40 protein-coding genes and 3 pseudogenes (2 of these 43 running past the window's edge) are annotated in these 57,671 nt (G+C 71.6%); 14 read left to right on the top strand and 29 right to left on the bottom strand.

Annotation, left to right across the window (positions count from 1 at the left end; genetic code table 11):
- Positions 1-40: the start of a metalloregulator ArsR/SmtB family transcription factor gene (locus FM076_RS32535; RefSeq protein WP_173874399.1), read on the bottom strand. The gene continues 296 nt to the left of window position 1, outside the view; the window shows 40 of its 336 coding nt (coding positions 1-40); the start codon lies at positions 38-40; the stop codon falls past the left edge of the window.
- A 533-nt stretch (positions 41-573) separates the two neighbouring features.
- Here FM076_RS32535 and FM076_RS32530 point away from each other — a divergent pair.
- A complete protein-coding gene (locus FM076_RS32530; protein WP_173874398.1) occupies positions 574-1,491 on the top strand; it encodes an endonuclease/exonuclease/phosphatase family protein in 918 nt (305 codons plus the stop codon).
- A gap of 385 nt (positions 1,492-1,876) precedes the next feature.
- On the opposite strand, the gene FM076_RS32525 is transcribed toward FM076_RS32530, so the two are convergent.
- The 5 genes from FM076_RS32525 to FM076_RS32505 form a co-directional block, all read right to left on the bottom strand.
- A complete protein-coding gene (locus tag FM076_RS32525; protein ID WP_345945380.1) occupies positions 1,877-2,593 on the bottom strand; it encodes a hypothetical protein in 717 nt (238 codons plus the stop codon).
- A gap of 139 nt (positions 2,594-2,732) precedes the next feature.
- Positions 2,733-3,116, bottom strand: a complete 384-nt coding sequence (locus FM076_RS32520; protein WP_173874397.1) for a RidA family protein — start codon at positions 3,114-3,116, stop codon at positions 2,733-2,735.
- A gap of 45 nt (positions 3,117-3,161) precedes the next feature.
- Positions 3,162-4,652 carry a carboxylesterase family protein gene (locus FM076_RS32515; protein ID WP_173874396.1) on the bottom strand — a complete coding sequence of 497 codons (1,491 nt, stop codon included), beginning with the start codon at positions 4,650-4,652 and terminating at the stop codon, positions 3,162-3,164.
- A gap of 26 nt (positions 4,653-4,678) precedes the next feature.
- The gene (locus FM076_RS32510; protein WP_173874395.1) at positions 4,679-5,593 is read right to left on the bottom strand and encodes an MBL fold metallo-hydrolase; all 915 of its coding nucleotides are present in this window, start codon (positions 5,591-5,593) and stop codon (positions 4,679-4,681) included.
- Positions 5,594-5,888: 295 nt separating this feature from the next.
- On the bottom strand, positions 5,889-8,075 hold the full coding sequence (locus FM076_RS32505) for an FUSC family protein (RefSeq protein ID WP_173874394.1): 2,187 nt from the start codon (positions 8,073-8,075) through the stop codon (positions 5,889-5,891).
- Between the two features lie 1,103 nt (positions 8,076-9,178).
- Between FM076_RS32505 and FM076_RS32500 the strand changes: the two genes are divergently transcribed.
- Positions 9,179-11,146 (top strand): ATP-binding cassette domain-containing protein, encoded by a 1,968-nt coding sequence (locus FM076_RS32500; RefSeq protein ID WP_173874393.1) that lies wholly within the window; start codon positions 9,179-9,181, stop codon positions 11,144-11,146.
- Positions 11,147-11,206: 60 nt separating this feature from the next.
- Here the strand turns inward: FM076_RS32500 and FM076_RS32495 are convergent, their stop codons facing one another.
- Positions 11,207-11,671, bottom strand: coding sequence for an ester cyclase (locus FM076_RS32495; protein WP_173874392.1), 465 nt, complete (start codon positions 11,669-11,671; stop codon positions 11,207-11,209).
- Positions 11,672-11,812: 141 nt separating this feature from the next.
- Between FM076_RS32495 and FM076_RS32490 the strand changes: the two genes are divergently transcribed.
- Complete coding sequence (locus FM076_RS32490; protein WP_173874391.1) at positions 11,813-12,721, top strand: LysR substrate-binding domain-containing protein; 909 nt, start codon at positions 11,813-11,815, stop codon at positions 12,719-12,721.
- Positions 12,722-13,160: 439 nt separating this feature from the next.
- Complete coding sequence (locus tag FM076_RS32485) at positions 13,161-13,559, top strand: hypothetical protein (protein ID WP_173874390.1); 399 nt, start codon at positions 13,161-13,163, stop codon at positions 13,557-13,559.
- A 276-nt stretch (positions 13,560-13,835) separates the two neighbouring features.
- On the opposite strand, the gene FM076_RS32480 is transcribed toward FM076_RS32485, so the two are convergent.
- The 11 genes from FM076_RS32480 to FM076_RS32430 form a co-directional block, all read right to left on the bottom strand.
- Positions 13,836-14,510, bottom strand: coding sequence for an SAM-dependent methyltransferase (locus FM076_RS32480; RefSeq protein ID WP_173874389.1), 675 nt, complete (start codon positions 14,508-14,510; stop codon positions 13,836-13,838).
- Between the two features lie 212 nt (positions 14,511-14,722).
- On the bottom strand, positions 14,723-16,129 hold the full coding sequence (locus tag FM076_RS32475) for a salicylate synthase (RefSeq protein ID WP_173874388.1): 1,407 nt from the start codon (positions 16,127-16,129) through the stop codon (positions 14,723-14,725).
- A 64-nt stretch (positions 16,130-16,193) separates the two neighbouring features.
- The gene (locus tag FM076_RS32470) at positions 16,194-17,951 is read right to left on the bottom strand and encodes an ABC transporter ATP-binding protein (RefSeq protein ID WP_173874387.1); all 1,758 of its coding nucleotides are present in this window, start codon (positions 17,949-17,951) and stop codon (positions 16,194-16,196) included.
- Positions 17,948-19,852 (bottom strand): ATP-binding cassette domain-containing protein, encoded by a 1,905-nt coding sequence (locus FM076_RS32465; RefSeq protein ID WP_173874386.1) that lies wholly within the window; start codon positions 19,850-19,852, stop codon positions 17,948-17,950. Before FM076_RS32465 ends, FM076_RS32470 begins: the two co-directional genes overlap by 4 nt.
- Positions 19,849-20,577, bottom strand: a complete 729-nt coding sequence (locus tag FM076_RS32460; protein ID WP_173874385.1) for a methyltransferase domain-containing protein — start codon at positions 20,575-20,577, stop codon at positions 19,849-19,851. Before FM076_RS32460 ends, FM076_RS32465 begins: the two co-directional genes overlap by 4 nt.
- Positions 20,578-20,638: 61 nt before the next feature.
- A complete protein-coding gene (locus FM076_RS32455) occupies positions 20,639-21,496 on the bottom strand; it encodes an alpha/beta fold hydrolase (RefSeq protein ID WP_173874384.1) in 858 nt (285 codons plus the stop codon).
- Positions 21,493-22,758 (bottom strand): cytochrome P450, encoded by a 1,266-nt coding sequence (locus FM076_RS32450; RefSeq protein ID WP_173874383.1) that lies wholly within the window; start codon positions 22,756-22,758, stop codon positions 21,493-21,495. Before FM076_RS32450 ends, FM076_RS32455 begins: the two co-directional genes overlap by 4 nt.
- Entirely contained in the window at positions 22,745-24,832 is a 2,088-nt protein-coding gene (locus FM076_RS32445; RefSeq protein WP_173874382.1) for a Gfo/Idh/MocA family oxidoreductase, read from the bottom strand. Before FM076_RS32445 ends, FM076_RS32450 begins: the two co-directional genes overlap by 14 nt.
- A complete protein-coding gene (locus tag FM076_RS32440) occupies positions 24,829-25,980 on the bottom strand; it encodes a saccharopine dehydrogenase NADP-binding domain-containing protein (RefSeq protein WP_173874381.1) in 1,152 nt (383 codons plus the stop codon). The genes FM076_RS32445 and FM076_RS32440 overlap by 4 nt, the downstream gene beginning before the upstream one ends.
- Complete coding sequence (locus FM076_RS32435) at positions 25,977-31,553, bottom strand: non-ribosomal peptide synthetase (RefSeq protein WP_173874380.1); 5,577 nt, start codon at positions 31,551-31,553, stop codon at positions 25,977-25,979. Before FM076_RS32435 ends, FM076_RS32440 begins: the two co-directional genes overlap by 4 nt.
- Positions 31,550-38,299, bottom strand: coding sequence for a non-ribosomal peptide synthetase (locus FM076_RS32430; RefSeq protein ID WP_173874379.1), 6,750 nt, complete (start codon positions 38,297-38,299; stop codon positions 31,550-31,552). Before FM076_RS32430 ends, FM076_RS32435 begins: the two co-directional genes overlap by 4 nt.
- A 190-nt stretch (positions 38,300-38,489) precedes the next feature.
- Between FM076_RS32430 and FM076_RS32425 the strand changes: the two genes are divergently transcribed.
- Entirely contained in the window at positions 38,490-40,127 is a 1,638-nt protein-coding gene (locus tag FM076_RS32425) for a (2,3-dihydroxybenzoyl)adenylate synthase (RefSeq protein WP_173874378.1), read from the top strand.
- Between the two features lie 251 nt (positions 40,128-40,378).
- On the opposite strand, the gene FM076_RS34495 is transcribed toward FM076_RS32425, so the two are convergent.
- Both FM076_RS34495 and FM076_RS32415 read right to left on the bottom strand, forming a co-directional pair.
- Positions 40,379-40,696, bottom strand: coding sequence for a hypothetical protein (locus FM076_RS34495; RefSeq protein WP_243274705.1), 318 nt, complete (start codon positions 40,694-40,696; stop codon positions 40,379-40,381).
- Positions 40,697-41,104: 408 nt separating this feature from the next.
- Complete coding sequence (locus FM076_RS32415) at positions 41,105-41,326, bottom strand: ferredoxin (RefSeq protein ID WP_173874377.1); 222 nt, start codon at positions 41,324-41,326, stop codon at positions 41,105-41,107.
- A 212-nt stretch (positions 41,327-41,538) separates the two neighbouring features.
- Between FM076_RS32415 and FM076_RS32410 the strand changes: the two are divergent.
- Positions 41,539-41,940, top strand: a pseudogene (locus FM076_RS32410) (Tn3 family transposase); the annotation flags it as partial.
- Positions 41,941-41,977: 37 nt separating this feature from the next.
- Here FM076_RS32410 and FM076_RS32405 read toward each other — a convergent pair.
- On the bottom strand, positions 41,978-42,703 hold the full coding sequence (locus tag FM076_RS32405; RefSeq protein ID WP_173874375.1) for a dienelactone hydrolase family protein: 726 nt from the start codon (positions 42,701-42,703) through the stop codon (positions 41,978-41,980).
- A 294-nt stretch (positions 42,704-42,997) separates the two neighbouring features.
- Here FM076_RS32405 and FM076_RS34490 point away from each other — a divergent pair, with 294 nt between their 5' ends.
- Positions 42,998-43,372 (top strand): hypothetical protein, encoded by a 375-nt coding sequence (locus FM076_RS34490; RefSeq protein ID WP_243274703.1) that lies wholly within the window; start codon positions 42,998-43,000, stop codon positions 43,370-43,372.
- Between the two features lie 297 nt (positions 43,373-43,669).
- Here FM076_RS34490 and FM076_RS32395 read toward each other — a convergent pair whose 3' ends face one another.
- Positions 43,670-45,322, bottom strand: coding sequence for an endonuclease/exonuclease/phosphatase family protein (locus FM076_RS32395; RefSeq protein WP_173874374.1), 1,653 nt, complete (start codon positions 45,320-45,322; stop codon positions 43,670-43,672).
- 1,268 nt (positions 45,323-46,590) lie between these two features.
- Between FM076_RS32395 and FM076_RS35475 the strand changes: the two genes are divergently transcribed.
- Positions 46,591-46,845 (top strand): hypothetical protein, encoded by a 255-nt coding sequence (locus FM076_RS35475; protein ID WP_430625937.1) that lies wholly within the window; start codon positions 46,591-46,593, stop codon positions 46,843-46,845.
- A 91-nt stretch (positions 46,846-46,936) separates the two neighbouring features.
- Here FM076_RS35475 and FM076_RS32385 read toward each other — a convergent pair.
- Positions 46,937-47,530: pseudogene (locus FM076_RS32385) on the bottom strand (TetR/AcrR family transcriptional regulator).
- A 75-nt stretch (positions 47,531-47,605) separates the two neighbouring features.
- Between FM076_RS32385 and FM076_RS32380 the strand changes: the two are divergent.
- Complete coding sequence (locus FM076_RS32380) at positions 47,606-48,097, top strand: nucleotidyltransferase domain-containing protein (protein WP_173875156.1); 492 nt, start codon at positions 47,606-47,608, stop codon at positions 48,095-48,097.
- Between the two features lie 162 nt (positions 48,098-48,259).
- On the opposite strand, the gene FM076_RS32375 is transcribed toward FM076_RS32380, so the two are convergent.
- Together FM076_RS32375 and FM076_RS32370 are read right to left on the bottom strand one after the other, a co-directional pair.
- Positions 48,260-48,766, bottom strand: a complete 507-nt coding sequence (locus FM076_RS32375; protein ID WP_173874373.1) for a hypothetical protein — start codon at positions 48,764-48,766, stop codon at positions 48,260-48,262.
- A gap of 726 nt (positions 48,767-49,492) precedes the next feature.
- Positions 49,493-50,413, bottom strand: a complete 921-nt coding sequence (locus tag FM076_RS32370; protein ID WP_173874372.1) for an NADP-dependent oxidoreductase — start codon at positions 50,411-50,413, stop codon at positions 49,493-49,495.
- Positions 50,414-50,496: 83 nt separating this feature from the next.
- Between FM076_RS32370 and FM076_RS32365 the strand changes: the two genes are divergently transcribed.
- Complete coding sequence (locus tag FM076_RS32365; protein WP_173874371.1) at positions 50,497-51,066, top strand: TetR/AcrR family transcriptional regulator; 570 nt, start codon at positions 50,497-50,499, stop codon at positions 51,064-51,066.
- Positions 51,067-51,323: 257 nt separating this feature from the next.
- Here the strand turns inward: FM076_RS32365 and FM076_RS32360 are convergent, their stop codons facing one another.
- A complete protein-coding gene (locus tag FM076_RS32360) occupies positions 51,324-51,863 on the bottom strand; it encodes a YczE/YyaS/YitT family protein (protein WP_173874370.1) in 540 nt (179 codons plus the stop codon).
- A gap of 71 nt (positions 51,864-51,934) precedes the next feature.
- On the bottom strand, positions 51,935-52,516 hold the full coding sequence (locus tag FM076_RS32355) for a TetR/AcrR family transcriptional regulator (protein WP_173874369.1): 582 nt from the start codon (positions 52,514-52,516) through the stop codon (positions 51,935-51,937).
- 772 nt (positions 52,517-53,288) lie between these two features.
- Here FM076_RS32355 and FM076_RS32350 point away from each other — a divergent pair.
- A pseudogene (locus FM076_RS32350) lies at positions 53,289-53,591 on the top strand (transposase); the annotation flags it as partial.
- 57 nt (positions 53,592-53,648) lie between these two features.
- Entirely contained in the window at positions 53,649-54,209 is a 561-nt protein-coding gene (locus tag FM076_RS32345) for a hypothetical protein (protein WP_173874367.1), read from the top strand.
- 287 nt (positions 54,210-54,496) lie between these two features.
- On the opposite strand, the gene FM076_RS32340 is transcribed toward FM076_RS32345, so the two are convergent.
- Complete coding sequence (locus FM076_RS32340; RefSeq protein WP_173874366.1) at positions 54,497-54,802, bottom strand: hypothetical protein; 306 nt, start codon at positions 54,800-54,802, stop codon at positions 54,497-54,499.
- 553 nt (positions 54,803-55,355) lie between these two features.
- Between FM076_RS32340 and FM076_RS34485 the strand changes: the two genes are divergently transcribed.
- Entirely contained in the window at positions 55,356-55,628 is a 273-nt protein-coding gene (locus FM076_RS34485) for a TetR family transcriptional regulator (RefSeq protein WP_173874365.1), read from the top strand.
- Between the two features lie 49 nt (positions 55,629-55,677).
- Complete coding sequence (locus FM076_RS35210; protein WP_345945377.1) at positions 55,678-56,022, top strand: hypothetical protein; 345 nt, start codon at positions 55,678-55,680, stop codon at positions 56,020-56,022.
- A gap of 47 nt (positions 56,023-56,069) precedes the next feature.
- On the opposite strand, the gene FM076_RS32330 is transcribed toward FM076_RS35210, so the two are convergent.
- Positions 56,070-57,671, bottom strand: the 3' portion of a protein-coding gene (locus tag FM076_RS32330) for a protein kinase domain-containing protein (RefSeq protein ID WP_173874364.1). It continues 660 nt past the right edge of the window; 1,602 of the gene's 2,262 nt are visible here — the last part of the coding sequence; its start codon lies off the right edge, out of view; it ends in the stop codon at positions 56,070-56,072.

Here is a 57,671-nt window from a genome sequence, read left to right as displayed (position 1 = left end):
ACCGCGCCAGTACTTCGATGTCGGCGGCGAGTGTCAGCACGCCTTAGACGATACACGTGATCCTGAATTCAAGGAATCCTGTACTGTCGGAGATGTGGGCCGTTGTGGCAGGGGCCGGTCAGGCGGGCGCCGGCTGTGGTGCCCGTGCTGTGAGCCGCCCCTGGCGTGCCAGGGCGAAACCGGTGCTCGCGCCCGCCGCGCCGGTCAGGGCCAGTACCGCTACGGGCGCGTCCCGCTGCGGCCAGACGGTTGTCCAGGGTTGTCCGGGACGAACCCGGGGCAGCCGTCCGGCCAGCCGGAACAGCGGAGAGCTGTCCAGGACAGCCGGAGTGTCTTGCCTCCGCCCGGATGACTTCAGCATGCTCCTGCCCGGCCCGCCTCGGTGCACAGGTCCACAGGTCAACAGGTCCGCGGGTGCGACGGACAGGGGCGGCCCCGGTCAGGAATCCGCCAGTCGCGTCGGTCCGTCACTTCGCGCGGCCCGAGGCACCGTGAGCCGTCTGCCGGTCGCTCCAGGCTGTGCCCAACTGTCCGAGCAGCCATCGGTCGGAAACCATCATCTGGGAGGAACACATGATCGCTCAGCGCCCCCGTCGGGGCATCGCTCTCGCGACCCTCGTAGCAGGGATGGTGGCCGCGGCCACGGCCTGCGGCGCGCCCCCGGCCGCGAAGGCGTCGCTCGACGACGCCAAGACCGGCGCACCCGCCGCCACCGGCCGTGAGGCGCGGAGCGCCTCGGGGGCCGCGGCTTGGGGAACGTCGTCCAACGCCGCCCGTTCCGTCCGGGTGATGACGTGGAACTGGGAGATGCCCAAGCATCCGGTCTACAAGCCCGGTTGGACCAACGTCGTCAAGAATCAGAAGCCTGATGTTCTGGGGCTGCAGGAGATCTGCGTGAAATGGGTCGATCACCTGCTCGACGATCTCAGGGAACAGGGGCTTCATTACGAGGCTGTCTACGGTACGTGGCGTACCGACTGGCGCTGCGGTAACGGGGCGGGCAGCAAGGGCGCCAACGGCGACGCGCTCCTCGTCCGCAAGGGTGCGGGGAGGATCGCGAGCAAGGGAAACTTCCGCCTGCCGGCCGTACCGTCGTCGGTGGACAAGGAAGAACGCGGTGTGGTGTGGGCACGGGTGGATTTCGGCAACCGCACCGTCCCCGTATGGAACACCCACATCGGCTACAAGGGCGCCCAGAAGGACCAGACAATGGCGCTCGCCAACGCCGTGGGCACCCCACGGGAGGGCATCGTGATGGGCGACCTGAACAGCGAGCCCACAGGGAAGGGGCCTCTGAGGCCGCTGTGGGAGGCCAACTGGAAGGAGGCGGACGCGCGGTGCACGCCGGACCCCCGGGAGTGCCCCGCAACGCATGACGTCGGGAAGAAGTTCGACTACATCTTCCAGCGGGGCCTGCGGGTCACCTCGGCGGACAGCATCCCCACGCCGACGTCCGACCACCACGTGGTAGTCGCCACGTTCGCGCTCTGACGTCCTACGCCGGGCTCCACAACGGGCCTGCCCCGCGGGCCGGTAGCACCCGCGGGGAGGCCGGTGACCAGGCCCGGCACCGCCGCAGCGGGAACCGGGACGATCTCCGGGGTATCTCGCTGCCGGCAACGCGGAGAGAACTGGCGGATCTGGATCTGCTGCCCTCTCGGCCCCTCCACGCGGCGTGGCGGGCGGCGGCCTCCCAACGCCCACTGCTGCCGGGCCAGCCCGGCGCAGATCGAGGTTCTGCTGCCGGACCGACTTCTTCACCACGAGGTGCCGGATCTGCACCGGCTACCGATCTTCGCGGCAGGGGGCGGGGTAGGGCCCAGCGGAGAAGCCCGCAACGCGGGTCGTCGCCGGGACCGGCGGCAGTCGACGTGGCTCACAGGCCGCATCTGCCGGCGGTGAGTGCCGTGATCGCGCACTCGGCGGCGTGCCGTGCTGCGAACGCGGAGGGAAAAGGTGCACAGCTCTGAGAGGCACGGCCGGCTGGTCCGCTGATGATCCGCCACTGCCAGGCGGTGGGGACAGCGGACAGTGACGGGTGGTGCCAGACGGGTACCGCGGACGAATGAGCGTTCCGTGCTGGCTCGACCAGCGCGTCGTACGTCACCCCGCCGCCCACCGCGGTCGCGGTATACCTCCCGCCACCGTCGTTGACGGTCCACTCCATGAGGGTCGGCGTCGACTCCGACACCTCCAGGAGGGCGTCCGCGAGTTCGGCCAGACTCCGGTACAGCGCGGTGCGTACCGCCTCGGTGTGGTCTCGGCCCCAGTGGCACGGGGACCGTTCGGCGGCCTCCTGCGCGAGGGTGTGCGCGGCGAGTTCGGCCAGCGGGTCTCCGGCGCCGGGATCACCTTCCGCCAGGACCGCGGCGGCGCCACACGCGAGATCGTCCCGGGTCAGAGCGGTGCCGCGGGCCAGCTCCCACAGGCCGGCTGGTCCGAGGTCGTCGACCGTGCGCCGGATGCAGAGGACCGCCATGTCCGAGGGGGCTGGGACTTCGGCGTTCAACAGGCCCGCGCACACGTCCGTGGCCGCGCACACATCCCCCGGCTCGAGCACGCCTGGCGGCACCGCCCCCGCTGCCTGGAGCACCCGCTCGTGGATACGGCGTACGGGATGCGGCCCACGGGGAGGTGCCGGTCGTCCGACAAGGGCGCACAGGGCGTCGAGCAGGTGCGCCGGCGGAACCCCCAGATTGGTGCACGCCCTCGTCAGACGACCAGGCATGTGCTCAGTCGTCCACTACAGCCAGGGCGTCGACCTCCACGAGCAGCCCCGGCGGCAGCCGCATATAGACGGTGGTGCGTGCGGGGAAGGGCTTACCGACGGCCGCCGCGTACGCCTCGTTCATCTCGGCCAGGTGGGCGGGGTCAGTGAGGTACACGCGCAGCATCACGACGTCCTCCAGGCCCGCGCCACCTGCTTCGAGGACGGCGGTGACGTTGCGCAGTACCTGAACGGTCTGCTCGGCAACCGTGGTACCGACGACCTCGCCGGTGTCCGGGTCGAAGGGGAGTTGCCCGGAGACCTGCACGACGGGACCCTTGCGGATGCCCTGCGACAGGGGTGCCGGGAGGGAGGGTGCGCTGCCGGTGGTGATGACGGTTCTGGCCATGGTCTTCCTTGACGGGGTTCTCGCAGGCGAAACAGATGTGCGGGGTCAGTTCCAGGCTTGTCGTTCCTGGCTGTGGGGGTCGTTGGTCCGGGTCCAGTGGGTGTCGATGCGCATGGTGGTTCTGCGTTCGGTGTCGTACGGGGTCCAGCCGGGGTCGCCGGTCCTGGCGAACCGGACCCAGGCCGCGTGCATGCGGGTGGCGAGGTCTGCGGGCGGTTTGTCGGGGCCGAGCAGGGCGTTGGGGCCGTGCAGCTGGGGAAGGTGTGCGAGGTCGAAGACGAAGGGCAGCTCGACGCTGTGGGTGGCGCCGAGTTCTCCGTCCAGGGCGTGGGAGCGCCAGGCGAACTCGTAGGCGTACGTCGTGGAGCGGGCGTGTGTGGTGTGTGCTTCGGTCAGGGCGCGGCTGCCGGCGCCGAAGAGGGCGTCGCCCATGAGGGCGGAGCGCAGTTCGGCCAAGGACGCCCCGGGGCGGGAGGCGCGGTAGGTCTCGATGAGTTGTGCGGGGTGCGGGTGTGCGCGTGCGGCCGTCTCCGTGATGTCGGCCGTGGTCGTGGTGGCGTATTTGCCGACCGGGACCAGGTAGAGGTTTCCTTCTTCGGTGTTGGTGCCGACCAGCAGGTCGATGCCGGCGCTGTGGCCGGCGGCGACGGATGCGGCGGGCTGGGTGTCGAGGACCAGGCTGAAGGGGCTGAGCCCGAGCAGCGGGTCATGGTGGGTCGCGGTCTGCAGGTCGATGCCCGCGAGTTGGGAGGCGGCCTCGACCAGACGCTCGTCGCAGACCTTGGCGAAGGTGTCGAGGTGGGGTTCGATGCCCAGGGTCTCGGCCGCTGCCTGGGTGACGCGGGCGGCCTGTTCGGTGGTGAACGCCCCCAGGCCGCTGCCGCTTTGCACGATCGCCCGGTGGAAGAGCCCCGCGGCCTGGGGGGTGGCCAGGATGCCGCTGACGATGGTCGCTCCGGCCGACTGCCCGAAGAGGGTGACGTTGTGCGGGTCGCCGCCGAATGCGGCGATGTTCTCCCGCACCCAGCGCAGGGCGGCGACGACATCGAGCAGTCCACGGTTGGCCGGAGCGCCGGGGATGTCGAGGAATCCCGCGATGCCGAGCCGGTAGTTGAGGGTGACGAGGACGACGCCGTCGCGGGCGAAGGCGGAGCCGTCATACAGCGCGGAGCGCGTCGACCCGGCGACGAACCCCCCGCCGTGGACGAACACCATCACCGGCAGCTCACCCTGGGCGGTGTCGGGTGTGAAGACATTGACGGTGAGGTAGTCCTCGCCGCGGCTCCAGCCGGTGCCGAAGTAGGGGGACATGTCGATGCTGCCGAGCCTGCGCTCGGACTGCGGGGCGTTGGGCCCCGGCACGGTGGCGTCCCGCACACCGTCCCACGGCTCGTGCGGCCGCGGCGGCGCGAACCGGCCGCCGCCACGAGGCGCGGCAGCGTAGGGGATGTTCTGAAAGGTGAGGGTGTCGCCCTGGCGCAGACCGCGCACGGCTCCCTGCATGGTGGTCACGACGGGGTCGCGGTGGTGGTTCACGGTGGTGGTGCCTTTCCTCAGAACAGTCAGGCCTGCTCGGTGTACGGGGCGAAGGGCGCCCAGCCCTTGACTGCGAATCCGTCTCCCTCACGCACCACTTCGGCCGCGCCATGACCACCCAGATGCGCGGGGACCACGAGCGCGTTGGTGTCGGCCGCCCGGCCGAGCACCTTGCGGCGGGTGGCGCGGGCTTCGGCGGGGTCCTCGCAGAAACAGCTGTTGGCGTCGGGCTCGTGGATCTGGATCGGGTTGTGCAGCAAGTCGCCGACGAAGAGGGCCCGGTCCGATCCGGACTCCAGCCGGAGCACCGACGAGCCCGGGGTGTGGCCGGGTGCGAGGTCGAGGCGCAGGTTGCCGTCGATCTGGTGGCTGTCCTCCCACAGGTGGGTCAGGCCGGCCTCGTGCACGGGGGCGACGCTGTCCTCGAAGACGTTCTGGTTGCCTCGGCCGAGCGAGGTCTTGATCTCGTTGGCGGGGTTCCAGTAGTCGAAGTCGGCCCTGGCCATCAGATAGGTGGCGTTGGGGAACGTCGGCACCCAGGTGCGGCCGTCGAGGTAGGTGTTCCAGCCGACGTGATCGATGTGCAGGTGCGTGTTGATCACGATGTCCACGTCCTCGGGGCGGACCCCGGCGCGGGCCAGGTTGCCCAGGAAGTCGGTGTTCAGCCGGTTCCACACCGGCGCGTAGGGGCGGTCCTTGTGGTTGCCCACGCCGGTGTCGACCAGGATGGTCCTGCCCTCACTGCGCAGCACCCAGGTCTGGATCGCGGAATTCACGATGTTCGTCTCGGCGTCCAGGAAGTCCGGAACCAGCCAGGAACGGTGGGTCTCCCACGCCTGCGCCGGGCTCTCCGGGACGAACACGTCGGGCGCCAGGTCGACGGGACCGTAGTACTCCCAAACACGGGTCACGGTGACATCACCCAGGGTGATGGTGTCCACAGTTCTCTCCAGTTCGATCGATTCCGCGTGCTCGGGCCGCAGGCGCGGGCGAGACACGGATGAGCAGCTGCTCATGACGGGTACGGGGGTGACGCGGCCCTGCGGGGGCCGTGCACCGGTGGCGCCGTGACGGTGGTCGCGGCGGCGTCGGCCTCGGGCGGTTCCGCCGCCGAGGTCGGTGCGGGCATCGGACCGTGGGGTCCTTGCCGCTGGAAACAGGCCGTCCCGTACGCGTCCGTTCGTGGACGGCCCTGCTCAGTCATGGTGTGTCTTTGCGGACGTGTTGCGGTATGCGTCATGTGACTGCACCTGGAGACGCCGGCCCTCGCGCTGATGCGGACGGAGCCGCGGTGTCCTCGGCCGCTGTGGGCGGGGCCAAGGCTTGGGTGAGCGCGATCAGGGTGAGGTCGAGGCGGTCGATGTGGAGCAGCAGGCGCTGCCGCGGCGACGGTCGCCCGTGCCGCATACGCCGTTCGCCGGAGAGGAGGGAGAGCGTTCCGGTGACCTTGGGGCGTGCCGAGTGGCGGGCGGTGCCGGGTCGACTGCTCGTGAGGCGGATCAGGTGCGTCACCCTTTCCTGTGCGCGGTCGGCCGCCGCGGTGACCCAGGTGGCGGGCGCGGTGTCGTCGCCCTGCGGGGTGTGCCCGGCCACGGCGGCCAGACTCCGTGCGTGGTAGGCCCCGGCTTCCAGCAGTTCCAGCAGGTGGCGGGCGCGGTCACGACGGCCGCGTTGGGGGTTGAGCGGGTGGGTGAGCGGCAGACAGGCCCTGCGGAAGGCCTCCAGTGCCTGGTCGAGATCGTGGGCCGCGCGTATCAGGCTCGTCGTGGTGTCGGTGCTCGGGCTCCGCGTGGTGGTGTGCAGGAGGCGTCTGAGGATCAGCAGGAAGTGGACCAGTTCCGCGTCGCTGGCCCGGCGGACCGTGAGGGGCAGCACGACGACGGTGGCGAGGACGCCGCAGGAGACTCCCAGCGCGGTCTCCTGCACGCGCAGGACGAGTACGTGCGTCGAGAAGGTGTCCAGCAGGGCGAGCAGCATGCTCAGCATGCCGGTGATGAAGAATGTCACCGCCCAGTAGGCGCCGGACGGGGTGTAGAAGATCCCGAACATGCACACCAGCAGCAGGACCAGGAGCAGCGGGCCGTGCGGTCCGGCCAGGGTGGCGAGGCCGTAGCCGGACACCGCGCCGAGAACTGTGCCCGCCAGCCGGCGGACGCTTTGCAGCAGGACTTCGCCGGTGCTCCGGGTGTTGATGAACACGACCCATGTGGCCACGACGGCCCAATACCAGTGGTCCGGGGACAGCAGGTGACCGCCGAGGATGGACAGCGCGGAGGCGGCGGTCGCCTGGAGGGCCTGCCGGGTGGTTCCGCCTCCGCGGTCTTCGGAGTCCGCCTCGCGGTACCGCCTGACGCTGAACACCCGCGTCTGCGGTGTGGCGGGCTCGTGCGGAGTCGTCGCGGTTGCCGCCGGGGAGATTCCGTGCGGGCCGAGAAGGCGCATGGCTGCGGCTAGTTCATCGACGCCGTGGAGACAGTCCCGCAACGGCGCCGACGCGGTCGGCAGGATGGCCGGGGTGTCTTCCCGTGCGGTAACCGTTCCCGGGATGAGCTGGTGGCGCAGAAGGCGGATCCGTGCCGCCAGCCGTTCCCGTGCGGCCCGCTCCGCGGGATCGTCGGCGGCCGGTGAAGTACCGGCCGCCCGGACCGCCAGTACGGCGAGCCGCTGGGCAGCCACCTCAGCACGTGAGATGTGCCGCAGGAGCCGGCCGTCGGTCGCCTCGTCAACCGCGCGCTCACCGAGAAAGTCCTCGATCAGGAGCACGGCCTCGTGCAGCCTGCCCAGACGGCGCTCCAACGACGGACTCAGTGCGTCGGCGTCCTGTCCGGTGCCGAGCAGGGCGGCGGCGTCCCGCAGGACGTCGCGCAGCCGCCCCTCGAAGGTACGCCGCAGCCGGGAGAGGACACGCGACGCCGTCATGAATCCCGGACAGTGGTAGACGGCCACGACGGCCCCGAACGCGACGAGGACGGCCGCGCCCGTCTGCGGCAGCTGGACCACTCCTGCCCCGGTGAACTGCGACAGGAAGAAGGCCATGAAGCCGAAGATGCCCACGCCCTGTCCCCTGGCGCCGTACCGGCGGGCGTGAACGGCCAGGTAGATCACCAGCAGGAAAACGGTCCCGGCCGCGACCGGGTACGGCGTCAGCACGGCTCCGGCTGCCAGGGCCGCGAGGGACAGCGGAATCCCCAGTCCCAGCGTGATCAGCTGGTTGCGCGGGTGCAGGTCGCTGATGGCCAGCGAGGTCACCATCGCGGTGAACCCGCCGACCAGCAACTGCGTGCCGGACTGCCCCAGGGCCGTCAGGACGATGAGGGACGCGGCGGCGCCGAGGACGGCGCGCGTCGCGGAAGCAAGCCGCATCAGCCCGGGGTCGACCGCGGCGAAGCGGTCTCCCAGCAACGCCGTCTTCTTCGCCACCATGACGGTCTCCGTAGATCCTTCCGTGAGCTGAGCAGCGCTGAGCTGAGCTGAGCGGACGAGGCGAACTCCGGCCGACGGTGTGGAGGCCGTCGTCCCCGGATGTGCACCCGGGGGTTCTTCGTCGCCGCGGCGATCCGAGTGCCGATGAGGAGGGCCCTGGGGCCCTCGATGGACCGCTGCCGCGTCACCAGTCTCGGCGTGCCGGCGATCTGTCCGGTATGCGTCAGGTGACTGCTCTTTGCAGGCGCGGCAGGCCAGGGCTCCTCAGCCCCGTCGGCGACCCGCGAGCCGACGGGGCGATGTCGGGACGGCGCAGTCGGTCGCGCGCGGCGGGCTTGCGTGTCGGGACCGGAGTGGTCGAGCGAGAGGCCCTCGGACTCCGGCCGGGTCCTGTACCGGGCTTCCGCCCCGTACGGGTAGGGAGCTACTCCACTCCGCCGGGCCCGGGACGGTATTGGGGCAGCGAGGCGTGGAGCAGGTCGCCGGTGGACACCGCTCGGTCGCTTCCCGACTCCGCCGGATCACGGACGAGCCGGGAGTGTGTCCAGCGGCGAGGCTCGGCTTCAGGCCGGGGTGTGCTGGAGGAGTTCCGGCTTCGGAACAACGCGCCCGGTGTCCGACCTCTCCGACCGCTGGCCGCCCCCGGTACAGACGACGGCTCGCTCCACGTCGTCCACGCCAGTGGCAACCCTGCGCCGACAGGTCTGGCCAGCCATCGCCGCGCACGGCCACTCAACGCGGAGCGTCGCATCCGTTCGAATGGCATCGGGCGCCAACGAGCCCGCCAGCCCGGCCGGACTCAGGCAGTTGAGAACGTTTGTCCATGATCTACCCGTAACGGCGCCGCCTGTGGTCCTGTTCTTAGAGCACCAGTACCCCTCGCGCGCCCATCTGGAGGACACCATGGCACCCCGGTCCGCAACAGCCCCGTCCTGGCGGCAATCGAACATCGCCACTCCGGCGCGGTTCCTTCCCCGCGCTCCCGGCCCTGGGTTGACGTCCTCACCGCCGCTGCCCGTCCCCCACGCCGGGGCGGGGGCCGGAGGCAATCTGGTGCGCGTCACCGCGGATGTGAGGAGCGTCCGCGCGCGGAGGGCCTCCGCATGAGGGGAGCGCAGGAAGCCGAAGACGGGATCTCGGCGGCGGAGCGCGAACTGTTCGGAGGGCGGCTGCGCTGGGACCAGGCGTACATCGAGCACGAAGGAGCCCTCGCCCGTATGCGGTTCGGGCAGATGGCCGTCGCGCTGCCGCGCATGGTGGGCGTGGTTCTGCGGGCCGGATGGAGCGCGGACCCGCGGGCCCTGGCCGGCCTGGTGATTGCGCAGATCGGGCAGGGCCTGACCGCCGGGTTCGGGCTGGTGGCCGTCAACGGGGTGCTCACCCAGCTGTTCGCCGAGGGGCCGACTGCCGACAAGCTCCGGCAGTCGCTGCCCGCACTGCTGGCGCTGGCTGCCCTCTCCCTGGCGACGGCCCTGTTGTCAGCCTGGTCGACGGCCATGTCCGGGCGCCTGGAGCCACAGGTCGAGCGAGCGGTCTCGACCCGGTATTACCGCGCCGTCACGCAGGTCGAGGTCCAGGCGACCGAAGAGGCGGACGTGCAACGGCATCTGGAGGCCGGAAAGTTCGGCACCGACTCCGCCCGGCGGATGCTCAGCTTGTCCGTGGGCGTCGCGAACGTCGTGATCAGCATGGTGGCCGCCGCCGTCGTACTCGCCTCGCTGCACTGGGCGCTCCTGCCGATGCTGCTGGTCATCGCCCTGCCCAAGGGCTGGGGCGCGGTGCGCTCGGCCCGCCGCGAATACCTCTCGCGGCTGCACTGGATCGACCACCGCCGGGCGGTCTCCACACTGTTGCAGTACCTGACGATGCCGCACGCCGCGGGAGAGATCCGCGTCCACGCGGCCTCCTCGCTGCTGCTGCGCGGGTACGCGGAGATGTCGGGGCTGATGGAGACCGAGCAGCGGCGCCTTGCCCGGGCGCAGGCCCGGACCGACCTGGTGGCCGGCGCGTTCTCCGGACTGGCCTCGCTGGGCTGCTACGGGATGCTGTGGTGGTTGCTGACCAGCGGCGGGCTGCCGCTGGCCGTGGGCGGGACCGCCGTGGTCGCCATCCGCAACTCCACCGCCCGGCTCACCTCCCTCGTACAGCAGGTCAACCGCATGTACGAGGAGATGCTGCAGCTCGGTGACACCGAGCTGGCGGCCCGGCACGCCATCCCGACGACAGGGGCACCGCTGCCCTCTCCCGCGCGGTCCATCCAGGCCGCAAACGTCTCCTTCACCTACCCGGGAGCGACCACCCCCGCGCTCCGCGGGGTGAACGTCACCGTGCGCCGAGGCGAGGTGACCGCCCTGGTGGGCGCCAACGGTTCCGGCAAAACCACGCTGGCCAAGGTGTTGGCCGGGCTGCTGCTGCCCGGCGACGGCCACGTGTGGTGGGCCGGGCCCCGCGGGGAACGGGTGGAGGTACGCGAGGCCGACCGTTCCCAGGTCTTCGCCTCCGTCGGGCTGCTGGCGCAGGACTTCCCGCACTGGCAGATGACGGCCGCCGCGAACATCGCCATCGGCGCCGGCGACCGCCCCCGCGACATGGCCGAGGTCAAGGCCGCCGCACGGGCCGCCGACGTGGCAGACCTGATCGAGGGCCTGGACCAGGGATGGGACTCCATCGTCTTCAAGGGCTACGAACGCGGCGTTCAGCTCTCGGGCGGGCAGTGGCAGAAGCTGGGCACCGCACGAAGCCGTTACCGCGACGCACCGTTCCTCCTGGTCGATGAACCGACCAGCGCGCTGGACCCGCACGCCGAGATCGACGCGTTCGAGCGGCTGCGCTCCCTTGCCGGCGACGGCACCGCGGTCGTGCTGATCACTCACCGGCTCGCCGCGACCGCCTCCGCCGACCACATCTACGTCCTCGACCAGGGGCGTGTCGCCGAGCACGGCACCCACGGCCAGCTCATGACGGCCGGCGGCCTGTACCACGGCATGTACACAGCACAGGCCGCCCAATACGGAATCGCCCTCCCCGCACCTCGGCGCAACGCCTCCAGCGAGCACAAGGAACCCCGGTGACCGCCCCCAGACATCCCTTGAAGGTACCTCGGGCGGCGGGACGGCCGCCGGGGGTATCGGTCAGCGCCCCTCGGTGAGGTCGACGCCGAGCTGGCGCAGGAAGCCGACGTTGTCGTACTGGACCCACTCCTCGGCCAACCGGCCGTTCTCGTGGTAGCGGAAGAGGTTGATCAGTTCGAGGCGCATCGGCTGCCCGTTCGGCGGGATCGTGCCGATCGGGGACGCCTCGAAGGGCGCGGTGAAACGCCCCGACATACAGGTACGCGCACCGATGTACTCACCCTCGCTGACAATGGTGCGCCGCTCGCACGCGAATCCCTCGAACGCGGCACGCATGGCCGCGAAGAAGGAACGGAGCTGCGCGTACGTCATATCGCCGTCGGGACCGTGGAAAACGAAGTCTTCCGCGAAGTAGGCGTCCAGCTTCTCGTCGTCGGCCACGGCGATCGCCTCGCGGCCTATCCGCACCAGGGCGCGCGCCCGCTCGTCGTAACGGGTGTCATCAGGGGAAATGAACTCACTCATGGAAAATCCTCTCAGGGGTAGTGGCATTGCCGCCGCTTTCGACACTAACCCCTGCGAACTCCTTTTTGGCCCTGCGCAGCATGCAAGTACCGACCCTTTCCCATAACAAACCTGCATGGCTCGGAGGACTACCATGGTGCCGTGCCCGAACTCAGCATCAGCGCTCTCCGCGTCGTGCGCGCGGTGGCCGCACACGGCTCCCTGAGCCGCGCGGCGCGCACCCTCGGCTACTCCCAGCCCGCCATCTCCCGCCAGGTCTCAGCCGCCGAGAAGGCCGCGGGGCAGCTCCTCTTCGTACGCGGCGCGCGCGGCGTCACCACGACGCGCGCGGGGGAACTCGTCGCCCGGTTCGCCACCGAAACCCTCGCCGGCCTTGACCGACTGGACGAACGGCTCGACGAGCTGACCCACGGACCCGAGGTGCGGGTCCGGGTGGGAGCCTTCCCCTCCGCGAACGCCGCTCTGCTCCCCTTCGCGCTGGCCAGGGCACTGGAGCAGCAGCCCAGGCTGACATTCGCACTCACCGAGGCGTCCTCGCCGCAGCTCGTGCACCAGGTCATCAGCAAGCGGCTGGACATCGCGGTCGTGGCCTCCGGGCCCGGCCTGCCGCAGCCGGCCCTGGAGGGGTTGCGGATCGCCCCGCTGCCGGGCGGTGAGCTGACGGTGGGCGTGCCACGCGGGCACCCTCTCGCCGCGGTGGAGGGCACCGTCCCGGTGCGTGAACTCGTCCACGAGTCATGGATCGTGGGCAAGGGCGCCCGCGACGAACCACAGTTCGGCGCCTGGCCCACGCTGACCGATCCGCTCATCGCCTTCCGTACGCGGACCTGGCACAGCCGCTTCGGACTCGTCGCCGCCGGTCTCGGAATCTGCGTCGTTCCGGACATCCTCGCCCCGGTCGTCCCCGAGAACATCGCCCTGGTACGCGTGGACGACCCGAACTGGCTCGGCCGGAGCATTCTCGCGGTCACCAGGAATGACGGGGTGGAAACGCACGAAAGCGTTGTCAGGGCCCTGCGGGAACCCCTTGAGGATCAGCAGAAGCGCTGACGGGGATGGAGGGCAAGGAATCCCCATGGCGAATTCCGGGCGACGCCTCTGGTATTCGACCCCGTTACGGCGGTTTCGACGCGGAAACGGCCGACGCCCCAGTCGAAACCATCGGATGCGCCGCGCCGGGGAGTCGGCGGCCGGGTACCTCGCGACGTTCGCCGGCGCGGTGGACACCGGTCGCCGGCGGCCCCGCCTGATCAACAAGCTCAAGACCGGGCACGGCATCCCCCTGGACGACAAGACCCCGGGCAACAACCTCGTCGGTCTCCAGCGCGTGCCTCTGCGAACTCCCCTACTCCGACATACCGCACTCCACGTGTCAGTGAAGAGGTGCCTGTGCAGCGCTGGCACATGGCGCTTGACCGGGGCATGATCCTCTTCTGACGATTCGACGGGCTCGCCGCTCGGGGGCCGTGAAGGAAGAGAGTGGGGGGCCATGTCCCGTATCAAGCGTGTGGTGACCGTGGTGGCCGGTGCCGCCGCCTGTGTCGCCCTGGCCCAGGCTCCGGCGAACGCCGTCGGCTCCTGGCACATCGCGGACGCGTCGAACGGTCGCGGAACCGGGGCGTTCAACAGTGGCGACAACAACAGGTTCCGGATCGCGGACACCAAGGCGGACGGCTACGGCATGGTGCTCCGCATCAAGCTGCCCGGCCGCTCCGAGATCACCTCGTGCGACGACCGGAACGGGGCGGACAACGGCTTCGAGTACTGCAGGATCAGCAACATCCCGCACCGCACCGAGGTCCAGATCAAGGCCTGCGCGAAGGACTTCAGCGGCAGGCTTCCGGGGTGGATCGACTGCTCCTACTGGATCAAGGACTACACCAGCTAGGAGGAGGCGGGCGGGCGACGGAACACGACAGCGCGCCGGGTCCGCGAGCACGCGGCCGAACCCGGCCGGCACCCCGACGCCGACGGCGGCGGTCGCGCGCGCTCCAGTGAGCACTCACCTCGTCCTGTCGCACGGGCTCTCCCGCAACTGCTCGCCGCCGCCCGTCGTGGGCGGCGCGATCTGGAGGACGGCGGCACGCACCCGCCGCCTCCCGGGTGGCGCTCGCGGGCTCCTGTGCGGCGGCGATGTCCCGCACGGGCGCGGTCGGGACCAGGCTCAGCCGGTCGCGCGGCGGACGAGCAGGACGTGGTCGGTGACGGTGGCGGTCTGCCCGCCCGGACCGGCAGCCCGGCGGTCTTGCGCGTCGGCCCGTTCGACGGTCCATCCGGTGGCGGGCAGGCCGATCCCGGCGTGGACCTCGTCCGGGGTCGGCAAGCGTGTGCCCTGGTCCTGGTTCCAGGACCAGGGGGCGAGGGAGCCGTGGTCCACGACGAGAAGCCGTCCGCCCGGCCGCAGCGAGTCCGCCGCGGCGCGCAGGATGGCGCCACGGGGAAGATCGTAGGGGGTGTGGAAGTACTGCGCGGAGACCAGGTCGAACTCTCCCTGGGGGAACGTCCGGGCCAGGTCGTGGCACTCGGCTGAGACCAGGTCGCCGAGTCCCCGGGCACGAGCGACGTCGGCGAGCCGGGCCACAGCGGTCCGCGAGATGTCGACCGCCGTCACCCGCCATCCGCGGGCGGCGAGCCACAGGCTGTCTCCGCCACTCCCGCACGCGAGGTCGAGCGCGGCTCCGGGCGGGAGCCCGCTCGCGACCTCTGCCAGCACCGGGTTCACACGGGCTCCCCAGAAAGCCCCGTCGTCGGCTCGTTCACGGTAGAGGCCCTCCCAGAACTCGCCGGGCGTGGCGGCGGCGAGTTCCTCCGCCGTGGGTCCTTGAGATCGCTGTGTCATGTCGCTCCTGTTGTGTCGGTTTTCCGTCAGTCTTTCCCGTCGCTCTTTTCCCGCCGGTCTCTTCCCGTCGGTCGGTCCGCCTGCCGAAGGGCGAGGCGGGCGTCGCTGCTGTCTTAGGGAGGTCCGCCGCACCTCCACGTTCCTTGCCGTTTTTCGGCGCTGCGGGTCCGGTCGGGGCGCCCAAGAGGGAGCTGGAACCATGCCGGTCGCGGTCAGTCCGGGCCGAACCTCAGGTACGGGGCGACGCTGCGGAGCTTTTCGCGGGTCTCCTCGGTCTCGCGTTCCGGGCTGGAGTGGGCGGTGACTCCCGCTCCCGCGCGCAGCCATGTCTCGTCGCCCTCACCGATGAGGGTGCGCAGGACCAGGGCGGCGTCGAGAGCGCCGCCGGTGCTCCCCCGGAAGACCGCTCCGCCGTACAGGCCGCGGGGTCCCTCCTCATGGCGGGCCAGGGCCTGGAGGGCGGAGCGCTTGGAGACGCCGGTGGCGGTGATGGCGGGGAAGAGGGAGGCGAAGGCGTCCCACGGCCCGGCATCGGGCCGCAGTCGGCCTGTCACCCGCGAGGCGAGGTGCTGCACCGCACCGCGCGGCCGGACCGACATGAACTCCTCGGCCGCGACGGATCCGGGCCGGCACACCCGGGCCATCTCGTCCCAGGCCAGCCGTACGGACACGGCGTGCTCGTGGATCTCCTTGGGGTCGGTGAGCAGTTCCGCGCGCAGGCGCTCGTTCTCCGCCTGGTCGGTCCCGCGTGCGCGGGTGCCGGCGAGTGGCTGCGTACTGACACGGCCGTCCTCCCCGGCCTCCAGGACGGTCTCCGGGCTGAACCCGGCCGCCCGGTAGCCGCCGAGATCCAGCAGGTAGGAGCGGGCCGGGGTGTTGGCCCGGCGGCCAGCGAGATATGTCGTGGGGAAGTTGACGGGTGGTCCGGCGGGCAGCGGAACCTTCCGGGAGACGACGGCCTTCTCCAGGAGTCCGGCGCGGATGTCCTCGACCGTTCGGGACACCGCGCTGCCATAGGCGCCGGTGCCGGTCTCGATGATCCGCTCGGTCATCTTTGGAGTCGCTCCGTCCGGTGGGAGCTGTCGGGGGGCCGGCTCCGCCAGCAGGTCGGCGACCTTGCGGAGCCACGCCTCGTCCACCGCGCGGAGCACGGTCCTCTCGCCGGTGAGCGTCACCTCGACGGAAGGGACCAGAGCGTGCAGAAGAGGTCCGTCGCCGGTGGCCGCGGGGTCGGCGTGGAGGAGGTGGGCGAGTTCGAAGGCCGCCCAGCCGTAGAAGTGGCGTTCGCCGCCGTGCGCGCCGTGCGCCGCGGAGAGGGCGCTGAGTGCGCCGGCGAACTCCGCCAGCGGCCTGCCGTCGGTGGGGGCCGTCCAGGTCCGCCCCGCCGCCCGCGCGGTGACGCCGGTCGCGTGCGCGGTGAGGGACACGGCGGAGCCCGCCGCGAAGTGCCAGACCCCTCCTGCCGCCTCGTAGACCATGTACTGGTCGGCGAGAGCGGCTTGGGCGAGGCGGGTCGCGGTGGCCGCGGGGTCGGGGCAAGGGTCCAGGGCGCTCGAGCGCGCGAGTGGCGGGACGCAACCCGCCCATGGGTCCCAGGTGTTCCTCAGGGCGGTGCTCATCGTGTCGTGCCTTCCTGTCGGCGCTGGTGCTGTGTCCGGTGGATCGCCGGTGCCGGGTGCGGGGTCATGACCGTGCCGCCTCCAGCCGCCAGCCGTGGGCCCGGGCCCGCCGCTGCCAGAAGGACGCGTACGTGCCGCCCGCCGTGACCAGGTCGTCGTGTGTGCCTCGTTCGGTGATCTCGCCGTCCTCCAGGACCAGGATCTGGTCCGCGTGCGCGACGGTGCTCAGCCGGTGCGCGATGACCAGCAGCGTCTTGTGGTCGGCCAGGGTGCGCACGGCCTCGGCGAACAACGCCTCGTTCTCCTGGTCGAGTGCGGCGGTGGCCTCGTCGAGGACGAGGATCGGCGCGTCCTTCAGCAGCGCGCGGGCGATGGACACGCGCTGGCGCTGCCCGCCGGACAGCCGCGCGCCTCCCTCCCCCACCCTGGTGTCCCAGCCGTCGGGCAGTTCCGCGATCACCCTGTCGAGCCCGGACAGGGCCGCGGCCGTGGCCAGTTCGTCCGGGGTGGCGTCCGGGGCCGCGATCCTGACGTTCTCCTCGATGGTTCCGTCGAAGAGGTAGACGTCCTGGAAGACGAGGGAGACGTGGGCGGCCAGGTCGTCGGCGGCCATCTCGCGGACGTCGACGCCGCCGATGCGGACGCTGCCCTCCGTGGTGTCCCGGAAGCGGGCGATCAGCGCGGCGACCGTGGTCTTGCCTGCGCCGGAGGGCCCCACGAGTGCCGTCATGCTGCGCTCGGGCAGGCGGAAGGTCACGCCGTTCAATGCCGGGCGCGCGGCTGCTCCGCCGCCCCTCCCGTCGTCGTAGCGGAAGCCGACCCCCGCGAACTCCACGCTCGCGTCGCGGGGTGTCTTCGGTTCGGCGGGCTGGGGGAACGGCGGTTCGTCGAGGACGGCGCCGAGCCGTTCCAGGGTGTTGCGGGCGATGCGCATGCCCGCACCGGCCTCGGCGGCGGACGAGACGCTGTCGATGAGGCGGACGAGCAGGACCAGGAGCGCCAGGAGGGTGGGCACGGTGAGCGACCCGTCGAGCTGCCAGGACACGCTCAGTGCGAGCAGCAGGGCGAAGGCGAGCCGGGTGGCGAAGGTGAAGGAGACGAGGCCGGGGAGGCCGCGCGCGATGAGCCGCCGGTCGGCGCGCGCCTCGGCCACCAGGGCGTCGTCCAGCGCCCCGTAGCCCTCCGCGGTCCGGCCGAACGCCCGCAGGACCGGCTGGTTGCGGGTGTACTCCAGCACCCGGTCGGCCGATTCGCCGATCGCGGCGTCGCGGCCGAGGTCGAGCCGCCGCATCAGTGAGGCGCCGGCCTGCTGGACGGCGAACAGCACGGGCGCGCAGACCAGGAGCACCAGGGCGGTGCGGACGTCGAAGATGAAGGTGGCGGCCACCAGCGTCGCCGGGGTGAGGAGGGAGCTGATGAAGGGGCGCAGCAGGTGGGCCGGTGTGCTCATCACCTGGATGACGTCCTGTGCGGCCAGCCTGCTGAACTCGGCCGTGCGGCCGGCGGTGAACCAGCCGAGGGGCAGGCGCAGGGCCTGGTCGGCCATCCGGCGGTGCAGTACCCGGGAGAGCTGGGAGCCGACGGTGAACCCGTCGCTCAGGGCGGCGCCCTGGAGCACCGCGTAGGCGAGTACGCAGCCGGTGAACGCCGCAAGCCAGGGCCGGACGTCGTCGGGGTCCGTGCCCAGCAGGGCCTTGAGGACGGGTACGAGGAGGGCGAAGGCGACACCCTGGAGGACGGCCGCGGCGGACTGGAGAACCAGCAGCCGGTTCAGCGGGCGGGAGCCCTCCGGCCCCAGGGCGCGGTAGAGCTGACGGATCATCGTGCACTTCCTTCTCGGATGTCGTCCGCCGCACGGCCGGCCCCGGCGGGTGCGGGCCGGTGGTGAGGGATGCCGTCGCTCCGGTCCGGGGCCGGGGTGCGCTGCGGAGCCGGGGTGTGCTGGGCCTCCCACAGCGCGGCGTAGCGGCCCTGTGCGGCCAGCAGGTCGTCGTGCCGGCCCTGTTCGGTGACGCGTCCGTCCTCCAGGACCACGATCCGGTCGGCGGAGCGGATGGTCGACAGGCGGTGGGCGATGACGAGGAGGGTGCGGCCGGCCGCGAGCGCGGACAGCGCGTCCTGGATCAGTGCCTCGGAGTGCGGGTCGGCGTACGCGGTCGCCTCGTCGAGGACGAGGACGGGGGCGTCGGCGAGCAGCGCCCGGGCGATGGACAGGCGTTGCGCTTCTCCGCCGGAGAGGGTGACGGTCGTGCCGAGTTCGCTCGCGTAGCCGTCGGGCAGTTCCGTGATCCGGTCGTGGATACGGGCGGCGCGGGCGCACCGTTCGACTTCCTCGTCGGTGGCGTCGGGGCGGCCCAGCCGGATGTTGTCGGCGACGCTCGCCCGCAGCAGCCGCACGTCCTGCAGGACGAAGCCGATCCGGCGGTACAGCTCGGTCGCGGGGATGTCGCGGAGGTCGACGCCGCCGAGGGTCACCGTGCCGGCCGTGACGTCGTGGAAGCGGGGCAGCAGTGATGCCAGGGTGGACTTGCCGGAGCCGGAGGGGCCCACCAGCGCGGTGACCGTGCCGGGCGTGAGGTCGAGGTCGACGCAGCTGAGGACGTCGGTCCGCCCGTCGTAGGAGAAGGACACTCCGCGCATCGAGATGTGGTTGCCGTCGGGCAGGGCGGGGTTCGCGGGCTCGGGGAGGGTGGGGGCGTGCAGCAGCTCCGTGATGCGTACGGCTGCGGCCTGTCCTGCCCGGATCTGCTGGATGCGGGGGCCCACGACACCCATGGGGGCGGCGATGGCGGGGCCGAGCAGGAGGAAGGGGACGAGTTCGGCGCCGGTCATCCATTCCTGGGTGACGAACACCGCGCCCAGCAGGGAAAGGAGCAGCAGGACCACGGCCGGTGCGACCACCAGGATCGCGGCGGTGGAGCTGGCCAGGGTGGACCTGACCCAGGCGGCGAAGAAGTCGGCGAAGTCCTCGGCCGCGCGGACGAAACGCTCGTGGGCCTTGCGCCCGCGTCCGAAGCTCTTGAACACGGCTATGCCGGATGCGAACTCCACGGCGGCGGCGGAGATCCGGCCCAGCGCGGCACCGAACTCGGTCATACGCACCGCCGCGCCCGCCATGGCACGGCGGAACAGGAAGGCGCCCAGCAGCAGGGGCACCACGCTGACGGAGGCGAGACGCCAGTCGACCGTGCACAGGTAGGCCAGTGCCGGCACCGGGGCGGTGAGGACCGCGACGACATCGAGCAGTGTGTGGGCGAGCAGCGTGTGCAACGCGCTCACGTCGTCCTGCACGGCCTGCTTGACCTGGCCGGTGCCCCGGGCGGTCAGCCGGCCGAGCGGCAGCCGCCCGATGTGCCGGGCGAGCCGACGGCGGAGGGTGAGCTGGAGGTCGTTGTCGGCGAGGTGGGCGAGGGCGCCGGCCGCCGTGCCGCACGCCAGGGCGACGAAGCCGGAGGAGCAGGCCAGTGCCACCAGCGGCCAGAGCGCTTCGCCGTCGGCCGGGGGCTGGCCGGTGAGTCGCTCGGCGAGGCGGGAGACGGCGATGAAGGGGACCACCGCGGCGAGGGCGGCGAGGGCCTGGAGGCCCGTGGCGAACGCCAGTCGCCACCGGACGGGCTGGGCGAGCGCGCGCAGCGGAGGCGGGGTGCGGGGGCTGTCCGTGCCCTCGGCAGCGCTGTCCGGGGCTGCCGGGGCCGGGCCGGGCTCGGGCGGTTGTGACGTCACTTGACGAGTACTCCGATCTCGGGGATGGGCCTGCCGCCGGCCTCGGTGATGCGGCGGCTGGTCATACCGGCCTCGCGGGCCAGCCGGGCGACGTCGAAGGTGTGCCAGTCGTAGGTGTCGGAGACCTCGCGCACGGTGCGGCCGTCGCGCAGCACCTTCCAGGTGGTGGTGAACCGCATGGCGTCGCCCTCGATGGGTTCGCCGCCGATCCACCACTCGTACGTCTGGCGTCCGATCGTCTCCCTGAGCGACATCACGGGTGGGATGACGCGGGGCGAGGCCACTCCCATCAGTTCGACGACGATGGGCGCGCCGTCCGGAAGGCGGTCCGCGAGCCGTTTCCACAGCGCGACGCGTTCGGGGACGGTGAGATGACCGGCCACACCGAAGATGACGACGGCGGAGAGCCGTTCAGGCAGCACGAGGTCCTGGGCGGCCCCGTCGACGACGGTCACGCGCCTGCGCAGGTCCGGGTCGCGGGCGACCCGGGAGGTGAGCATGGCGCGCATGGTGGCCGACGGCTCGGCCGCGAGGATCTCCGCCTCGGGCAGGGCGGAAGCGATGACCTCCGTCACGCGCCCGGTGCCCGCGCCGATTTCCAGGACGGGGCCGTGGGACACGTCCAGGCCGGTGAGGACGCGGGTCAGCGGAGGGCCGCCGCTGGCGGTGTGCCGGGTGGCGACCAGTTCGTAGAACTCGGCCGAGGCCGAGTAGTAGTCGATCACGACGTTCTCCGGGTCGGGGCGGGCGTGGCGGGTCGTGCGGGTGGGGCTGTACGGCCCCGGTTCACGGCGTGCTGGGCCAGGTGTGTGAGCCGCCGGTGGTCAAAGAGGGGTCCAGACTGCGCAGCACGGTGGCGACGACCTCGCGGCGTCGGGGGGTGAGGTAGAAGTGGTCGCCGGGGAAGACCCGTACCTCGGTGCGGGCGGTGGTGAGGTCCGCCCAGCCGCCTGCCCGGTCGCGGCTGCGTTCCTCGCCGAGTTCGGGGTCGGTGCTGCCGGTCAGGACGTGCAGGGGGCAGGACAGCGGCGGCCGGTCCGCCGGCCGGTAGGTCTCGATGATCCGGTAGTCGTGGCGCACGGCTGCCAGGACCAGGGAGCGCAGCCCTGGATCGTCCAGGATCTCCCGGCTGGTGCCGCCGAGGCGAGCCAGTTCGGCGCTGAGGGTGTCGTCGCTTCGGCGGTGCAGTTGCCCGGTCACCGCGGTGCCGGGGGCGGCCCGGCCCGACGCGAACAGCCGGCGCGGGCCGGGAGCCGAGCGGGCGGTGAGCTGGTGGGCCAGCTCCCAGGCCACGGCGGAGCCCATGCTGTGTCCGAAGAGGGCGTACGGCCGGTCGAGCAGGGGTTCGAGGGCGTCCGCCACCGCGCCGACCAGCTCTTGCATGTCGGCCGCCCCGGGGTCGTCGAAGCGGTCCTCGCGGCCGGGGTACTGGATGGCGAGAAGCTCGACCTCCGGGGGCGTCAGTGCCGCCCAGGGCCGGTAGAAACCCGCGGTGCCGCCCGCGTGCGGCAGGCACACGAGCGTGAACCGGGGGGCGGAGTGGCCGCTCCACCGCCTGATCCAGGGGCTGTCGGCCCGGGCAGCGCGTGCGGAGGGCCGGGCGGAGTGCGGGAAGGACGCGTTCTGTGAGAAGGGCGCGGTCACCAGGTCACCCTCAGTTCTTCGAGGCCGAAGGTGGCCGAGTCGTGCTTGATGGCGATGTCGTCGCGGGTCCCGGCGAGGCGGAGGGTGGGAACCCGGCGGATGAGTGTCGCCAGGGCGATTTCCAGCTCCAGCCGGGCCAGGTGCTGTCCGAGGCACTGGTGGACGCCGTGGCCGAACGCGACATGGTGGTTGTCGGTGCGGTGGAAGTCGACCCGCTCCGGCTCGCCGAACCGTTCGGGATCGTGATTGGCCCCGGCCAGGAGGGCGATGACGCCGTCGCCGGCGGGGATCGTCCGGCCGGACAGGTCGATGTCCTCGGCGGCCACCCGCAGGGGGATGGAGTCGGCGACGGACAGGACGCGCAGGAGTTCGTCGACGGCGGCGGGGGTGAGCGAGGGGTCGCGGCGAAGTTCCTCCATCAGCTCCGGCCGGTCCAGGAGGAGCAGGGTGCTCAGGGCGATCATGCTGGTGGTGGTCTCGCGGCCGGCGTTGATGGTGATGCCGAGGGTGGACAGCAGCTCTTCCATGGTCACGTTGCCGGTGGCGAGGTGGTCGGTGACGAGCTGGGAGATCAGGTCGTCGCGCGGTTCCTCCCGCCGTTCGGTGACGAGTTGGGCGAGCAGGCCGAAGAGGCCGCCGAGGGCTGCGGAGACCTGTTCGGCGGTGCTGTTCCGGGAGCCGGAGACCCGGGTGACGTCCCGGAAGAACTCCAGGTCCTCGCGCGGGATGCCGAGCAGTTCGCAGATCACCGAGGTGGAGACGGCGTTGGCGTACGCGGAGACGAGGTCCACGGGGCCGCCGGCGGCGAGCATGCCGTCCAGGATCTCGTCCACGCGAGCCTGCACGGCCGAGCGCATCGCCCGGACCCGACGCACCGTGAACGCCGGCAGGAGCATCCGCCGGTACTTGGTGTGCTCGGGGGCGTCGGTCCGGATGAAGGGACGGAACCTGGCCCCGGCCTCCTGTTCTCCCTCGCCGAGTGCCGGGAAACCCGGACGGCGGATGTCGGCGCTGACGCGGGGGTCGCAGAGCAGTTCGCGGACATCGTCGTAGCGCGTGACCACCCAGGCTTCCTTCCTGGTCGGCAGGGTGACGCGGGCGACCGGGTCGTGGGCGCGCAGGGCGGCGTACTGTGCGGGCGCGGCGAAGGGGCTGCCGCGCCGGATCGGGAAGTCCGGGGGAAGGGTGGCGGAGTCCGGTGCGGCATTGGCGCGAGGGTGGCCGGAGGCGTGGGACGCCGTCGAGTGCTCAGGGGGTGTCATGGGTGTCCTGGCCGTCGTTGGAGGAGGGGGCGTGCGAAGGGGCGGTGCGCGGGGCGTCCGGGCCGCCGGAGGCGGTCCGCGCGGGCGGCGGCTGCCGCCCGCCGGCTGTGTCGGGGCCGCCGGGTTCTCGGGTGAGTACGGCCAGTGGGGGTGCTCCGGGGCGGGTGGGCAGCGCGCGTGCCGCCATGCCGGACTCGGCCACCACCTCCTCGAGGCCGAAGGGCACCCAGCGGTAGGAGTCGCGCACTTCGCGTTCCGCCTGGGTGGCGCCGTCCCGGTAGACCCGCCAGGTGGAGTGCAGGCGCATCACTCCGTCCCGTGTCCCCTCGGGTGCTGCGCCGAAGGACCATTCGTAGCGATGGCGTCCGGCGTGGGCAGTGGCGAGCCGGGTCTCGGGAAGGACCGAGGGGCTTCTCCACTGCATGAGTTCGACGAGTACGAGCCCGTCGGGTGCCAGTCGCCGTCTCAGCCGCCGCCACAGCCTGGCCCGCCCTTCGGCGTCGAGGTGGCCGAGGACGCCGCAGAGCAGGACGGCACTGATCCGGTCCGGAAGGTCCAGGTCGGGAGCGGAGTCCGCGGTCACGGTGACCCGCGTTCGCAGATCCTCGTCGCTGAAGACCCGGCTGGTGAGCACGGCGCGCATGCCGGCCGACGGTTCGCAGGCGATGATCTCCGCGTCCGGCCGGGCCCGGGCGACGGCCTCGGTCACCAGACCGGTGCCCGCGCCGATGTCGACGACCGGCCCGGTGCTCAGATCGGCGTCGGCGAGGAGGGCCGCGACGGCGGGGGCGCTGGAGGTCGCGGTGTGCTCGGCGGCGAAGAGGTCGAAGAACTCGGCAGAGGGAGAGTACGGGGCGGCGTCGGCGGGCCGGGCCGGGGCCGGCTCCGGTGAGGAGCGGGCCGGCTCCCCGGCGGTGGCCGGACGTGCGTCGGCCCGGCCGCAAGGAGGCGGGCCCGGTTCCGGGTGCGGAGCGGTGTCGTGCGTGAGCCCCTCCGGCGTGGGGAGGACGTCACTGACCGCGAGGGGCCGGGGCGCGGCGGGCCGAACGATCTCGGGTGGTCCCAGCCGGGCCGCGAGGTCGGTCCAGATACGGCACACGGCCAGGTCGTACTGGCCCGCGCGCAAGGCGTCCCCGCCGTGGGCGACAGCCTCGCGGAGGCCGTCGAGTGCCGTGCCGATCGCTTCGGGCCACAGGTCGGAGAAGACCGTGCGGAAGGACCCCGTGGTGCCGACGACGGTCGTGGTCGCGAGCCCCAGTCCGCCGGTGCCCGGACCGTCGAGGACGAACCGCCGGTCCGCGTCCCGCCCGATGTGCAGCCGGGGGCTCCACAGCACGGGGCCGTGGGTGTCGGCCAGGGTGAGCACTCCCCCCTCGGTTCCGACGGAGATCCGGTGCCAGTGCAGGGCGTGGTTGTCCCGGTCGGCGGGGTCGAGCTGGTGGTGCACCCGCAGGGTGAGGGGCGCGCCGGCGAACACGCCGTGCAGGGAACGGAACGGCTGCGGTCCGATCCCTGCGGGCAGCGGCGCCGGGTCCGCGAACCGCCACGGCCGCAGCGTGCCCATCGCCTGGCCGAGGATGTCCACCAGGGGGTGCATCAGGTGGACCGGGGTGGCGGCGTCCACGAAGAGCGGCCGCTGCCGTGCGACCAGCCGGCGGGCCGCCTCGATGAAGGTGCGGACCGGGGCGACGTGCGGATAGTGGGTGTTGAGGCGGTACTGCACCCCCCGCTCACGGGCGTGTTTGAGGTTTTCCGTCAGTTCGGTGAGGTGGACGGGGTGTTCTTGGAGGACGTGGATGCCCCGGTCCATGAGTGCTCTGGCCAGTTCGGTCCCCCGGCCGCCCGAGATGGAGGAACTCACCGCGACGCAGGCGGCGTCGATGTCTGCCGGGAGGTCGTCGAGGTCCGTGTGGTACGGGACGTCCAGGCTCCGGGCATACGCCCGGGACGCTTGCGAACCCCGGCTCAGCATGCCGGCCAGGATGTATCCGGGGCGCCGGCGTACCGCCTCGGCGTAGAAGCGGCCGAAATTGGTGCCGCAGACCAGTACGCGCAGCGGCGACGGTTCGCTCACAGCACACCTTCTTCCGCCTGTCCGGCGCCGGCCGCCGCGCCGGTGAGCCGGAAGTCGGCGGCCCCACGTGACCGCAGGTGCCCGACCACGGCGTCCGGGTCCAGCACGTCGCAGGCGAAGTGCACGCCCGCCGGGACCTCGCCGCGCACCACCGCGTCCGCCGCGAGCGCGCCCACGGCCGCGGTGAGGCGGTAGCTGCTGGCCGCGCGCAGGGTCACGCCCGCCGTGGCCGGCCGTCCTGACGCGGTGCCCGACAGTGCGAAGTCCATGACGTAGTAGGGCCTGCGTCCGGCCAGGTCGAGATCGGCGGCGAGGATCAGCCGCTCCGCGAGCCGGTCCGGGTCGTCTCCGGCTGCGAGACGTCCCGGCAGGAGGTTGAGCAGGGCGCGTACGGCGGGGCCGGGGTGGACGTTGTACCAGTCGAGCCGGTCCAGGCCCAGGGCGGTGGCGAGGCGTTCGCTCTCGCCGCTGAGGTAGGGCTGCACGGCGACCCGGCCGGGGAACGCCTCGTGTTCCGTGTCCTCGGCCGTGCGCAGGACGCGTGACGCGCGCCGCCCGCCGCGCACGGCCGCGAGCGCCTCGCCGTAGGCGGCGCCGTCCGCGCCCCCGGAGGTGAGGGAGAGCAGCAGGTCGTGCGCCACCGTCGGCGAGCATGCCTCCAGGCCACCGCAGTGCGCGGTCAGCGCGGCGGCGCTGTCCAGTCCCTGCCCGGCCAGCCAGCGCGGCAGGAGACTCGACAGTCCGGGCAGTGCTCCCGCCGACAGGACGACGGTGCGGCCGTCGCGGGCCGGATCGCCGCCCTTGCGGAGGTCCTCGGCGGCCGGGTCGTCCCCGGCGACGTCGACGCAGTGGGCACCGGCGGCGAGGGCCGCGGAGGCCACCGTGGCGCGGAGCCGGTAGGTGGGGCCGGCACAGTTGAGGACGACGTCGCAGCCCCCGGCGAAGGCGCGCAGGCCGTCCGGTGCGGTCGCGTCGGCACGGACTGTCTCGTCGTGCCCTGCGGGATCCTCCTTCGCGACCGCGCACAGCGCTGAGGCGGTCCGCCCTCCCAGGCGGAGTCCGGTGTGGCCGAGCGCGCGCAGTTCCCGTACGGCGGCCCGGCCGACCGCCCCGGAGGCACCCAGGACCCCGATCACAGGCTTGGTCATCGGGTGATCGCCCCCTGGGTCAGCTCACCGAGGGTCTTGAGGATGCCGGGCGCGTGCTCGACGGACAGGCAGCTGTAGTGGTCGCCGCCGATGTCCACGATGTCCAGGTCTCCCAGGGTCAGTTCCTCCCAGTACGCGGTGACGGCCTCCTTGCTGCCGGGGAAGGGGTAGGCGCCGTCGTGGCGCAGGAAGGTGATGTCGCCCGCGTATGGCTCGGGGTGGTAACGGGTGATGGCGAAGACGCTCTGCCGGAAGGCGAGGAAGAGCCGCGTCATGTGGTCGGGCTGGTAGGTGCCGGCCGAAGCGGGCACCACCTCGCACATCCGCGCGATACGGGTGGCCCGGTCGACGGCGGCCAGCCGTCGGAAGCAGGCCGCGACATCCTCGAACTCGGCGGGCAGCGCGGCCAGTCCGCCGTCCGGCAGGACGCCCGGGCTGGCCGCCAGGACGGCGTCGGCCGCCGCGGCCACCCGGTACGGGTCGCTGGGGAAGCCGAGGTCGGCCGGGTCGATGCCCATCATGACGGCGAAGGAGTATTCGGCGAGGAGTTCGTCGTCGAGCCGGAAGCGGGGGCTGTGGCTGCTGATGACGGTGAGGCTCTCCACCTGGGCCCCGGACTCGGCCAGGTTGCGGGCCACCTCGGTGGCGATCAGGCCGCCCAGGCAGTAGCCGACCACGTGGAAGCGGCTGCGGCCGTCCACCGTCAGGGCCCGTGCGTAGTCGGCCGCCATCTGCTCGATGAGTCCCTCCGGTGGCGCGTTGAGGAACCGGTTCAGGTCCGGGACCTCCACGCCGACGACCTCGGCGAGGCCCGGTGAGCGGCGCCTGATCTCGGTGAGCAGCGCGCGGTACGGCATGATCGTCGCGGTTCCGGCGTGGACCAGGACGGTCGTCGGCTCGTCGTCGGAGCGGGCGCCGTGCAGGTGGATCACCGGGTCCGTGCGCACGGTGTCCGCCGCGGGCACGTCCTCGTCGCCGGCCAGGCCGCGCAGGAATCCGGCGAGTCCGGCGACGGTGGGACGGCGCAGCATGTGGCGCAGGACGACCTCCCACTCCAGGCCGGCCGCCCGTGGTACGCGCTCGCGCAGCAGGCCGACCATGCGTGCGACCAGGAGCGAGTCTCCGCCGAGGTCGAAGAAGTCGTCGTTGCGGGTGACGCTTTCGACCGCGAGGAGCTGCGCCCACAGCTCGGCGAGGCTGTTCTCCAGCTCGTCCTTCGGCTGCTCGTCCACCACGGCCGGTGCGCTCTCGCGGGGCAGCCAGGTCCGCAGACGCGCGCGGTCGGTCTTGCCGTTGGCCGTGCGGGGAAGGGTGTCGACGACCTGCCACACCGAGGGGAGCATGTACTCCGGGAGCCTGGTGGCCGCCGTGCGGGCCAGCTCGCCCACGGGAACGTGGTGGCGGTCGTCCTTGAGCGTGGCGAAGAAGACCTCCTGGCCGGTGAGCGCCAGGGCGTCCTGGGCGTCGGGCAGTGAGGTGACCTCGGACGCCCCGTGGGCGACGAGGAGTTCGCGCCACTGGGTGCGGGTCAGGAAGGACTGCCCGGTGTGCTCGCGCACATCGGTCCAGGTCCGGCCGGCGACCTCCAGGAACTCCATGGAGACGAGCAGCGGGAGATTCTCGTCGCGGGTGTTCTCCACGAACACCAGCTGCCCGCCCGGCACCAGCAGTTCCCGCAGCCTGCCCACGGCGGCGTCCGCGTCGGCGGCGGCGTGCAGGGTGTTGGCGCAGATCACGACGTCGAAGCTGTTGGGCAGCAGGTGCTGGGCGCGCGGGTCCTCGTCGGCGTCGAAGCGCTGGTAGCGGATCCACGGGTGGTCGGCGAAGCGCTCGCGGGCTTCGTTGAGGAAGAAGGCGGAGGCGTCGGTGAACAGGTAGTCGACGCCGTACTCGGCGAGGACGGGCACCAGTTCGCCGGTGGTGCCGCCGACGCCGCCGCCCACTTCGAGGACCCGCAGCCGCTCCTCGCCGGTGTGACCGGCGGCGGTCTCGCGCAGCGCGGCGGCCACCGCCCGGTTGAGGTGCCGGATGGCGAGGTTGTCGCGGTAGGCGGCGTCCGCTGCCTGGGTGGCCGCTCCGGGGAAGAGCAGCTCCTGGATGCCCGTCTCGCCGGAGATCAGCTCGGGCAGCCGCGCGGCACAGGTGCGCATGACGGTGAGCAGCTCGGTGCTCCAGCCGATCTCGCGCTCCAGCGTCGCGGCCCGCTGCCAGCGGCGTTCCCCCTCGGTGTCGGAGACGGGGACGAGGCCGCTGTAGGTGCCGTCCGCGCCCCGGTGGGTGAGCCGGCCCCGGGCGGCCAGGGCGCGCAGCCAGCGCCGCACGATGTGCCGGTGCCGGGGCGTGGCGCGCAGGGCCGTGCCCACGTCCTCCGCTGTACGCGGCGCACCGCCGGCGAACGTCTTGGAGGCGGTGAGGACACGCGTCATCTCGGCGATCGCCACCTCGTCGAGGGCGGTCAGGAAGTCGGTGAGCCGCGCGGCGTCGACGGCCGCGGAGGCTTCGCGTACGGCGTCGGCGGCCGCCGTACGCGCCTGGGCCCGCCGCGCCGCGGCGGGATCGTTGCCGTCCCTGGGCGGCGCCCCCGAACGGCCGGTGGTCCCGTCGTCCTTGCGGGCCGTCTCCACGAACGCGGCCAGGCGCCGTCCGCCCGCCGCGGAGTCGTCGACCACCACGGCGCCCGCCGCGACGGCCGGGTGGGCCTGTACGGCGGCCTCCACCTCGGCGAGTTCGACCCGGTATCCGCGGATCTTGACCTGCGCGTCCTCACGGCCCAGGAACTCGATGGTCCCGTCGGGGAGGTACCGCCCGAGGTCACCCGTGCGGTACAGCCTCCCCCCGGTGGCGGGGTCGGTGAGGAACCGCTGAGCCGTGCGCTCCTCGTCACCGAAATAGCCCAGGGCGACGCCGGCGCCGCCGATGTACAGCTCGCCCGGCACCCATTCGGGGCGTGGCCGCAGGTGCCGGTCGAGTACGGCGAACGTCTGGTTGGTCAGGGGTTTGCCGTACGGGATGCTCGGGCGGGCCGGGTCCACGTCGCCGACCGGGTGGGCGATGGACCAGATGGAGCCCTCGGTGGCGCCGCCGAGCGAGACGATCTCCAGCCCCGGCAGGAGTGCGCGGGCCCGGTCGGGCAGGGCGACCGGTATCCAGTCGCCGGATATCAGCGTGAGCCGCAGCGAGGTGCCGCCGGCGGAGGGCTCGGAGCTGAGCCAGTCGCACAGCATGTGGAGCTGACCGGGGACCGAGTTCCACACGGTCACCCCGTGGTCGCGGACGAGTTCGGCCCAGTGGGAGGGGTCGCCGCGCCGGTCGGCCGCCGGCAGGACGAGGGTGGCGCCCACCGCCAGCGGTCCGAACAGGTCGTAGACGGACAGGTCGAAGCCCAGCCCCGCGATGCCGAGGAGGCGGTCGCGTCCGGTCACGCCGTAGCGGCGGTTGATGTCCTCGACGGTGTTGAGGGCGGCGCGGTGACTGATCATCACACCCTTGGGCGTGCCGGTGGAGCCCGAGGTGTAGATGATGTAGGCGAGGTCGTCCGGGTCGCGCCGGGCTCCGGCCACCACGTCCGGCGTGGCCGCGGTCTCGTCGGGGAGGAGGTCGACGGCGACGGCTGCGACGTTCTCCGGCAGGTCGTCGATCCCGGCGAGCCAGGACTGGGTGAGGACCGTGCGGACGCCCGCGTCCGCGATGATCGTGTCCCGGCGGGCCGGGGGCTGGGCCGTGTCCACGGGCAGGTAGGCGCCGCCCGCCATGAGGGTGCCGAAGACCGCGACGACCTGCTCCCAGCCCTTGTCCGCCCAGATGGCCACGGGTTCCCCGGGACGCAGCCCGGATGCCGTCAGTGACGCGGCGAGAGCGCTCGCGCGGGCCACGAGCTGCCGGTAGGTGAGCGCGAGTTCGGGGGTCCGGACGGCGATCGCGTCGGGGGTGGCCTGCGCCTGGGCGAGCACGGGTTCGTGGAGCAGGGCGTCCGGCAGGGGCCCCTCGGTGGCGTTGACCGCGCGTCGGCGTGCCGCCTGTGCGCCGGGCAGGGGGATGCGGGCCGGCGCTTCCCAGGCGGCCTCACCGGCTTCGCCGTCGGCCGACAGCGACCGTACGAGTGCCGTGTACGCCTCGAACATGGCGTCGGCGACCCCGTGGGCGAGCGCGCCCTCCCGGACGTCCCACGACAGGCTCAGGGCGTCGCCGCGGTGCATGACCTGGCAGTCGAGCCACACCTGCGGCGTCCGGGTCGCGGCGTACGTCACCTCGGGGGGTACCCCCTCGAAGGCGGCGCCGGTGCCCAGGGCGCTGGTGAAGACAACCGGCATCAGTACCGGCGCGCCGGCCCTGCGGGAGAGCTCGGCGAGCACCTCCGAGCCGGTGAACAGCGGATGCGCGAGGTCCTCCAGCAGCCGCTGCCCGAGGGTCTTCGTCCGCTCGGCGAAGGTGGCCGGGGCGTCGAGGTCGACGGCGAGGAGTTCGAGCGTGGTGAAGTCTCCGACGAGGCGGCCGATGTCCTCGTGCAGGGCGGGCCGGTCGACGGTGGGCACGTTGAGCGTGAAGCGGCTGGTGCGCGACCAGTGGCCGACCGTCTCGGCATACGCGGTGAGCAGGGCCGTCGACACGGTCAGTCCGCGCCGCGCGGCCCGCTCGGTGAGGCGGTCCCGGTCGGCCGCGGGCAGCAGGGACTCCAGCCGGCGGAACGTCACCGGGCCGTCGGGAGCCGGAGTGCTGCCTGTCTGACCGGAACCGCTCACCGAGGCTTCCCAGGCTTCGGCGAGGGGCAGTTCGGGGGCGGGCGGCAGGGCATCGAGGCGTTCGGTCCAGTAGGCGCGGTCGCGGGTGTGCGCGTCGCTGTCGGCGAGGGCACGGCGGGCCAGGACGTAGTCGCGGAAGGAGATCCGCGGCGGGTCGGACAGGGCGGCGCCGCCGTAGCTCCGGTGGAACTCGGCGAGCAGGACGCGCAGGCTGGCGTGGTCGACGACGAGCATGTCGAAGGAGAGGTGGAGTACGGCTCGCTCCGCGGTCCGGCTCACATGCACATCGAACAGCGGCCACTGGTCGGTGGGTGCCTCACGTGCCGACAGACGCGCCCGGGTGCGCTCCAGCTCCGCCTCGGCTCCGGGCGGCGGAAGCGCGGTCAGGTCGTCGGCTCCGACGTCGAGGGCCGGCACGTCGGGCAGGATCTGCTGGTAGCCGTCGGGGTGGATGACGGCGCGGAGCATGTCGTGCCGTCGCACCAGCTCCCGCCACACGGAGGTGACACGGTCCACGTCCAGGTCGGGGTATTCCAGTTCGACGTAGGCGTGGCAGCCGACGCCCCCGTAGGCGTAGGCGTCGGTGCGGCCGATGAGGTACGCGGCCTGGATGTCTGTCAGCGGGAACGGCTCGTGGCGGTTGTCGGGGTCACCGTGCAGGGCCGGTTCCCCGCCCTCCAGGTGGCGCAGGATGGCGTCCTTGTGGGTGCGCAGTTCGGCTCGGTGCGTGTCGGTGAGCCGGCCCTGGGGGGCCCGGAAACGCAGTTGTCCGTCCTGGGCCCACAGCACCACGCCCTCATCGGCGTAACGGGCCAGCAGTTCAGCGATGTTCACAGCTCTCCGGTCTCGTAGGCGGTCTCGTGGGCCGCTAGCGTGCGGGTGATGTCCGCGGCGAGCGCGGCGATGGTCGGTGCGGCGAAGAAGCGGCGGACGGGCACGGTTGCCCCGAACCGGCGCTCGATCGCGGTCAGCAGGCGCAGCGCGGTGAGGCTGTCGCCGCCGGCGGTGAAGAAGTTGGCGTTGCGGTCCGGCACCCAGTGCGGCAGGTACTCGTGCCAGAGTCCGGCGAGGGCCTCTTCGGTCCCGCACCGTGGCGGTTCGCCGCCGGCGGGCACCGTCCGCGGTCCCGCCATGCCGGCCAGGGCTCCCCGGTCGACCTTGCCGTTCGTGGTGAGGGGCAGCGTGGGCAGGAGAAGGACGCGGGACGGGACGGCGTAGGCCGGCACCCTTTCCGCCAGCAGGCCGGTCAGTTCCCTGGTGAGTTCGGGGCTCTCGGCGGGTGTGGGGGATCCGGCGGGGACCGGCTCGGTGGCAAAGGCACCGCTCGCGGTGGGGCCCTGCGGTACGGCGAAGGCGACCAGGCGCTTGGCGGTGCGCTCCCCCACGGCCACGACGGCGGCCCGCGCGATGGCCGGGTGCGCTTCCAGGGCGGCCTCGATCTCTCCCGCCTCGATGCGGTGGCCGGCGATCTTCAGCTGGCTGTCGAGCCTGCCGAGGAACTCCAGCAATCCGTCGCCCCGGAACCTGCCCAGGTCGCCCGTCCGGTACCAGCGCTGCCCGTCCCGCTCGACGAACTTCTCGGCCGTGCGCACCGGGTCGGCGAGGTAGCCGCGGGCCAGCCCGGCGCCGCCGATCCACAGTTCGCCGGGCGTCCAGTCGGGGCAGTCCCGGCCGTCCCGGTCGACCACGCGGTAGTGCTGCCCGGTCAGGGGGCGGCCATAGGGGATGGAGACCCACCGGGGGTCCGGATCGGTGACGGTGAGGGTGTTGGACCAGATGGCGGCTTCCGTGGCTCCGCCCATGGCGACGAAGGAGCAGGGCCGCGCGGTCCGGGCCCTGAGCCGGGCGGGCAGGTCGAGGCCGATCCAGTCGCCGGAGACCAGTGCGGTCCGCAGCTTTCCTATCCGGCCGCCTTCCCCGCCACCCTGTTCGTCGGCGTCGAGCAGCAGGTCGAGCAGGGCGGGCACGCTGTTCCAGACGGTGACGCCGTACCGCTCCAGCAGGTGCGGCCAGCGGGCCGGTTCGCGGCGCTCGTCCTCGGTGGGCAGCAGGAGGGAACCGCCTGCGGCGAGCAGGCCGAAGACGTCGTACACGGACAGGTCGAAGTCCAGCGCCGAGAGGGCGAAGACGCGGTCGTCCCCGGTGATGCCGTGCCGGGCGTTGATGTCGGCGATCGTGTTCCAGGCGGCGGCGTGGGCGATCTCGACTCCCTTGGGTTCGCCCGTGGAGCCCGAAGTGAAGATCACGTAGGCCGGCGTCCGCGGGGACGCCTCACGGGGCGCGGGCAGCGGTTCATGGTCCTGCGTGTCCGCGAAGGACAGGCGGCGGGGGCCGGGCGCCTTCCTGGTGGGCCAGTGTCCGAGGACGACCTCGAATCCGGCGGTGGCGTGCACCCGTTCCAGTCGTGCCGCGGGGTGTTCGAGGCCGAGGGGGACGTAGGCGGCCCCGGCCGCGAGGACGCCCAGGACCGCCGCGATCTGCTCCGGGCCCTTGGGCAGGGTGACCGCGACCAGGTTCCCCGGGCGTACGCCCGCGTCGCCGAGCGTCGCGGCGACGCGCAGGGCCTGCCGGGCCAGGGTCCCGTAGGTCACCTCCTGCCCTGCCGTCGTGACGAGGGCGGTGCGGTCGGGGGTGGTGGCCGCGTGGGTGAAGAACGCCTCGTGCAGCAGGCGAGGGGCCACCGGTTCGAGGGCGGCCTCCCGTGCCGTGGCGGCCCGCCGCTCGTACTGGGACGCGGGCACCAGATCCGGGAGAGGCGCCTCCCAGTCGGCGGCGACGAGGTGCCGCAGCAGCCTTTCGTAGGCGGCGAACATCGCGTCCAGGGTGCCTTCGGCGAACAGCTCCTCGACCGCGTCCCAGGTGACGACCAGGTTCCCGGACTCCTCGGTGACCTGGTTGTCCAGGCAGACCTGCGGGGTCTGGGAGATTCCCCAGACCTTGGCGGGGAAGCCGGTGCCCGGTGCGGCCAGCGTCGCGTCACCGACGCCGATGGCGCTGGTGAACACCACGGGGGCGGCGGCGTCCACCGTTCCCGTGCGGCGGCCGAACTCCCGTAGCAGCCAGTCGACGGGCACGTCGGCATGGTCGAGGTCCTCGGCCTGACGGCGTTGCAGCGCCCTGGCCGCCGCCAGCCACGACGTGCCCTCGCGCCGGTGGCCTGCGAGGGACAGGGAGGTGAAGTCGCCCAGCACCCGGTGGATGTGGGGGTGGACGTCGCGCCGGTTGAAGAGGGTGAGCGTGACGGTCACCGCTTCGCTCCCGCTCCACCTCTCCAGGACCTCCGCGTACAGGGCGAGCAGGACGGTGGAGGGGGTGAGGCCGTACCGGGCCGCGCCCCGCTTGACGGCCCGCCAGTCGTCGGCGGGCACGGTGAGCCGACGCCGGGTGAAGACCGGCGTGCCGAGCGTCGCGGGGTCGCGGTCGAAGGGCAGGGCGGGTGGCGGTGGCAGTTCCAGGAGGCGGGACTCCCAGTGGGCGCGGGCTCGCGCGTCCGACTCCGGGTCCGCCGTCAGGCGGGTCAGGTAGTCACGGAACGTCACGTCGATGGGCGGCAGTTCGTGGCCCGGGTCGGCGTAGAGCGCGTTCAGTTCGGCGTAGAGCGTGGTGAGCGAGAGCGCGTCGAGCATCAGGTAGTCCAGACCGACGCCGATGCGGGTGCGGACCTCACCGCCCTCGTTGCTGGCATCCTCGTCCTCGCGGTAGCGCACCGCCTCGATCGCGAAGAGCGGCCACCGCGCGGGATCACGGACCTGGCGGGACAGCCGGGCGCGCAGGCCGGCCAGGGCCTCGGCCGCGCCGCCGGGGCGGGCGTCCGCCACCGGGATGCGCACCGGCGGTACCTCGGGCATGACCCGCTGGTGCCCGTCCTCGACGACGGCACGGAGCATGCCGTGCCGACGGACGAGGGTGTTCCAGGCGTGCTCCAGCCGGGCCAGGTCGACGTCCGTGCCGTCGAACTCCGTGTAGTGCCAGGTGCCGACGCCGCCGAGCGTGAACCGGGGATCGCGTCCGGTGTGGTAGGCGGCCTGGACGTCCGTGAGCGGGAAGGGCTCGTGGGCGTGCTCCGGGTCGGGAACGAGGAGGGGGCCGGTGGCCGGTGCCCGCTCACCGGCGGCGGTCGCGGGGTGCAGCGTCTCGCAGAAGTGCTGGAGTACGGGACGGGCGAAGAGGTCGGCCACGCGGGCGCCGGGGAATCCGGTGGCGCGCAGCCGGCCGATCATACGGGTCGCGACGAGCGAGTCGCCGCCCAGCAGGAAGAAGCTGCTGTCGCGTCCCACGTCGGCCACGTCGAGCAGATCGGCCCACACGGCCGCCACAGCCGTCTCCACGGGACCGGCCGGCGCCATGGTGCGCGGTCCGTCCTGGCCGGCGGCCTCCATCAGCGCCCGGCGGACGGCGGCGCGGTCGAGTTTGCCGTTGGCGGTCAGCGGCAGGTCGCGCAGGACGAGGACCCGCTCGGGGACCATGTAGGCGGGCAGCCGCTCCGCAGCCCTCAGGCGGACCTTCTCCGCGTCGGGTGCCTCGCCGCGGGCGGACACGGCCGCGGCGAGGTGCCGCGCCGGTGTGTCGAGAACGGTGGCGACCGCGTGCAGGACGGCGGGGTCCTCCTCCAGGGCGGACTCGACGTCGCCGAGTTCGACGCGGTGGCCGCCGAGCTTCACCTGGTGGTCGGCGCGGCCGAGGAACTCCAGCACTCCGTCGGGCCGGTAGCGGGCCAGGTCGCCGCTGCGGTACCAGCGGTCGCCGTCGTGCTCGACGAAGCGTTCCGCGGTGCGCTCGGGGTCCGCACGGTAGCCGATCGCCACGCCGGGGCCGCCGATCCACAGCTCTCCGGGGACGAGATCGGGGCAGTCGCGACCGCGCCCGTCGACGACACGGGCCCGCATGTTGCGCAGGGGAACGCCGTAGGGGACGGACTTCCAGGACGGGTCGGTCTCCTCCACCTCGAACACCGTGGAGTGGACCGCGGCCTCCGTCATGCCTCCGAGTGCCACGAAACGGCAGCCGGGCACGAGGGCCCGCAGTCTGCGGGGCTGGTCGAGCCCGACCCAGTCCCCGCCGAGCAGCACCATGCGCAGGGAGTCGCCGAGGCCGTCGTTCTCGCCGGCGGCCATCAGCATGTCCAGCAGTGCGGGCACGCACTGCACCAGCGTCACCCCGTGTGTGCGCACCAGCCGCGCCCAGTGGTGGGCGTCGCGGCGGTGCTCCTGCCCCACGGCGACCACCTGGCCGCCGAGTGACAGCGGGGTGAAGATGTCCCAGGTGGCGAGGTCGAAGTCCAGCGCGGAGATCGCGAGCGTGCGGTCCCGGGGGCCGAGCCCGAGCTGCTCCTCCATCGCCTCGATGGTGTTGACGACCGCCCGGTGCGAGACCTCGACGCCCTTGGGCGCTCCCGTGGAGCCGGAGGTGAACAGCACGTAGGCGGGCAGCGCTGGATCCGGCTGGACGACCTGTGCGGGTTCCGCCTTTGAGGCGTCCTCCAGGCACAGCACCGGAGCCGAGGAGACTTCCGCGCACAGGTGGGCGTGGTCCCGGTCGGTGAGCACGGCGGACGCGCCGGCCACGGCGTGGATGCGTGCCCGGCGCACGGCGGGCTGTTCCACCCCGACGGGGGCGTAGGCCGCGCCCGCGGCCAGGATGCCGAGGACCGCGATGATCTGGTCGGCGCCCTTGGGCAGGGTCACCGCGACGGTGTCCCCCTCCCCCACGCCGTGGGCGCGCAGCAGCGCGGCGATCCGCCGTGCCGTGCGGCCGAGTTCGCCGTAGCTGAGCGTGTCACCCGTGGTGCGGACGACGGCGGTGCGGCCCGGCTCGGCCTCCGCGAGCCGGAAGAAGCGGGTGTGCAGGGCGCGGTCCGGGACGGGCGCGGGAGGCAGGGCCGCCACCGCGCGCCGGGGCAGGACGCCGGGTGCGAGCAGGCCGTCCACCGGCCGCTCCCAGGCGTCGGGGTCCCTCACGAGACGGGTGATGAGGCGGCGGTAGGCGTCGAACGCGGCGTCGGGTACCGACGGCTCGAACACGCCGTCCCGCACGTCCCAGTTGAGGAGGAGGCCGCCGTCGAGTTCGGTGACCTGCGCGTCCAGGTGGACCTGCGGCCCCTGCGAGATGATCCAGGACGGGCGGCCGAAGGACTTCTGGACGTCCTGCTCGAAGATCTCGCCCAGGCCGATGGCGCTGGTGTACACGACGGGAGCCAGCACCGGGGCCCCCTCGGCGCGGGAGAGGTCGCGCAGCACCTCGACGCCGCCGTAGGCACCGTGGGAGATGGCCTCCTGCAGGCGTTCCTGGAGACCGCGGGCCTGCCGGGAGAACGCGTGCGGCGCGCTCATGTCCGCGTCGAGCAGGACGGAGCTGCTGAAGTCACCGACGAGCTGGGCCACCTCGGGATCGAACATCTCCCGGTCGAACAGCGGGAGGTTGAGCAGGAAGCGTCGGCTGTCGCTCCAGGCGGCGACGACCTCGGCGAAGGCGGTGGCCAGGGCGGCGGCGGGGGTGATGCCGTGCCGGCGGGCCGCGCCGATGAGCGCGGCCTTGTCGGCGGGGCCGAGCCAGTGGTGCAGGCGGCGGGAGTGGGTGAGCGTGCTGTCCTCCGCGCTGACCGGGGTGAGCGGGTCGACGGCCGTCGGCAGCCGCGGGGCGCGGGGCAGGTCCGGGAGGCGCTCGCGCCACCAGGCGGCGTGCTGTGCGCGTTCGGCCCTTCGCCTCACGTCGTGCTCGGCGAGGTACCGCCGGTAGTCGAGGCCCAGCTCGCGCGGCGGGTCGTCGGGGCACTCGTAGAAACGGCGCAGGTCGGACAGGAGGACCCGGAGGCTCAGTGCGTCACCGGCCATCATGTCCAGGTCGATCTGCAACCGGGTCCCCCCGTCGGGGAGCAGGCACAGGGCCGCGCGGAAGACCTCGCCCGCGGTGATGTCCGGGCGTTGGTGGGTGTTGCGCTCGCGCAGCAGCTCCAGCTCCGACGCGGCCTCGTCGGCGGTGCGTGCACGCAGGTCGTGGACGGTGAGCGGCACGCCCGCGGCGCCGAAGCGCTGGCGGCCCTCCTCGTCGAAAACGGCCCTGAGCATGCCGTGCCGCCGCACGAGGGCCCGCAGGGCGGCCTCAAGCCGGGACGGATCGACCTCGTGGCCGTCGAGTTCGACGTAGAAGTGCGCGGCGACCCCGCCGAGGGGCTGTCCGTCCTGTCGTCCGATCCAGTAGGCGTGCTGCATCGTGGCCAGCGGGAAGGAGGAGCCGGGATCCGCCTCGGGGGCCGCCACCTCCGGTGGGGCGGGTTGTGCGGGGGCGGGTGCGTCGTCGCGCCGCGCCCGCTCGAGCAGGGCCGTCCAGGCTCGGAGGGTCGGCTCGCGCGTGAGGTCCTGGAAGGTGACGGTGCTGCCCGCGCGCCGCCAGGTGCCCACGAGGGACATCAACGTCAGGGAGTCGAGGCCGAGTTCGAACAGGTCTCGGTCGTCCTCCAACTCCTCCGGTGCCAGCTCCAGTGCGCGTGCCACCGCCGCACGTACCGCGGTCGGCGCGTGCGGGTCACGACCGAGGGGGTCGCTTTCCGCTGTCCGCGCCTGGACGACTGCTTCATCGCTCACTGAGGGGCCTTCCGGTCGGATGGGGCGGGGGGTCGCGTCGAGGACGGCGGGCGGCGGGAGTTGCGGCGCGCGAGGGCCGGCCCCTGAAGCCTACGTAGAAATGATTATCATTTCTTTCGTTCACATCGTAATCACACAACGGGCCTCGGCGCCACACCCCCCGAGACCCGGCGACGAGAGGCAGAGCCCCATGCCCGAGACTCAACAGACCTGGCCCGAGGCCGAGTCGGCGCGCTACCGAGCCGCAGGACACTGGCAGGGGGTGACCTTCGGAGCCCGGTTGCGCCACTGGGCAGCCGGCCTTGGGGAGAGCGTCGCGCTGGTCGACGGGGACCGGCGCTGGACCTACGCGGAGCTGGACGCCGAGGCGGACCGGATCGCCAACGGACTGCGCGGGCTGGGCATCGGACGAGGTGACCGCGTGGTGGTCCAGCTCCCCAACCGCGCCGAGTTCGTCCTGGTCTGGTTCGGGCTGCGGCGGGCCGGTGCGGTACCGGTGCACGCCATGCCGGGCCACCGGAGCCGGGAGATCGGCCACCTGGTGCGCGTGGCGGGTGCCGTGGCCTGTGTGGTGCCCGACCGGCACGCCAGATTCGACCACCGGGAACTGATGCGCGGGGTACGAGCGGAGCAGGGGCCCAACGGCTCGCTGCGGCACGTCGTGGTGGTCGGCGACCCGGGACCCGACGAGGGCTTCGTCTCCTTCGACATGCTCCGCACGGACCCGCCGGCCACCTCCAGACCCGGCCTCGACGACGGTGGGGCCGCCCCCTCCGACGTCGCCCTCCTGCTCCCGTCCGGCGGCACCACAGGGCTGCCCAAGCTCATCCCGCGCACGGACGACGACTACGCCTACAACGCCCGCGCCTGCGCCGACATCTGTGCGCTCGACGCGCGGACCGTGTACCTGGCGGTACTGCCTCTCGGGTTCAATTTCGCATTCGCCTGCCCCGGTGTGCTAGGCACGCTCATGGCCGGGGGAACCGTCGTCGTCGCACCGGACCCCAGCCCGCAGACGGCGTTCACCCTCGTCGAACGGGAGGGCGTGACCCTGACCTCCCTCACCCCGCCGCTGGTCCCCCACTGGATGGACGAGGCCGCGTCCGGATCCTGGGACCTCGGCAGTCTCGCGGTGGTGCAGGTCGGCGGGGCGCGGCTGCCGGAGGAGCACGCCCGCAAGCTGGGACCGGCACTCGGGGCGAAAGTGCAGCAGGTCTTCGGCATGGCGGAGGGCCTGATCAACCTGACGCGCCTCGACGACCCCGAGGACCTGGTCCGCACCACCCAGGGCCGGCCCGCCTCTCCGGACGACGAGGTTCTCGTGGTGGACACCGACGGAAGACCCGTGCCGGACGGCATCGCGGGCGAACTCCTCACCCGGGGGCCGTACACGCTGCGCGGCTACTACCGCGCCGAGGAGTACAACCGCACGGCGTTCACACCGGACGGCTACTACCGGACCGGCGACGTGGTACGGCGTCTGCCGACCGGGCATCTCGTGGTGGTAGGGCGGATCAAGGACCAGATCAACCGGGGCGGCGAGAAGATCGCCGCCGTGGAGGTGGAGGAGGAGCTGCTGACGCACCCGGCGATCACGGCGGCGGCGCTGGTCGGTGTGCCGGACGAGCGGTGGGGTGAGCGGTCCGTCGCCTTCGTCGTCTGCGAGAGCGCGGCTCCCGGCGCACGGGAGGTCGCCGCCCATCTGAGGGAGCGCGGGCTGGCCGGGCACAAGGCGCCCGACGAGATCGTCCAAGTCCCTGGTCTTCCGCTCACCGCCGTCGGAAAGGTGGACAAGGCGGCGCTGGCAGAGCGGTTGCTCCCGTCGTAAGGCGTGCCGGGAGCAGGAGCGCCCAGTGAGCGGGGCGCTCTTGCTCCCGGCCGTGGCAGGCCCCTCACCCGCCGCTGCTCCGGTACGGCGAGGACGGCACCGCCGGCATGAGCGAACAGTTCCCTGGCGAGGGGGCACACCCAGTTCCCTGGTGAGGGGGCGCTCCGGGGCCGCCAGAACCCGGTCGACGCGGCCGTCCTCGGCCACCCGCCCCGCACCGAGGGGACGTCGCATGGTGGGCAGAACGACCTTCAGGTAGCCGTCGGCTTCGGGCGGGCGAGGTCGAAGTTGGCGGCGACGAGCCGGTACACGGAGAGTCTGCTCTTGGCCGCGAGAGCGGTGAGTGAGTGCAGGATGTCGACGGAGCTCAGCTCGGAGCCGTCGGCGAAGCGGACGCCGGGCCGCATGTGCGGCGTATACGTCGACAGGTCATCGGAGATGTCGATGCCCTTGAGCACGCCGTAGCGCACCCCGTCGGGCCCGCTGGGTTCCAGGGTGTCCAGAGCACCGTGCCGGGCGCGGGCGCGCACGAGATCCAGTGCGGAAGGGCCGTCGAAGAGGGGGAACATCTCGGATGCGCCGCCCCCGACGAAAGCGGCCCGGAGGGTGCCGCCCGAGCGGGGTGAGGAGCCCGGTCCCGACTTCGGGCCCGAGCCGGTCCCGCCGGTGGAGCACCCGCCAGCAGGCCGGGCCCCACCGCCAGAGCCGCGGTACCCGCCACACCGCGGCGGAGGAAGGCACGGCGATCGCTCTGTCCGGACCTGCTTCTCCTTGACGTACTGCCTTGGCGTACTGCCTTGACGTACTGCTGAGCTGGACCGAGCACCGGGAAGACGTCCACAGCACGCGAAACACCACCCTGCGGACGGGTGGGCATGGGCGGACGGACGCGTGCGCGAACGGGCTGTGCGCCCTCGACGTCATCGGTCCGGCCTCGTACGACCGCGCCGACTGTGTGCTACCAGTCCGGCCCTCTGCTACCGGAAGATGAGAGCCCCGGACGGGCAGGCCCGCACGGCGTCGTGCACGGCGTCCGACTGGGACGCGGCCGGGTGCTCTGCGAGGACGACCACCAGTCCGTCCCGCTCGTCCTGGTCGAAGACGGCCGGGGCGGCGAGCACGCATTGCCCGGCCCCGACGCACCGATCCCGTTCCGCGCCGACTCTCCCGGCTTCCGGCACCTGGTCCCCCATCGTCATGAGAGCCCCTCCTGTAGTCACGCCCACGGCCGCCGATGCGACACAGCCAGGCAATAAACGATAATGAGTTCCACATTCTATAACTCATCGGACCGCTCGGCTGGCGACCGAACACCATGGCCGCAGGCGAAGGTCTCCGTGGAGATGCAGAACGACAGACGAGTGGAAGCACCAACCAGGCCCCGCGCCTACGCCCTGCTGCGCGTGGTCGGCCCGAGGACGACACCTGCCGGCGGCAGCTGAACCGGCAGCTCACCGTGCAGGAGTCCCGCCACAAGCTCGCCCGCGACGTGTGCCACGGCAAGCGCGGCACCATCCGCCAGGAGTACCGCGACGGGACGGAGGACCAGCTCAGCGTGCTCGGCCTGGTTTTCAACGCCATCGTGCTCCGGACGACGAAATACGTCGACGCCGCAGTCGCCCAGCTTCACCCCGATGGCCACGGGATCCGAGACGAGGACATCACCCGGCTCTCCCCGCGCAAGCACCGCAACCTGAACCTGCTCCTGCTCCTGCCCGCTACTACAGCTACACCGCCTCCACCCGGCCGCCGGCGCCCTGTTGCCCTCCCGCGTGCCCCGGATGCCCCGGAGCTGGACGAGGACGACGACGACAACGGCGGGCAGGGGTGGGTGACAGGAGGCGTTCGGATCACTCCGTGGCGGGCAGGCACTCGGCGAGCAGGTCGATGATGTCGCGCCAGGCTCGCTGTGCGTGCCGTGGGTGGTAGCCGACGCCGGGACGCACGGTGTGGTCGACCGGTGGGTGGTGGAAGGCGTGAAGGGCTCCTCCGTAGACCACGAGGCGCCAGTCGACGCCCGCGTCCTGCATCTCCGCGGTGAACGCCTCCCGTTGCGCGGGCGCCATGATCGGGTCTTCCGACCCGACCCCGGCCCATACCGGACAGCGGATGCGCGCCGCCTCGCCCGGTCGGCCCTTGATCAGCCCGTTGACTGTGGCGATCGCGCGCAGGTCGACGCCGTCGCGCCCGAGTTCCAGTGCGATGGCACCCCCGGTGCCGTACCCGACGGCGGCGACCCGGTCGGGGTCGGCGCGTGGTTCGGCACGCAGCACGTCGAGCGCGGCGTGACCGATTCCTCGCATGCGGTCGGGATCGGCGAGCAGCGGCATGCAACGGGCCAGCATTTCCTCCGGTTCTTCCAGATAGCGTCCGCCGTGGAGGTCGAAGGCCAGTGCCACGTAGCCCAGCTCGGCCAGAGCCTCGGCCCGCCGGCGCTCGACATCGCTGAGCCCTATCCCCTCGGGTCCGACCAGGACCGCCGGCCGGCGCTGGGCGCCGGGCGGGAGCGCGAGGTATCCGGTCATCGTCAGGTTGTCGGCCGGGTATGCGACCGTACGGGTAGTGATCGTCGTCATAAGACTGGACGGTAACGCCCGTTGCGCCTGCTCGGGGCGGTGTTCACCGAAGGCAGACGGCAGCCTGCCCCGACCACCTCACGACCAGAGCCTGTCCCGGCCACCTCACGACCAGCAGTCGACCGCCCGGCACAATCTCGTCCTCGACGAAGCCGGGATCGAGGAGCCGGCCGTCTTCGAGGAGGACGGTGAGGCCGCCAGTCTTCGCCCCCTCCAGCTCCCGTAGTTCGCGCGTGCTCCTCGATCACGCGCGGCCGGGCGACACCGTGCGCATCTCCGGAGAAGGTCCGCCTGGTGCGCGGCAACCAGCACATCCTCGACGTGCTCGACGTCCCGCACCGCGACCGCCTCGCGCTGCGCATCCACGACAGCGCGTCCTCCGCGATGGACCTCACCGCACGCCACCCGCGCTCTGGAGAGCTGCCGTCCACCGTGAAGTGCACGGTGCAGCCCCTCGCCGCCGCAGGCGAACTCCAACGCGGCCTCCAGCGCGAGCGCGAGCCGACCTACGACGAACTGCACGCCGCCGAGGCCAAGGGCAGCAAGGGCGGAAGCCGCCCCGCTGTGGCAGCCGCGAAGGACGAACGCACTGCGTCCCCGGAAGACCGCTCCCTCACCACCTCGCCCGCGACCACGGCGTCAGCCGCGGCGCCGTCCGCACCGCCGTGACAATCTCAGCGCCCGGCACTGGTCTCGGCAGCCATCGGTGCCTTCATGCCCGGATGCGCGCACGCGTGCGCGTCGATGCCGGTGGCCGGCAGGTTGTCCCGGCAGGTCGTCGCAGACGGTGGCGAATCTGGTCGGACAGCCGCAGGACGATCTCGCGCCTCTGCTGTCGGCTGGCAGAGGGCGACAAGTGACCGCGGTTCCCAGACAGGAAGGGGGGCCACCCGGACGCGGGTGGCCCCCTCCCTGCCGTCCGGTGCTGAGGGCAGCAGCACCGGGGTCAGCGGCAGTCGCTCCGACTCACCTGAGCGGTTCGAACCGCCACTGGTAGAAGCTCGTTTCGGTCTTCAGGGGCGCGCCCAGTTTGTTGGGGCTGGGCTGCAGCGTGCCGCTGAGGTCCGGGGTGACGATCTGCCCCTTGTGGAACTTCCAGTGCGCCGTGGAGGGAGTGGCCATCTGCGGGTCGCAGGGCACCTCTGTGACGGCGTTGGACGGACCGGCGTACCGGGTGAGGCACCAACCGTCCTTGAAGGCGAGTAGATACTGGCCAGGCTCGGTGCTGAAGAGCACCTGGACTTCCTCGGTATCGCTGCCCGAGGGCTTCTTCACGGTCGGCGGTGCGGCGTTCCCCTCCGGGTCCTCGTCCGCGAGTACGGCGTTGTCCAGGTGATGGGGGAAGACACGGTAGGTCTTCCCGGGGACAGGGGTGTAGCACTGTTCCTCGGGATCCGCCGAGTCCGCTCGACGCTCCAGGTCCTTCTTGCCGGATTCCGCCGTGCCCGTGTCGCGGGCGTCGGAGTCGGTTGCGGCGGCTCCGGCATCGGGACTGCTAGGAGCTGTGTCCGCAGTCCGTGCGCCGCTGCCGCTGGGGGCGGCGTCCCCGACGCCCGTGGGAGAGGCGCCACCAGCCGGTGCGTCCCCGATACCCGTGGCAGGGGAGCCACCAGCCGGTGCGCTCGGAGCCGCGCCGGCACCTGCGCCCGGGCTTGGGACTGTCCCGCGGGGATCGGCGCCGGCCCCGCCTGCGCCGGGACTGTCAGGCTTCACCGAATCACGGTGGTCGCCCTTCTTCTCCTCTTCCGCGCGGCGCCCGAGTTGCGAACCGCCGCAGTACGGATTCGGAAGGTAGCGGACATACGCGGTGTGGTCGGAGTTGGTCCCACCGCGTACGGCGTTGACGGTGGAGTTGTTCGCGTTCTCCATGTACGCGAAGTCCAGCTCGCCACCGCCCTGGTGGGTGGGCTGGTTCGAGGCGACGATGTGATTTTGCAGGTTGGCCGGCATCCGGCCGGGGTTGCGGTTGAAGTCGGCCAGCACCACCCAATGCTGGCCGGGGTGGTAGCGCGCCATGAACTGCCGGGCCGTTTCGATGATGTCTTCGGCATCGTTGGGCGCGCTCGGGCCGTTCGACAGCGCGTGCGCGTTGAAATACCACGTCTCGCCGAACTGCACGCCCATCATCGGCCGGGAGTTGAACCTGCCACCCACCGGTAGCTGAACGGCGTCGCGCGCCGTCTCGCGAGATGCGATCGCCAGACCGTTGCGCTGCTGCCCGGGGTCGGCCCAGTAGATGTTCACAATGTCCGGGCGGCTGTTCGTCCCGATGTTGTACAGGTGCTCGGTGACGCCGGGTTGCGGAAAGACCCGGTCGCTCTGGCGGGACGACGGCGGCGGACCGTTGCCGGCCTCCTGGAGGGATGCCACCTCGACGCCGTCGTCGTTCAGCATCCGGCGGATCTGAGTGAGCCAGCGCGACTCCGGGACCGTCCCGTCGAGACCGTCCCGCTCGCCGTTCATGTTCCACTGCCCGGCCACCCGGTCCCGCTCCACCGCGTGAGCGGGCGGGCTGGTCCAGTCGACGGCCACCAATGCGGGGGCCACGAAGCCCGCCGCGGCGAGCACGGCGACCCAGCGGCGCTTCCCGAGGTGGCGTCGCGACGCATGCTCGCGCATTCCTCTTCGAGCCGTTAACGCAGCACGTGTTGAGTCGTTCAAGGTAAATCCCCCCCATGGGCTTCTGTGTTGACGAATCAGGTCATTGCAGGCGGCGCCGGGGTCCCCCACTGGAGATCCGCAACACCGTCGCAGGAACGAACGAGGCAGGTTCCCTGCGGAGCCAACGGGCCGCCGCCGGCCCCGAATCCGGGCAAGCCGCGGAGGCCGGCGGCCGCCAATTACTGACACCCCCAGCTTGCGCATGCTCACCCTCTTCTCGCGTACCGCTCCGGGTCGTGCATCTTCGACGCCCCGAACAGACGCGGCACCGGGCCGGTGCGGGGCCTTGCATGGAGTTGGACGCGAGGAGAAACGAGAAAGTTCGACCTGAACTCAAGATCTTTTGCGCTGGCCGGGGACGGATGTCCGTGTTGGTTCTTGTGCAGGTGGCGATTTCCGCTTCGGGGCCGCCTGCGGCCGGACCTCATCACCCACGGACGGTGGAAGAGACGGCAGTGCGCGCGGTGGCACAGAGCGCTGTCCTGTCGTGCACAGTCACAGTCCTCCGCGGTCCACGGCGGACCAAGGCCAACGGCCGGTGGCCCAGGCGCTGCTCCCAGGACGGCGGAACCCTTGTGACGCCGGTCGGCCGTTCCTCGCGAGGGGCCGCCACGTCGTACGGTTCACTGTACTGCGCTTCGGCCCGGTGTCCCGGCAAGCCGTGTGCGGATCTCGGTAGCCGCCCGCTCCGGACGGTTTCGGGACGCCTTGGCCTTGTTCAGTCAAGCGCGGAGAACCTTCTTCGGGAGTTCTGCGGACTCGGCGGGTGTGTGGTCAAGCCGATGTGACCGCCGGCAAAGTGCAGGAAGTCTGCGCCAAGGCGCTCGGCCAGCAACGCGGCCGTACGGTACGGGAGTTCGCCGTGTGAGTCGTCGCCCCCGGCGAGGTGATCCGGTCCGACAGCACTTCCAGTCGGTGCAGGTCAGGGGTGTAGGACATGAAGCTGGGCACGATGCTTCCGACGAAGTACGGCAGGTTGGCCATCGTCTGCTCGGCCCGTCCCGCTGCTCGCGGCGGAAGCTCGGGGTCGGCCGTCGGCTCGGTGCTCTCACACCGTCCTCCTTCAGCCCCGCGGCGAACACGGTCATCGCCGGCATGAGCCCCTGCGTGCGGAACATCTCTTGCACGCGCGCGATGAGCGTTCGGTGTACGGCGGCTTGTCCGGCGGAACCTCCACCACCGGCGGCCCGTGCGCCACGACCTGTTCCACCCGCTCGGGATGGGTGGTGAGCAATGGGAGGGCGGCGATCGCCCCGGAGCTGGCGCCGAACACCCGGGCGGACCCCTCCCGGCGACAGCCGTTCCAGCAGGCGGAGCGCATCGTCCGCGTGCTCGGACATCCGTTGCTCGGCCTCGGGGTCGTCGAGGGTGCTGCCGGACATGCCGCGCGGGTCATAGGTTGCGACGGTGTATTCAACCGCGAGAGCGTCGGCGACGCCGTCGAAGGCGGCCGCGCCGCCCGTTCCTCCTGGTATCAGTAACAGGGACGGGCCGTGGCCGCGCATTTCGTTGTGCAGGTTTCGTACTGCAGGATCGCGCCGTGCACGCGCAGGCTGCCAAGGGTGGGCTCGGTCATGACGAGTCTCCTTCTCGGGTAGAAGGCCAGTGCCCCAAGAGGGCGTGCAGGGCGTCGAGGGATCGGGCCCTGGACTGCTGCAACGAACGCTCGTGCGCGAAACCACCCGCCGCCTCCAGTGCGACGAACCCGTGAAATGTGCTGCGCAACAGCCTGACCGCGTCGGTCAGGCCGGGCTCGGCCAGTCCGTAACCGCGCAACATGCCATAGGCCAGCTCGACCGCGCGGCGCGGTCCGGGTGCTTGCGCGGCCAGTTCCGGGTCGATCCCGATCGGAGCCTGTGTCGCCGCGTAGCGGCCCGGATGCTGAGGGGTGTACTCCCGCCATGCGTGGGCGAACGCGACCAGTGCGTCCTTGCCCGACCGTCCGACGGTCGCTTCCGCGAGGCGGACGGTCTTCTCGTCCGCCGCCAGGAGCGCGATCCGGCCGCCCAGGTCGTCCAAGTTGCGGACATGTGTCTAGAGGCTCGCGTCCTTGACGCCGAGCCGGCGCGCCACCTGCGACATGGTCACCTGCTCCAGCCCGACCTCGTCCGCCAGTTCAGCACCCACAGCTGTCACTCGCTCCGCCGTCAGCCCGGCCCGTGCCATGTGCCTTCATCAGGCTCTGCGGCGACCGCCATTCGTTCGCTGTCCAAGGTGGTCGCGACTAAGCTGCGTCGCGTGATGGCGGCTGAGGACGTGCTGTACGTCCTGACTCTGTTGCGACGGGCGCAGGCAGATGTCTGGATCGGTGGAGGGTGGGGGATCGACGCCCTGATCGGCGAACAGACCCGGGACCATCGCGACCTGGACCTGATGCACCGCCAAGAGCAGGAAGCTGCCGTGGTGGCAGCTCTCCGTAAGGCGGGATTCGTGGAGAGCCTGAACTGGAGGCCCGCCCGATTCGTCGTCACGACTCCGGACGGCCGAGAGATCGATCTTCATCCGCTCGTCTTCGGAGCCGACGGCGCGGCGGAGCAGGCATCATTCGAATCGGAGCATCCCTTCCGCTACCCCTCCTCATGCTTCGTGACGGGCACTGTCAAAGGGACGACTGTCCCCTGCCTGTCCGCCGAGCAGCAGGTCCGCCTCCATCAGGGATACGAGCCCACAGAGCGCGACCGGCATGACATGGCTCAGCTCCGCCGAGTCTTCGGGATCGCCACCCACTTCTGAGGAACGAAAGCGAACCACCGCACCACCCCGGCTCGCAGGAGGCTCCTGCTGGTACCGCTGGGTGCCGCATGAGGGACAGCGGAATGGCCGGCATACCGAACGCCGGTACCGCCAGGCACAGAGCCTTGCGCGAGGACCGGGGACGTGGCTCACGGGCAGGGCTCAGCCCCGGCGCGGTCGTACGATCTCTGTTTCGAAGAAGGCGCGCCGGCTCTCCGGGCATGCCGAACGCAGCAGCTCGATCGCACGGTCAGCCTGCGGCCGCGAGTGCTGCGAAGGGAATAGGGCACGCTTCAGCACGACGTTGAGCACAAGGGTCACCCCGTAGTCGTCCATGCGCCACACGGCCTCGGCGGCTTCCTCGGCCACCGCCGAGTCGATCAGCAAGTCGGCCACGAAGGCCATGTGCACAACGACGCTTTCGAGGTGGCGGGAGCGCAGGGCCTGGACAACAACGTCCCGTTCCGGGTGGTGCAGTAACGCCGTGATCCACCCACGGCGCAGGAACTCCTCGTTCCCGCCCGCGAAGTCGTTGAACCCCTCGTCGTCCGGCCACAAAGACGCCACGGGACTTTGATCCAGGAAAGCGTCGACATCGAGTGTCGCGGGAACCCGGATGGGGTGGTGTTCTTCCCAGAACTCGCCGGTCCAGTCACCAGTGAGAAGCACGGTGCCGTCCCCACTCGGCTCCGGATCCGGCTGCATCCGCGCTGCGAGGGCATGGGACTCTCGTTTCCGTCGTCGGAACAACACGTCGCACCTCCGGTGACCGCCACATCCATCGCGTCGATGATTCCACCTCCGGCCGCCCGACAGTAGACCCCTTCGAGGGATTCAGCGTGCTGGACGGTATGACCGGACGGAGCGGATCGTCGCGCGGGCGGCAGGCGAGCGTGCCTGGGCCTGGGCTGTCCTCGCGGAGGCGCGAGCGGTGGCGCCTGGGGCAACCGCTGTTGGCCGCAGCGTCCGCGGTGGCCAAGGGCGCGGACCGCGCCGATGCCCGAGGATCTGGCGGCCGATGCCCAAGGACCCGGCATGGGCCGGCGCCGCAGCTTCCCGGAGCGCTGACGATCATGCGGGCGACGGCTGGTTCGGCCCCCGCAGGTGACCTCGCACGGGATATCCCGTGCCTCGCAAGGGATGTCCCCGCACCAGGTGCTCAGCGCCCCGGACAACGCTGGCGCCCCGGACAACGGTGTGGCAACGGCGCGGCTGGGACGCCCCGCGAGGGCCGCTTTTGATGCCGCGTCCGCACTGGCGGGCACGGTCACAGCGGGACGCACAGCGGCCCGCGGACCAGGTCGCGGAGGGCAGCAAACCTACAGGCCGGTCATGACGCGGTACTCGACCCGATGCGCGCCCCGACCCCGGTCGCTGAGTCCGCCTTGCGCGGGTTCACAGGGCGATCACGATTTTTCCGTGCACATGCCTCGCGGCCTGGGTTGTCACGGCTTCGCGGATCTGCTCGACCGGGAAGGTCGCGGCGATCGGCACCGTGATCTCGCCGGTATGGATCGCGTTGGCGATCCGTTCCATGGTACCGGGCGCCGCATCGAGGGCACCCGTCTTGCACACACCCGGCGGTGGGGTGGGGCCGTCGGCTACGACGGAGATCCGCTCGGGCGCCACGCCGAGCTTGAGCGCGGTCTCGGCCGCCTCCCTTCCGAACAGGTCGGTTGCTGCGGTGATCCCCTCAGGGGCGAGGGCCCGCACCCGGTCCGCCAGACCGGGACCGTACGTCACGGGTTCGGCACCGAGTCCGCGAAGGAATCCGAACGTGCTCTCGGAGGCGGTGCCGAGTACCCGGGCGCCCGCGAGCTTCGCCAGCTGCACGGCGAAGATGCCCACGCCACCCGCCGCCCCACCGATCAGGACGGTGTCCCCGGTGCGGAGCCCGATCGCGGCGAGCGCGGCGGAGGCCGTCAGACCGGACACCGGGAGCGTGCCCGCCACCTCGTCGCTGATGCCCTCCGGGGTGGGCCACAGCGTTGCCGCAGGTGTCTTGACCAGCACGAAATCGGCGACGGACCGGCCAATCGCAGCCCCGTACACCCGGTCGCCGGCCGCGAATCCCGTGGCTTCGGCGCCCACCTCGTCCACCACTCCGGCGAAGTCGCTGCCGAACCCGGCCGGCAAGGTGATGCCGAACCGCGCTGCCATGTCGGGCTGTGTGGTGATCTGCCAGTCCATCGGATTCAGTCCGGCGGCCGTGACCCGGACGCGAACCTCGTCCGGTGCGGCATGCGGCTCGGGTATCTCCCGCAGTTCCAGTACTTCCGGACCGCCGAATCGCTGGTAACGCACAGCTTTACTCATCGGTGACCTCTCCTGGCCAGTGATGGGACTTGGTCTCATCGACCCTACACCAGTGATGGGACCAAGTCCCGTACACTGTTCCCATGGCTCGCTGGCAACCCGACGCACCAGGACGACTCGCCGCCGCCGCCCTCGACCTCTTCGAGGAGAACGGCTACGAGAACACGACCGTGATCGAGATCGCGGAGCGCGCGGGGCTCACCAAGAGCACGTTCTTCCGGCACTTCCCGGACAAGCGCGAGGTGCTCTTCGACAAGGGCACGGTGACCGGTCTGCTCGTCGACGGGATCGCCTCGGCGCCGCCGACCGCCGGGCCACTCGACGCGGTGGCCGACGCCCTCGACGCGCTCGGCAGGACGTTCTTCGCCGAGGACCGACGCGAGTTCAGCGGCCGGCGCCAGGCCGTGCTGAACGCCAATACGGAACTGCGTGAACGCGAAGCGCTGAAAAGGATCGACCTCACCGCCTCGATGATCGAGGCCCTCAACCGCCGCGGAGTCCCGGGCCTGACCGCTCGCGTGGCCGCGACACTGGGCACACTCGCCTGGGAGATCGCCTTCGATCAGTGGATCGGCAGCGACAACAGCGAGGGCTTCGGCCCGCTGGCACGGCGAGCGCTCGACGCGGTGCGCGCGGCCGGAGCCGAGTGCTGAGACGCGTATCGCATCGTTGTCACCCTGGTTGCCCTGATTACCCTGGTTGCCCTGTGGGTTCGCCCCGCTCCGAGGGCTGATCCGGTGGACCGATGTGCGTGACACGAGTACAACTGACCGACGACGAACGGGACTTCATCGGGTCGCACCCGACGCCCCTGCCCACCCAGCACTCGGTGCCGGCCTCGGCAAGATGTCGGTGAGGCTGTTCGCGGCCCGTGCGGACGGCGTAGGCGCACCGAGGAGCGAGCGACGCCTCAGCGGGACGTGCTCGGTTCGGGCTGGGCCAGCGTGAGCCTGGGCAGGACGTAGCCGACCAGGGGGCCGATCGTGGCCATGAAGAGAACGGTGCCGGGGCCGATCGTGCCGCCGAGCAGCCAGCCTCCCGCCAGCACCGAGACCTCCACGAGTGTCCGGCCGACAGCGAGCGGGAGGCCGATGCGTGCCAGGCCGGTCATCAGCCCGTCCCGGGGGCCCGGGCCCCAACCGACACCCACGTAGAGGCCCGTTGCCAATGCGATCCCCAGCACGCCCGCGAGCAGATACAGCACACGCACCGGCAACTCGTGCGGAGTGGGAAGCGCCCACAGCGCCAGGTCAAGGAGCGGTCCGACGAGCAGAGCGTTGGCGACGGTGCCGACCCCGGGCCGTTGTCGCAGCGGTATCCACAGGATGAACACGACCACCGAGATCACGAGCAGGACGGCGCCCGGGCTCCACCCCGTCTTCCGGGCGATGCCCTGCGTGAACACGGTCCACGGGTCCGCGCCCAGTCCTGCCTTGAGCAGCAGAGCCATGCAGACTCCGTACAGCGCGAGGCCCACGGAAAGGCGTATGCAACGGGTGATGAGAAGCCGGGGAGAGTGCGTCACAGCGTGGGCTCCGAAGCCTCGATCAGAGCGGCCGCCGCGCGAGTCGCGTCGGCCACCGCCCGCGGGGCCGCGTCCGGGCCGTGCACCACGACGCGTCCCGCGACACCGTCGATGAGCAGGAGCAGTTGAGAAGCGAGGGCCTTCGGGAACCCGCATCCGGCCTCGTCGCACAGGCGGCTCAAGAAGGTGAGCAACCAGGTCTTCTCCTCCTGGACCGGGGTGCGGATTGTCATGTCGGACTGCGGGGCCTCGACTGCGGCGTTGAGGAACGCGCACCCGCGTTGTCCCCGTTCCGCGTACCAGGCCCCGAGCCAGCCGAACACCGCCAGTGGACGCCGACGGGGGTCGTCCTCACGCGCCACCCACGCCTCGAGTTCCGCTCTGCGGGCGGCGTGCCGGTGGCGCAGCCCGGCGGCGACGACGGCCGACTTGGTCGGGAAGTGGGCGTAAAGCGTCGGCTTCGACACGCCCGCCGCCTCCACGACGGCATCCACGCTGGTGGCGGAGATGCCGTGCTCGTAGAAGACGGCGTCGGCCGCTTCGATCAACAGATTCTTGGCGCGTCCTCGGCTGCTCATATACTTAACTTACTAGTTAGGAAAGGAATGCGCCAGTCGTCGGCACCCGTGAGCCTCCTCCCAGGACCGGAGACCGTGCGCGGGTTCGACCCTCTCGTGACAGACCGTCGCTGCGCCATTGCGGAACGCGGCCGGCTGCCTCGCGGAACTTCTGAGCGCAAGGGGGAAGGCATCTCCGTGTGCTGGCAGAGTCGAGTCCCCTGGATGCCGCCGCACCGGGCGCCGTTGTCCTTCCCGCGTGCGTACAGCAGCGCGTGCATACAGCAGCGCGTGCATACAGGAATACGGCAATGCCGAGCCTCCGCCCCGACGAACTCGGGTAATGGGTCGCATGCGAGCCCGTCCACCACCTGATGGTCGACGGGGCTGGCCGCGCCGAGTATGAGGAATGTGCCCGGGTTCGCGACGGAACTCCTGCGGCCGGCCTGGGCGACCGCCGGGCACGGCGTTTGGTCACGCGCCGACGGCTCCGCTCTTCCTCCGCAGGGAAGGGCGGGGCCGTCGGTCAGCAGGTCGCGCGCCTGTCCAGGGATGGTGATCTTACCGACGGCCGCAGCGGGCATGCCGGTCTTGTGGCGGGTGGTCACCGCGTGCGGGGCTTGCCAAAAGGGGCTGGTGGGACGGGTCTCGGGACCGGGCGATGCCGCGGGAGGAGCGATCAATAAGCCGATGTCTCAGTTGGCGGTAGCTCGTTGTTGTGGGCATGGGGATAGTCGAGCGGCTGGTGCCGGACGGGTTGTGGGAGCTGTTCCAGGACGTGGTACCGCCGACGCCGCAGCGCCCGCAGGGCGGGGGCCGGCGCCGCCGCCCGGACCGGCTCCACGCCGACAAGGGCTACGACTTCGACCACCTGCGTCACTGGCTGCGACGCAGACAGATCGTGCCGCGCATCGCCCGCCGGGGTGTGGATGCCTCCAACAGGCTCGGTCGGCACCGCTGGGTGATCGAGCGCACCCTGTCCTGGCTGGGCGGCTGCCGCCGCCTGCACTGCCGTTATGAGCGCAAGGATGAGCACTTTCTGGCCTTCGTCGGCCTCGCCAGCGCCCTCATCTGCTACCGGCGCTCCGTCCGCTGAGGAGAACGTCCGGCAGCGGGTACAGTCCCGGCGAGCCGATCGGAGCCGGGGGGCAGCTTGAACAGCGCAATCAGCCAGATCGTAATCGCGGTTCTGGGCGTCGGCGGCACGCTCGCGGCCGCCGTGATCACACAGCGCGGTGCCGACCGCGCCAGGGCCCGCGAACTGGACCACACAAGACAGCTCCAGCAAGACGAACGCGAGTACGCCACGCGCCAGGCTCAGTTTGAGGCGCGGCGCACGTGCTACGCCGCTCTCAGCGCCGGCACTCGCGACTTGGCCAACGTGATGGCGAAGGTCCTCCACGCCCTGGAGAGGGGCGAGGTGACCGAAGAGCTGAGGTCCGATCTGGACCGGGCACGCCGCGACCACCGCTTGCGTCACGCCGAGGCCCAGATGGTACTGCCTGACACCGTGGCGGAGACAGCCAGCACGGCGAACCGCCATCTTGGCGAACTGTACGGTCTGTTGATGCGACTCGACAAAGGCACCGCCCGACAGGGCGAGAGCCTGGACACCGTGCGGGAGAGTTTCGACGAACTGTGGGAGGCCCTCTGGAGAATGCGCCGCATCATGCGTGTCGACCTCGGAATCACGGCACCCGACCAAGACCCTTAGAGCAGCGCACGAAGTCCAGTTCGCCAATCAAGACATCGTCCAAGCCGAGGGCGCAGTCAGTATGAGGTCGGCGCCCGTCCGCGGCGAGCAGCGGCACGAGCCGGGCCGTTTCACAAGGCGGGCTCGGTGGGCTCCGTGGACGTGTGGCCCACCATGACCCCGCCCGGGGCGGGCAGGGCCATGGCAGCTTCGGCGGCGATGCCGGAGAAAGCGGGAGTGCCGGGACGGTGCTGTCCCGCCGCCCGAACGGCCGGAGAGGTTCCAGGCCGGTCTACTCGGAAGAGTGCTCAGCAGCCCTTCACGGAGTAGCCGGCCTCAGGAGCCGTGCTACGGGACGACAGTGCGCCAGGGCACTGGCTGAGCGAGTCGATCCGGAACGTCCACGTACCGTCGGGGTTGGGCAGGCAGGAGAACTCGTTGACGCCCCACCACGAGTTGCCGTCATTTTCGCAGGCTTCCTTGCTGGGCTCCGTGTACGTGTCGCCCACCATGTATGCGTGCGGGTCGGGCAGGGCCTGGGCGGCTCCGGCGGCGATGCCGGAGAAGCCTATGAGACCGGCGCCGACAATGGCGGCGCGCTTGAATCCGCGCATGTGATGCTCCTTCTGCGTACGTGCGTCGCGTGCACGCCCGACGGCGTGCGGGTCCGCCTGCCGGGGCATGTGCGACCCTGCGCCACTACCCCGACCCCAGCCCTTTGGCACCCGATCCAGTTTCACGCCGGCTCGGGTCCCGCGCCGGTGGTGGCCCGGCGCGTTGGGGTATACGGCGGGAGGCGTCTCTGTTTCTGAGAGGCCCCGATACGACGGGTACCGATCTTCGGTACCGCAGAGTCCGATGGCCGGGCCGACGGGAAAGTTCACGGGCAGCCAGAGAAATTCCTCCGGCCCGGAACAGGCCGGCGGAGCAGGCGGCTGACCGAGGTCCTTCCGGCCCCCGTCCCGCCGGCGTCACGCGTGCCGGTGGCCGGATGGGTAGGCCGTATCCGGGGGCGGCCTGAGACCGTGAGAGGCACCCGAATCACCGCCAACGGTGGTGAACTGGGGCGCAGTCATTGATTGGTGTCGCCGCCGGCGAGCACGAAGTGCGGCGGGGCGCCTCAGAGCGTCGTAAGCCAGGCCGGTCTTACTCCTCAGTCCCCCTGGAGTGTCCGAGCGCGAGGCTGCCCTCGCCCGACACGGCACCGAAGCCTCGCTTGAGCAGATCGCCCGGTACGCTGCGGTCGGCTCGGCCACACCGCACCGGCACTTCCCCTCCCGACAGGCGCTGCTGGAGGCGGTCTTCAAAGACCAGGTGCAGACTCTCTGCGCCACGGCACGTGACCTGGCCACCGAGCCCGACCCGGGAGCCGCACTCATCACCTGGCTCCACGCCGTCGGCGTCCATGCCGTAGCCGACAAGGCCTGGGGGCATTGCTGATGCCCGGCGCCAGCGATGGTGATCCGGCCCTTGGGAGACCTGCCACACGATGATTGCGAGCGTTGGCAGCGAACTACTCGCCCGCGCACACCAGGCGCATGCCGTACGCCCCGGCGTCACCCTCGCTCAGCTGCTCACACTCGTCGGAGCCATCGCACTGGCCACCGAGAACGAGCCTGACGGCACGGCAGCTACCGTCGGCCCCCGGCAGCACAGCGGGCTCAGTGCAAACCGGCGGGCAGAGGAGGCGGGCGAGGCCAGGCGTCGATGCCGGATACACGTCCAGCTAGGGGGCGTTCAGGTCCCACCAGCGCATCGCCTCGATCCCGCGATCAGCATGCGGAAGCCCCCGGCTCCGGACGCCCAACGCCGTAGACCGGTAGGAGTGCGGTAGCAGCAGAAGAACTTGCACACCGTCTGCAACGGTCGTCTTACTGGTCCTCAGAGCTGGCTGGCGCGCAGCTTCCCGTCGCTGTAATAGAGCACGCCACTCTTCAGGACCGCTGGCGCAGTGCCCCACGCCGCCATACGGCCGTACCGTCGCGGTGCGCACTTCCACCGGCAGGCGCCGGTACGGGCGTCGAGGGTGTAAAGATTGCCGCCACGCCCCTGCAGGTGGAGCGCACCTCTCTCGACGCCCAGTGGTTGCAAGCTTCCCTCCACCCCACTCTCGTCCACGCCCACCGAACCGGGGACCCTCCGCCGCCAGACCTCGTCGCCGGTTTCAGCCGTGAAGGAGTGCACACGGTCGTGTCCGCTCCAGTGGACCAGGCCACCGGCGACAAGCGGTCGGGCAGGCGGCGCCCATGTGCCGTGCTTCTGCGGAAAAGAGGCGTTCCAGATCTTCTTGCCGGTGCCGGAGTCCCGGGCCTCCACCGCGAATTCGGGGTCGTCGCTGTCCCGGCCGTCACCTCCCAGGTGCACGAGTCCACCGTTCACTGCAAGCGTGTCCACCGAGGCCATGTCGGTCTTGGCCTCCCAGAGGGTTGAGCCGTCTTTGCCACGCAGGGCTGTCACTCGGTCGTCGAGGCTGTAGTAGAGCCTTCCCCCGGCGGCGACCAGGTTGCCGGCCGACCGCTCCTCGGTCCACAGTTCGCGGCCCGTACGGGCATCCCGCGCGTGCAGAACGGAATAATCGGCCGCTTCGTCACTCACGTCGATCGCGTCGTACACGCGCCCGTCGGAGACCGTGAGGGAAGAGACCGATGACTCGTACTCGGTTTCCCATCGCGTGCGGCCGTTGCGCGCGTCCAGGGCATACATGTGGTGGTTGTCACCGGCGAAGTAGACGACGTCGTTGACGACGAGGGGGCCCGCTGTGGCCTTGCTTCCGGTCTGCCGGAACTTCCACAGCTTCGTCCCGGTACTGGCCTTGACCGCGTACAGGGTGCCGTTGTCGTCCGTGGTGTAGATCCGTCCGTCCGCGTAGACGGGCGCTGCCTTGGCGTCCTTGTCCGGTTGGAACGACCAGATCGGGGAAAGTCTGGGCGCCCGAGGGCCGGGCGACGCGGACTTGGCCGAGTCGTCGGAGCCGTGGGTCTCGTCGGGGAACGGCAGAAACAGTACCGAGAGCAGGATCGCCAGGGCCGCGGCACCGGCCACCGCCACCGCGCCTCGGCGGGAGGCCGGGAACCAGGGACGCGACCGGTCGGGCCCCTCGGACTGGTCGAGCCGCTCGGACTGGCCGGGTCGCTCGGACCGGCCGGTTCGCTCGGACTGGCCGGTTCGCTCGGCCGGGTCGGCCAGGTCGGTCGGGTCGGGACGTGTGGGCTCGCCCGGCCGTCGGTCCTCGGGGGCCTCCGGTGTTGCCGCACCCTTCCGGCCGATCGCCTCCCTGACGGCCGGGGGCAGCCAGTCGACCTCGGTGAGCGGGCCACCGTCCGCGCTGTCGGCCATATGTCCGAGTTCGGCGATCAGTTGCGAAGCTGTGGGCCGCCGGGAGGGCTTCTTGTCCAGGCATCGCGCCACCACCCCGGCCAAGTCGCCCGGCAGCGCCGACAGATTCGGCTCCTCATGGGCCACCCGGTAGTTCACGGCATGCGC

Source organism: Streptomyces albus subsp. chlorinus, assembly GCF_013302895.1.
GTDB classification, from domain to species: Bacteria; Actinomycetota; Actinomycetes; order Streptomycetales; family Streptomycetaceae; genus Streptomyces; species Streptomyces chlorinus.
The sequence above is the reverse complement of the archived record's forward strand: the minus strand, read 5'-3'. Positions and strand labels throughout refer to the sequence as shown.

Excerpts from the sequence above, each read along its gene's own strand:
- FM076_RS32370 (WP_173874372.1), bottom strand. The coding sequence starts at position 50,413 with ATGAGTAAAGCTGTGCGTTACCAGCGATTCGGCGGTCCGGAAGTACTG.
- FM076_RS32475 (WP_173874388.1), bottom strand. The coding sequence starts at position 16,129 with ATGAGCACCGCCCTGAGGAACACCTGGGACCCATGGGCGGGTTGCGTC.
- FM076_RS32505 (WP_173874394.1), bottom strand. The coding sequence starts at position 8,075 with ATGGTGGCGAAGAAGACGGCGTTGCTGGGAGACCGCTTCGCCGCGGTC.
- FM076_RS35210 (WP_345945377.1), top strand. The coding sequence starts at position 55,678 with ATGATTGCGAGCGTTGGCAGCGAACTACTCGCCCGCGCACACCAGGCG.
- FM076_RS32355 (WP_173874369.1), bottom strand. The coding sequence starts at position 52,516 with ATGAGCAGCCGAGGACGCGCCAAGAATCTGTTGATCGAAGCGGCCGAC.
- FM076_RS32440 (WP_173874381.1), bottom strand. The coding sequence starts at position 25,980 with ATGACCAAGCCTGTGATCGGGGTCCTGGGTGCCTCCGGGGCGGTCGGC.
- FM076_RS32480 (WP_173874389.1), bottom strand. The coding sequence starts at position 14,510 with ATGACACAGCGATCTCAAGGACCCACGGCGGAGGAACTCGCCGCCGCC.
- FM076_RS32380 (WP_173875156.1), top strand. The coding sequence starts at position 47,606 with ATGGCGGCTGAGGACGTGCTGTACGTCCTGACTCTGTTGCGACGGGCG.
- FM076_RS32425 (WP_173874378.1), top strand. The coding sequence starts at position 38,490 with ATGCCCGAGACTCAACAGACCTGGCCCGAGGCCGAGTCGGCGCGCTAC.
- FM076_RS32405 (WP_173874375.1), bottom strand. The coding sequence starts at position 42,703 with ATGACGACGATCACTACCCGTACGGTCGCATACCCGGCCGACAACCTG.
- FM076_RS32470 (WP_173874387.1), bottom strand. The coding sequence starts at position 17,951 with ATGATCCGTCAGCTCTACCGCGCCCTGGGGCCGGAGGGCTCCCGCCCG.
- FM076_RS32395 (WP_173874374.1), bottom strand. The coding sequence starts at position 45,322 with ATGCGCGAGCATGCGTCGCGACGCCACCTCGGGAAGCGCCGCTGGGTC.
- FM076_RS32365 (WP_173874371.1), top strand. The coding sequence starts at position 50,497 with ATGGCTCGCTGGCAACCCGACGCACCAGGACGACTCGCCGCCGCCGCC.
- FM076_RS32485 (WP_173874390.1), top strand. The coding sequence starts at position 13,161 with ATGTCCCGTATCAAGCGTGTGGTGACCGTGGTGGCCGGTGCCGCCGCC.
- FM076_RS32520 (WP_173874397.1), bottom strand. The coding sequence starts at position 3,116 with ATGGCCAGAACCGTCATCACCACCGGCAGCGCACCCTCCCTCCCGGCA.
- FM076_RS32500 (WP_173874393.1), top strand. The coding sequence starts at position 9,179 with ATGAGGGGAGCGCAGGAAGCCGAAGACGGGATCTCGGCGGCGGAGCGC.
- FM076_RS32340 (WP_173874366.1), bottom strand. The coding sequence starts at position 54,802 with ATGCGCGGATTCAAGCGCGCCGCCATTGTCGGCGCCGGTCTCATAGGC.
- FM076_RS34495 (WP_243274705.1), bottom strand. The coding sequence starts at position 40,696 with ATGTTCCCCCTCTTCGACGGCCCTTCCGCACTGGATCTCGTGCGCGCC.
- FM076_RS32360 (WP_173874370.1), bottom strand. The coding sequence starts at position 51,863 with ATGGCTCTGCTGCTCAAGGCAGGACTGGGCGCGGACCCGTGGACCGTG.
- FM076_RS32495 (WP_173874392.1), bottom strand. The coding sequence starts at position 11,671 with ATGAGTGAGTTCATTTCCCCTGATGACACCCGTTACGACGAGCGGGCG.
- FM076_RS32530 (WP_173874398.1), top strand. The coding sequence starts at position 574 with ATGATCGCTCAGCGCCCCCGTCGGGGCATCGCTCTCGCGACCCTCGTA.
- FM076_RS32450 (WP_173874383.1), bottom strand. The coding sequence starts at position 22,758 with ATGACACCCCCTGAGCACTCGACGGCGTCCCACGCCTCCGGCCACCCT.
- FM076_RS32415 (WP_173874377.1), bottom strand. The coding sequence starts at position 41,326 with ATGACGATGGGGGACCAGGTGCCGGAAGCCGGGAGAGTCGGCGCGGAA.